43 protein-coding genes and 3 pseudogenes (1 of these 46 running past the window's edge) are annotated in these 50,534 nt (G+C 70.0%); 38 read left to right on the plus strand and 8 right to left on the minus strand.

The genetic code is table 11. The features are described 5' to 3' along the window. The 25 genes and pseudogenes from ABZ910_RS13840 to ABZ910_RS13960 all read left to right on the plus strand — a co-directional run. Positions 1-359 carry the 3' portion of an NAD(P)H-dependent oxidoreductase gene (locus ABZ910_RS13840; protein ID WP_361363400.1) on the plus strand. It extends 46 nt beyond the left edge of the window, so only the last 359 of its 405 coding nucleotides appear in the window; the start codon falls outside the window, past its left edge; it ends in the stop codon at positions 357-359. Positions 360-372: 13 nt separating this feature from the next. Further along, positions 373-822, plus strand: coding sequence for a DUF1931 family protein (locus tag ABZ910_RS13845; protein WP_361363270.1), 450 nt, complete (start codon positions 373-375; stop codon positions 820-822). Between the two features lie 343 nt (positions 823-1,165). Then, on the plus strand, positions 1,166-1,732 hold the full coding sequence (locus tag ABZ910_RS13850; protein ID WP_361363272.1) for a type 1 glutamine amidotransferase domain-containing protein: 567 nt from the start codon (positions 1,166-1,168) through the stop codon (positions 1,730-1,732). A 584-nt stretch (positions 1,733-2,316) separates the two neighbouring features. Continuing rightward, positions 2,317-2,883: a general stress protein gene (locus ABZ910_RS13855; protein WP_361363275.1), complete on the plus strand. Its 567-nt coding sequence runs from the start codon at positions 2,317-2,319 to the stop codon at positions 2,881-2,883. A gap of 42 nt (positions 2,884-2,925) precedes the next feature. Next, entirely contained in the window at positions 2,926-4,830 is a 1,905-nt protein-coding gene (gene dnaK, locus ABZ910_RS13860; RefSeq protein WP_361363278.1) for a molecular chaperone DnaK, read from the plus strand. A 10-nt stretch (positions 4,831-4,840) separates the two neighbouring features. Further along, positions 4,841-5,425 carry a nucleotide exchange factor GrpE gene (locus tag ABZ910_RS13865; protein WP_361363281.1) on the plus strand — a complete coding sequence of 195 codons (585 nt, stop codon included), beginning with the start codon at positions 4,841-4,843 and terminating at the stop codon, positions 5,423-5,425. A 6-nt stretch (positions 5,426-5,431) separates the two neighbouring features. Beyond that, a complete protein-coding gene (locus tag ABZ910_RS13870; protein WP_361363284.1) occupies positions 5,432-6,370 on the plus strand; it encodes a J domain-containing protein in 939 nt (312 codons plus the stop codon). Beyond that, a complete protein-coding gene (locus ABZ910_RS13875) occupies positions 6,367-6,741 on the plus strand; it encodes a chaperone modulator CbpM (protein ID WP_361363287.1) in 375 nt (124 codons plus the stop codon). Before ABZ910_RS13870 ends, ABZ910_RS13875 begins: the two co-directional genes overlap by 4 nt. Next, complete coding sequence (clpB, locus tag ABZ910_RS13880; RefSeq protein ID WP_361363290.1) at positions 6,732-9,371, plus strand: ATP-dependent chaperone ClpB; 2,640 nt, start codon at positions 6,732-6,734, stop codon at positions 9,369-9,371. Before ABZ910_RS13875 ends, clpB begins: the two co-directional genes overlap by 10 nt. Continuing rightward, entirely contained in the window at positions 9,368-9,814 is a 447-nt protein-coding gene (trxA, locus tag ABZ910_RS13885; protein ID WP_361363293.1) for a thioredoxin, read from the plus strand. Before clpB ends, trxA begins: the two co-directional genes overlap by 4 nt. A gap of 5 nt (positions 9,815-9,819) precedes the next feature. Further along, a complete protein-coding gene (locus ABZ910_RS13890; RefSeq protein ID WP_361363295.1) occupies positions 9,820-10,083 on the plus strand; it encodes a UBP-type zinc finger domain-containing protein in 264 nt (87 codons plus the stop codon). Beyond that, positions 10,083-11,897 carry an FAD-dependent oxidoreductase gene (locus ABZ910_RS13895; protein WP_361363298.1) on the plus strand — a complete coding sequence of 605 codons (1,815 nt, stop codon included), beginning with the start codon at positions 10,083-10,085 and terminating at the stop codon, positions 11,895-11,897. Before ABZ910_RS13890 ends, ABZ910_RS13895 begins: the two co-directional genes overlap by 1 nt. A gap of 54 nt (positions 11,898-11,951) precedes the next feature. Next, on the plus strand, positions 11,952-12,191 hold the full coding sequence (locus ABZ910_RS13900; RefSeq protein ID WP_361363403.1) for a hypothetical protein: 240 nt from the start codon (positions 11,952-11,954) through the stop codon (positions 12,189-12,191). A 10-nt stretch (positions 12,192-12,201) separates the two neighbouring features. Further along, the gene (locus ABZ910_RS13905; RefSeq protein WP_361363406.1) at positions 12,202-13,104 is read left to right on the plus strand and encodes a LysR family transcriptional regulator; all 903 of its coding nucleotides are present in this window, start codon (positions 12,202-12,204) and stop codon (positions 13,102-13,104) included. 180 nt (positions 13,105-13,284) lie between these two features. Then, a pseudogene (locus tag ABZ910_RS13910) lies at positions 13,285-13,542 on the plus strand (CoA transferase); the annotation flags it as partial. A 150-nt stretch (positions 13,543-13,692) separates the two neighbouring features. Beyond that, a pseudogene (locus ABZ910_RS13915) lies at positions 13,693-13,975 on the plus strand (acetoacetate decarboxylase family protein); the annotation flags it as partial. Next, entirely contained in the window at positions 13,972-14,922 is a 951-nt protein-coding gene (locus ABZ910_RS13920; RefSeq protein WP_361363300.1) for a 3-hydroxyacyl-CoA dehydrogenase NAD-binding domain-containing protein, read from the plus strand. The pseudogene ABZ910_RS13915 and the gene ABZ910_RS13920, both read left to right, overlap by 4 nt. Before the next feature lies 1 nt (position 14,923). Then, positions 14,924-16,144, plus strand: a complete 1,221-nt coding sequence (locus ABZ910_RS13925; protein WP_361363303.1) for an acyl-CoA dehydrogenase family protein — start codon at positions 14,924-14,926, stop codon at positions 16,142-16,144. A gap of 5 nt (positions 16,145-16,149) precedes the next feature. After that, positions 16,150-17,379: a CoA transferase gene (locus tag ABZ910_RS13930; RefSeq protein WP_361363306.1), complete on the plus strand. Its 1,230-nt coding sequence runs from the start codon at positions 16,150-16,152 to the stop codon at positions 17,377-17,379. A gap of 132 nt (positions 17,380-17,511) precedes the next feature. Further along, positions 17,512-18,183: an enoyl-CoA hydratase-related protein gene (locus ABZ910_RS13935; protein WP_361363309.1), complete on the plus strand. Its 672-nt coding sequence runs from the start codon at positions 17,512-17,514 to the stop codon at positions 18,181-18,183. Between the two features lie 394 nt (positions 18,184-18,577). Continuing rightward, positions 18,578-19,099: a sigma-70 family RNA polymerase sigma factor gene (locus ABZ910_RS13940; protein WP_361363312.1), complete on the plus strand. Its 522-nt coding sequence runs from the start codon at positions 18,578-18,580 to the stop codon at positions 19,097-19,099. Positions 19,100-19,109: 10 nt separating this feature from the next. Beyond that, positions 19,110-19,901 (plus strand): hypothetical protein, encoded by a 792-nt coding sequence (locus tag ABZ910_RS13945; protein WP_361363315.1) that lies wholly within the window; start codon positions 19,110-19,112, stop codon positions 19,899-19,901. A gap of 237 nt (positions 19,902-20,138) precedes the next feature. Continuing rightward, positions 20,139-20,494, plus strand: a pseudogene (locus tag ABZ910_RS13950) (GntR family transcriptional regulator); the annotation flags it as partial. Between the two features lie 1,324 nt (positions 20,495-21,818). Continuing rightward, a complete protein-coding gene (locus tag ABZ910_RS13955) occupies positions 21,819-23,939 on the plus strand; it encodes an ATP-binding SpoIIE family protein phosphatase (RefSeq protein WP_361363318.1) in 2,121 nt (706 codons plus the stop codon). A gap of 303 nt (positions 23,940-24,242) precedes the next feature. Next, complete coding sequence (locus ABZ910_RS13960; RefSeq protein ID WP_361363320.1) at positions 24,243-25,172, plus strand: NAD(P)H-binding protein; 930 nt, start codon at positions 24,243-24,245, stop codon at positions 25,170-25,172. 567 nt (positions 25,173-25,739) lie between these two features. Here ABZ910_RS13960 and ABZ910_RS13965 read toward each other — a convergent pair. From ABZ910_RS13965 to ABZ910_RS13975, 3 genes are all read right to left on the minus strand, one after another. Continuing rightward, positions 25,740-26,411 (minus strand): enoyl-CoA hydratase-related protein, encoded by a 672-nt coding sequence (locus tag ABZ910_RS13965; RefSeq protein ID WP_361363323.1) that lies wholly within the window; start codon positions 26,409-26,411, stop codon positions 25,740-25,742. Positions 26,412-26,559: 148 nt separating this feature from the next. Next, complete coding sequence (locus ABZ910_RS13970) at positions 26,560-27,603, minus strand: hypothetical protein (protein ID WP_361363325.1); 1,044 nt, start codon at positions 27,601-27,603, stop codon at positions 26,560-26,562. 72 nt (positions 27,604-27,675) lie between these two features. Then, a complete protein-coding gene (locus tag ABZ910_RS13975; RefSeq protein WP_361363328.1) occupies positions 27,676-28,692 on the minus strand; it encodes an alcohol dehydrogenase catalytic domain-containing protein in 1,017 nt (338 codons plus the stop codon). Positions 28,693-28,933: 241 nt separating this feature from the next. Here ABZ910_RS13975 and ABZ910_RS13980 point away from each other — a divergent pair, with 241 nt between their 5' ends. Beyond that, complete coding sequence (locus tag ABZ910_RS13980) at positions 28,934-29,506, plus strand: TetR family transcriptional regulator C-terminal domain-containing protein (protein ID WP_361363331.1); 573 nt, start codon at positions 28,934-28,936, stop codon at positions 29,504-29,506. Positions 29,507-29,624: 118 nt separating this feature from the next. On the opposite strand, the gene ABZ910_RS13985 is transcribed toward ABZ910_RS13980, so the two are convergent. Beyond that, positions 29,625-31,673 carry a SpoIIE family protein phosphatase gene (locus ABZ910_RS13985; RefSeq protein ID WP_361363333.1) on the minus strand — a complete coding sequence of 683 codons (2,049 nt, stop codon included), beginning with the start codon at positions 31,671-31,673 and terminating at the stop codon, positions 29,625-29,627. Positions 31,674-32,364: 691 nt separating this feature from the next. Between ABZ910_RS13985 and ABZ910_RS13990 the strand changes: the two genes are divergently transcribed. Continuing rightward, the gene (locus ABZ910_RS13990) at positions 32,365-33,084 is read left to right on the plus strand and encodes a hypothetical protein (RefSeq protein ID WP_361363336.1); all 720 of its coding nucleotides are present in this window, start codon (positions 32,365-32,367) and stop codon (positions 33,082-33,084) included. On the opposite strand, the gene ABZ910_RS13995 is transcribed toward ABZ910_RS13990, so the two are convergent. After that, the gene (locus ABZ910_RS13995; RefSeq protein ID WP_361363339.1) at positions 33,077-33,817 is read right to left on the minus strand and encodes an MBL fold metallo-hydrolase; all 741 of its coding nucleotides are present in this window, start codon (positions 33,815-33,817) and stop codon (positions 33,077-33,079) included. The two genes, ABZ910_RS13990 and ABZ910_RS13995, sit on opposite strands and share 8 nt — an antisense overlap. Positions 33,818-34,417: 600 nt before the next feature. Between ABZ910_RS13995 and ABZ910_RS14000 the strand changes: the two genes are divergently transcribed. The 3 genes from ABZ910_RS14000 to ABZ910_RS14010 are packed head-to-tail and all read left to right on the plus strand — an operon-like array spanning position 34,418 to position 35,426. Continuing rightward, complete coding sequence (locus ABZ910_RS14000) at positions 34,418-34,555, plus strand: hypothetical protein (protein ID WP_361363342.1); 138 nt, start codon at positions 34,418-34,420, stop codon at positions 34,553-34,555. A gap of 42 nt (positions 34,556-34,597) precedes the next feature. Next, positions 34,598-35,017, plus strand: coding sequence for an aspartate 1-decarboxylase (gene panD, locus ABZ910_RS14005; protein ID WP_361363344.1), 420 nt, complete (start codon positions 34,598-34,600; stop codon positions 35,015-35,017). 46 nt (positions 35,018-35,063) lie between these two features. Continuing rightward, positions 35,064-35,426 carry a GNAT family N-acetyltransferase gene (locus ABZ910_RS14010; protein WP_361363347.1) on the plus strand — a complete coding sequence of 121 codons (363 nt, stop codon included), beginning with the start codon at positions 35,064-35,066 and terminating at the stop codon, positions 35,424-35,426. A 632-nt stretch (positions 35,427-36,058) separates the two neighbouring features. Here the strand turns inward: ABZ910_RS14010 and gndA are convergent. After that, the gene (gndA, locus tag ABZ910_RS14015; protein ID WP_361363348.1) at positions 36,059-37,498 is read right to left on the minus strand and encodes an NADP-dependent phosphogluconate dehydrogenase; all 1,440 of its coding nucleotides are present in this window, start codon (positions 37,496-37,498) and stop codon (positions 36,059-36,061) included. Between the two features lie 366 nt (positions 37,499-37,864). Between gndA and ABZ910_RS14020 the strand changes: the two genes are divergently transcribed. After that, the gene (locus tag ABZ910_RS14020; protein ID WP_361363349.1) at positions 37,865-39,022 is read left to right on the plus strand and encodes a transglycosylase family protein; all 1,158 of its coding nucleotides are present in this window, start codon (positions 37,865-37,867) and stop codon (positions 39,020-39,022) included. On the opposite strand, the gene ABZ910_RS14025 is transcribed toward ABZ910_RS14020, so the two are convergent. Continuing rightward, positions 38,992-40,065, minus strand: coding sequence for a DMT family transporter (locus tag ABZ910_RS14025; RefSeq protein ID WP_361363351.1), 1,074 nt, complete (start codon positions 40,063-40,065; stop codon positions 38,992-38,994). The two genes, ABZ910_RS14020 and ABZ910_RS14025, sit on opposite strands and share 31 nt — an antisense overlap. Positions 40,066-40,302: 237 nt before the next feature. On the opposite strand from ABZ910_RS14025, the gene ABZ910_RS14030 reads away from it, so the two are divergent. The 6 genes from ABZ910_RS14030 to ABZ910_RS14055 all read left to right on the plus strand — a co-directional run bounded on the left by ABZ910_RS14030 (position 40,303) and on the right by ABZ910_RS14055 (position 49,451). Beyond that, positions 40,303-41,052, plus strand: coding sequence for a (2Fe-2S)-binding protein (locus tag ABZ910_RS14030; RefSeq protein WP_361363354.1), 750 nt, complete (start codon positions 40,303-40,305; stop codon positions 41,050-41,052). Positions 41,053-41,090: 38 nt separating this feature from the next. After that, positions 41,091-42,260, plus strand: coding sequence for a glycogen synthase (gene glgA / locus ABZ910_RS14035; protein WP_361363357.1), 1,170 nt, complete (start codon positions 41,091-41,093; stop codon positions 42,258-42,260). 70 nt (positions 42,261-42,330) lie between these two features. After that, complete coding sequence (gene glgC, locus ABZ910_RS14040; RefSeq protein WP_361363360.1) at positions 42,331-43,551, plus strand: glucose-1-phosphate adenylyltransferase; 1,221 nt, start codon at positions 42,331-42,333, stop codon at positions 43,549-43,551. Between the two features lie 177 nt (positions 43,552-43,728). Continuing rightward, positions 43,729-46,062, plus strand: coding sequence for a GH92 family glycosyl hydrolase (locus ABZ910_RS14045; RefSeq protein ID WP_361363362.1), 2,334 nt, complete (start codon positions 43,729-43,731; stop codon positions 46,060-46,062). 153 nt (positions 46,063-46,215) lie between these two features. After that, complete coding sequence (locus ABZ910_RS14050; RefSeq protein ID WP_361363365.1) at positions 46,216-47,556, plus strand: wax ester/triacylglycerol synthase family O-acyltransferase; 1,341 nt, start codon at positions 46,216-46,218, stop codon at positions 47,554-47,556. 377 nt (positions 47,557-47,933) lie between these two features. Next, on the plus strand, positions 47,934-49,451 hold the full coding sequence (locus tag ABZ910_RS14055) for an SDR family NAD(P)-dependent oxidoreductase (protein ID WP_361363368.1): 1,518 nt from the start codon (positions 47,934-47,936) through the stop codon (positions 49,449-49,451). 26 nt (positions 49,452-49,477) lie between these two features. Here ABZ910_RS14055 and ABZ910_RS14060 read toward each other — a convergent pair whose 3' ends face one another. Then, positions 49,478-49,885 carry a hypothetical protein gene (locus ABZ910_RS14060; protein ID WP_361363370.1) on the minus strand — a complete coding sequence of 136 codons (408 nt, stop codon included), beginning with the start codon at positions 49,883-49,885 and terminating at the stop codon, positions 49,478-49,480. A gap of 301 nt (positions 49,886-50,186) precedes the next feature. Between ABZ910_RS14060 and ABZ910_RS14065 the strand changes: the two genes are divergently transcribed. Beyond that, the gene (locus tag ABZ910_RS14065; RefSeq protein WP_361363372.1) at positions 50,187-50,360 is read left to right on the plus strand and encodes a hypothetical protein; all 174 of its coding nucleotides are present in this window, start codon (positions 50,187-50,189) and stop codon (positions 50,358-50,360) included. Positions 50,361-50,534 lie beyond the last annotated feature (174 nt).

The raw sequence follows: 50,534 nt of genomic DNA on the forward strand, positions 1-50,534 counted from the left end.
AGAACGCGGTGGACTGGCTCGCCCTCCTGGCCGACCACGACCCGCCGGCGACGGACGCCTCACCGACCAGGCGGTCGCGGACCAATTGCGCGGCCTCGGCGCGGAGGTCCAGGGCGGCCCTGCAGTCGGCGGCTCTCGTTCGAGGCGCTGCGACGCCGCGCAGCTTCCTGCGGAGGGACGGCCGTACGGCTGACCGGGGGATGCCTGCGCATTTCATGCTGCTCTGCCAGGGTAGGAGGGGGTGTTCTTTTTCGGCCTGGGGTGCGGAGGCGCTCAGCAGGCGGGCTCTGCGAATCTCGACCGGTAACAGCCGATGGCGGCGCTGGCGGGAGCGAACGACGCCGTCCGGTTCCCGGTGAGGAGGCGAGAGGCATGACCGTGATGGGTGTGTCGAAGTTCGAGAGGTTCTTCCGCGCCGCCGCAGGCCTCGACGTGGACAAGAACGACCTGAAGCGGTACGGCGACTTCGTCGACGCCAAGCTCTACGACCTCCTGGTTGTCGGCCAGGCGTCGGCCAAGGCCAACGGCCGGGATACCGTCGAGCCGTGGGACCTACCGATCACCAAGGGCCTCCAGGAGAGCATCCACCGGTTCCGGCGGCTCGACGAGGAGGTCGAGCTGAAGCCGATCCTGGAACAGCTCGCCGCGCACCCTCCCCTCGACAGGGCACCCACCCAGGAGACCGAAGAGCGATACCCCGAGATCATCGGCGGTCTCAGCGTCGCCCTCGCCGAGACGTTCAAAATCATGTATCCGGATGTCAAGAACCCGCAGACCAGCCACTGGGACGGCGTGACCGCGGTGTTCGAGCGGCTGCTGTAGCAGTCGCGCCCCGGTGCATGTCACCGACCTGAACCGACATGCCGGGCGGGGGCCGGAAGGTGGAGACGGGAGCCTTCCACCGAGGCCCGGGTCGCGCCGCAGATGCTCGAGGATTCGCGATTGCCCTCGCAGCGCGGCTGGTCTCCTGGGCCAGGAAGATCACGCCCGATTTCTCCCACGCAACGGCCTGTGACTCGGAATGCCGTGGCTGATCGCGCGCACATACACGCTCGGGGCATCCTCGGCTGCAGTCCCCGGTCCGGAAAAGGGATCCGGACGGGCCCTGCCGGGTGTCCCTGCCGCTCGCGTCGTACAACCAGCGACTCGTGAAGGGAGCCGTACCATGACACAGGAACTGCGGGGGATGCGGGTGGGGATTCTGGCCGCCGACGGCGTCGAGCGCGTGGAACTCGACCAGCCGCGCGGTGCGCTACAGGGCGCAGGGGCGAAGACCGAGATCGTCTCGCTCCATCCCGGCGAGATCCAGGCCCGCCAGTTCGACCTCAACGCGGCAGGAACCTTCCCCGTGGACCGCCTGGTCGCCGACGCCTCCGTCGACGACTACCACGCCCTGCTCCTGCCCGGCGGCACCATGAACCCCGACCAGCTGCGCATGGACCGCGACGCGGTGCAGTTCGTCAGGGACTTCATGGCCAGCGGGAAACCGGTCGCAGCGATCTGCCACGGCCCGTGGACCCTGGCGGAAGCCGACGCCGTGCGTGGCCGCCGCCTGACGTCCTGGCCCAGCATCCGCACCGATCTACGCAACGCCGGCGCGGAGGTCGTCGCAGACCAAGAGGTGGTCGTCGACGGGCAGCTCGTCACCAGCCGCGGCCCGGCCGACCTGCCCGCCTTCTGCGTCGCCGTCGTGGAGCAGTTCGCCCGGGCGCACCACCCCATGCCCGGCTGAACCCCAAGGCCTGGCTGCGGAGAGAGCAGGCGGTGCACGGTGGAGGTGGGCCCGCTCTCCACCCCACGGTCCGGTCAGCCGTGGCGGCCGCCGGTCCGTAGCGTCGCGCAGCCGCGTCGAATGTCGCCACGCCCAGGGACAGGATCGCCGCGGTGCGCCGTACCAGCCTGGAGAGGGGAAAGGAGTCCTGCCTCCCGGGTGGGAACCAGGACGACACCGCCAGGCGCAGATGGCCCCGGGAGAATATCCGGCGCGGTACGGCCCGAGGGCAGCGACCTGCACAGGGCAAGACCGAGGATCTCGGTGGTGTCCCGGGCGCCGCCCGCCTCCTGAGCGTCGAAGCGGGGGAGAAAGTCCCTTGCGTCGGAACATCCGTGAGCCCCGCTACCTCATGTCGGGCCGAACCCTGAGGTACCCCGCCGCGAGCCGCGAGCCCGAATCGTCGTCCCGCCTCCTGTCCTCGCAGACCGACCGCCGGTGCCACTTTTCGACCCGCTGGGCGCAGGCGGGGTGACCGGGCGAACAGCCACTCTGGGGCCTGTCGGGACCGCTCGGCGGTCGGTCCGTCGGCGGAAGGAGTGGCCATGACCGAGCAGGCCCTCGGGGCCGTTGCCTCGTACTCGACGTACCAGGAAGCCGAACGTGCCGTCGATCACCTCGCCGACCAGGGCTTTCCCGTTCAGAAGGTGGCGATCATCGGTCGGGACATGCGCCTGATCGAACAGGTGATCGGTCGAATGGGGTACGGCGAGGCCGCCCTCCACGGCGCAGCCACCGGAGCGCTGCCCGGCGTACTCGTCGGCTGGATCTTCGGGCTGCTGAACTGGCTGAATCCGGTCGTCTCCGGTCTGCTCCTCGCGCTGTACGGGCTGATCTTCGGAGCGGTCGTCGGTGCGCTGCTCGGCGTGCTGTTGCATGCGGCCCAGGGCGGCCGCCGGAACTTCGCCTCGGTCCGCTCGATGGAGCCCAGCCGGTACGACGTCGTGGTGGACGAGGACGTCGCCGATGAGGCCGTCCGGCTGGTCGCCGGGCTGGACAGCAGGGCCGGCGCGAACACGGAGAGCGCCTCCTCCAGGGGCGGCCGCCCGCGCAGCGACCCCGCCCCCAGCCGAACGAGTTTCGAAGCCGGGCGAACAGGGCCCGGAGGATGAACGGTCGCCGACGGACGTCGACCGCCGCGGAAGGAGTTCCTCATGGCCAAGGCAGTGGGCATCGACCTGGGCACCACCAACTCGGTGATCGCCGTGTGGGAGGGCGGCGAGCCGACCGTCGTGCCCAACAGTGAGGGCAACCGGACCACACCGTCCGTGGTGGCCTTCACCGACACAGGCGAGCGGCTGGTGGGCCAGTTGGCCCGACGCCAGGCGATCCTCAACCCCAAGGGCACCATCTACTCGGCCAAGCGGTTCATCGGCCGGCACTTCGACGAGATCTCCGACGAGGCCAAGGCCGTCGCTTACGACGTCGTCCCGGGAGACAACGGCGAGGCCCGCTTCAAGGTGCGTGACAAGCTGTACGCGCCTGAAGAGATCAGCGCCCTGGTGCTGCGCAAACTCGCCGACGACGCCTCCAAGCAGCTGGGGGAACGGGTCACGGAGGCGGTCATCACGGTGCCCGCCTACTTCAACGACGCCCAGCGCACCGCCACCCGTGACGCCGGACGGATCGCGGGACTGGAAGTGCTGCGGATCATCAACGAGCCGACGGCGGCCGCCCTCGCGTACGGCATGGACAAGAAGCAGCACGAGACCGTCCTCGTCTTCGACCTGGGCGGCGGCACCTTCGACGTGAGCATCCTCGACGTCGGCGACGGCGTGGTCGAGGTGCGTTCCACTGCGGGTGACAGCCATCTGGGCGGCGACGACTTCGACCGGCGTCTGGTCGACTACCTCGCGGACGACTTCCAGAAGGAGAACGGCATCGACCTGCGCAAGGACCCGCAGGCGCTGCAACGCCTGTTCGAGGCGGCGGAGAAGGCCAAGACCGAGCTCAGTTCGGTGACGCAGACGCAGGTGAGCCTGCCGTTCATCACCGCCGACGCCTCGGGCCCCAAGCATCTCACCGACTCGATCATGCGGTCCACGTTCGAGCAGATCACCAGCGACCTGGTGGAGCGGTGCCTGGGACCGGTCCAGCAGGCCATGGCCGACGCCAAGGTCGGCGAGAGCGACATCGACGAGGTCATCCTCGTCGGCGGTTCCACCCGCATCCCCGCCGTCCAGGCACTGGTGCGTCGGCTGACGGGCGGCAAGGAACCCAACATGAGCGTGAACCCCGATGAGGTCGTCGCCCTGGGCGCCGCGATCCAGGCCGGGGTGCTCAAGGGCGAGGTCAAGGACGTCCTGCTGCTCGACGTCACCCCCCTGTCGCTGGGCGTGGAGACGCGCGGCGGAGTGATGACGAAGATCATCGAGCGGAACACCACCATCCCGGTGCGCCGCAGCGAGACCTTCTCCACCGCCGAGGACAACCAGCCCGCCGTCGACATCGTCGTCCTCCAGGGCGAGCGCGAACGGGCCGCCGACAACCGGGTCCTCGGCCGGTTCCAGCTCACCGACATCCGCCCGGCGCCGCGGGGCGAACCGCAGATCGAGGTCACCTTCGACATCGACGCCAACGGCATCCTCAACGTCAGCGCGCGCGACAAGGACACCGGCAAGGAACAGGGCATCACCATCAGCGAGAGCTCCAACCTGGACCGCAGTGAGGTCGAACGCATGGTCCAGGAGGCCGAAAGCAACCGGGGCCAGGACCAGGCACTCCGCGAGGCCGTCGACGCCCGCAACGAACTCGACGCGATCGCCTACCAGGTCGAAAAGCGTCTGAACGAACTCGCCGACGCCGCGCCCGCGCACGAAAAGGCACGCGCCGAGATGCTGGTGGCAGAGGCCCGCGACGCGGTCAAGAACGAGGCCGGAGTGGACAAGGTCAGGCCGCTGACCTCCGAACTTCAGCAGGTCTACGCCGGGCTCGCCGCCCACCAGGCCGAAGCCGCGGCGGCGAGTGGTCCGTCGGGCACCACCGGGCCGGACGGCTCCGGGCAGGGCGGTGCCGGCGCCGACGAAGACGTGATCGACGCCGAGTTCGACAAGGGCTGAGGTACCCGCCATGCCGATCCCTCCCCAGGACCGATCGTCCGACCTACCGCCCGAAGGCGCCGCACAACCGCCGCAGGGCCACCTGCCCGAGCCCGCGCCGCCGACCACGCAGGCCGAACCGGGGCCTGACGCGGCCACCGGTCCGGCCGGGGTCGAGGACGAGTACGCGGCCGCGCTGAAAGAGGTCGAGGACCGCTGGCGGCGTGCTCTCGCCGATCTGGACAACCTGCGCAAGCGACACGCCAGGGAACTGGACCGGGAGCGCGCGGTCGAACGCGCCCGCACGGCGGCGGCCTTCCTTCCCGTCATTGACAACCTCGAACTGGCCCTGAACCACGCGGGCTCCGACCCCGGGGCGATCGTCGAGGGGGTTCGCGCCGTGCGCGACCAGGCCGTGTCCATCCTTGAACGCCTTGGTTACGAGCGTCACGCCGAGACCGGCGTCCCGTTCGACCCCTCCCGGCACGAGGTCGTCGGCGTGGTCCAGGACCCCGACGCCGAACCGAACACCGTGGCGCAGGTGCTGCGCCCCGGCTACGGCGAGGCCGAGCGGCAGCTGAGGCCGGCCGCCGTGACCGTCGCCAAGCGGGAGTGAGCGGCCATGGCACGCGACTTCTACGAGGTTCTCGGGGTTCCGCGAGACGCCGACAAGGACGAGATCCAGCGGGCGTATCGCAAGCTGGCCCGCAGGTACCACCCAGATGTCAACAAGGACCCCGCGGCGGAGGAGCGGTTCAAGGAGATCAATGAGGCCTTCAGTGTCCTGTCCGACCCCGACCAGCGGGCCCGTTACGACCGCTTCGGCGAGGACTTCCGGAAGGTTCCCGAGGACTGGGAGGAGCGGGTCGGTGCCGGCGCGGGACCCGGCGGCGGCTTCCGCTGGTCCACCGGGGGTGGCCCCCGGGTCCGGTATGCCACCAGCGGCTTCGGCGCGGAGGGCGTCGACGTCGACGACCTGTTCGGCTCGTTCTTCGGGGGCGCCGGACGGATGCGTGTCCCCGGAGCCGACCAGGAGGCCGAACTGCCGCTCACCGTCGAGGAGGCCTACAGGGGAGGCCGTCGCACCGTCACGCTCGCCGGTCCCACAGGGCAGCCGCGGCGGTACGAGGTCGACGTGCCACCGGGTGTCACCGACGGGCAGCGCATCCGGCTGGCGGGCGAGGGCGGCCGGGGCAACGGTGACGCCCCCGCGGGGGACCTGTACCTGCGGGTGCGGATCCAGCCGCACCCCCAGTTCCGCCTCGACGGCCGGGACGTGTACGTGCAGCTTCCGGTCACACCATGGGAGGCCGCGCTGGGCGCGACAGTTCCGGTGCCCACGCCGAGCGGGGCGACGGCGAAAGTGAGCGTGCCCGCGGGCTCGTCCAGCGGCCGGCGGCTGCGGCTGCGCGGTGAGGGCATGCCGAACCCGCGCGGCACGAACGGCAACCTCTACGCCGAGCTCCGGATCATGGTGCCGTCCAGGCTCAGCGACAGGGAGCGCGCACTCTTCGAGGAGCTCGCCGCCGTCTCCTCGTTCGACCCCAGGAGGACACGATGAGTGACCCACGCGCCGAGGCGCGCCAGGCGTCTCGGCTGACAGCTCCCGCGCCGGCACGCGTCCGGTACGCGATCGTGCCAGTGCCCAGGCTCTCTCTGCAGACCGTGGCCCGCCGCTCCGGCGTCCATCCCGACCTCGTCCGCCGGTTCGTCGCTCTGGGGCTGGTCGAGGCCGAGCGCGACCCCTCCGGAGGGCTGGTGTTCGAACCCACGGCACCGGCCGCTCTCGCCCGCGTCCAGCGGCTGCGCACCGGGCTGTGCCTCAACTACACATCCATCGGCCTGGTGCTCGACCTGCTGGACCGCATCAGCATGCTCGAAGCCGCCCTGCGCCGCGCCGGTACGAGGAGTGAAACACCCCCATGGACATGAACCGTCTCACCCAGAAGTCCCAGGAAGCCCTCCAGGAGGCCCAGAGCGCGGCCGTCCGCATGGGGCAGACCGAGGTCGACGGGGAACACCTGCTGCTCGCGCTTCTCGATCAGGAGGACGGTCTGATCCCACGGTTGCTGCAACAGGCCGGCACCGAGCCGAAGGAGCTGCGCGCGGCCGTGCGCGAGGAACTCTCCCGCCGTCCGAAGGTCACCGGCCCCGGCGCGGCACCCGGCCAGGTCTTCGTCACTCAGCGCCTCGCCCGCCTGCTCGATGCCGCCGAACGGGAGGCCAAACGCCTCAAGGACGAGTACGTGTCCGTGGAGCACCTCCTGCTCGCCCTGGCCGAGGAGGGCTCGGCGACCGCCGCCGGACGCCTGCTCAAGGAGCACGGCGTGACCCGGGAATCGTTCCTGAACGCGCTCACCCAGGTCCGCGGCCACCAGCGCGTCACCTCCGCCAACCCTGAAGTGGCCTACGAGGCTCTGGAGAAGTACGGCCGCGACCTGGTCCTCGAGGCTCGGTCCGGGCGGCTGGACCCGGTCATCGGCCGTGACGCGGAGATCCGCCGCGTCACCCAGATCCTCAGCCGCAAGACCAAGAACAACCCCGTCCTCATCGGCGACCCCGGTGTCGGCAAGACCGCCATCGTCGAGGGCCTGGCCCAGCGCATCGTTCGCGGCGACGTGCCCGAGGGCCTGCGCGACAAGACGGTGTTCGCCCTCGACATGGGCTCCCTGGTCGCCGGCGCCAAGTACCGCGGCGAGTTCGAGGAACGCCTCAAGGCCGTGCTGTCCGAGGTCAAGGCCGCCCAAGGGCGCATCCTGCTCTTCGTCGACGAACTCCACACCGTCGTAGGAGCGGGCGCCGCCGAAGGGGCCATGGACGCGGGCAACATGCTCAAGCCGATGCTCGCACGCGGCGAACTCCACATGATCGGCGCCACCACGCTCGACGAGTACCGCAAACACATCGAGAAGGACGCCGCCCTCGAACGCCGCTTCCAGCAGGTCCTGGTCGACGAGCCGAGCGTGGAGGACACCATTTCCATCCTGCGCGGACTGCGCGAACGCCTGGAGGTCTTCCACGGCGTGAAGATCCAGGACACCTCGCTGGTCGCGGCGGCAACACTCTCTCACCGCTACATCACCGACCGGTTCCTGCCCGACAAGGCCATCGACCTGGTCGACGAGGCGTGTGCCCGGCTGCGTACCGAGATCGACTCGATGCCCGCCGAACTCGACGAGATCACCCGCCGCGTCACCCGCCTGGAGATCGAGGAGGCGGCCCTGTCCAAGGAGACCGACCCCGCCAGCAAAGCCCGTCTGGAGGAGCTGCGCAGGGAACTGGCCGACCTGCGCGGCGAGGCCGACGCCAAACACGCCCAATGGGAGGCCGAACGGCAGGCGATCCGCCGCGTGCAGGAACTGCGTCAGGAACTGGAGCAGGTCCGCCACGAGGCGGAGGAGGCGGAACGCGCCTACGACCTCAACCGCGCCGCCGAACTCCGCTACGGCCGCCTCCAGGACCTGGAGCGCCGGCTGAAGGCCGAGGAGGAGCAACTGGCCGCCAAACAAGGGCAGAACCGGCTGCTGCGCGAGGTCGTCACCGAGGAGGAGATCGCCGAGATCGTCGCCGCCTGGACCGGCATCCCCGTCGCCCGTCTCCAGGAGGGCGAACGCGAGAAGCTGCTGCGCCTCGACGAGATCCTGCGCGAGCGCGTCATCGGCCAGGACGAGGCCGTCAAGCTCGTCGCCGACGCCATCATCCGCGCCCGCTCCGGCATCCGCGACCCGCGCCGCCCCATCGGCTCGTTCATCTTCCTCGGCCCCACCGGCGTCGGGAAGACCGAGCTGGCCAAGACCCTCGCGGCGGCCCTGTTCGACTCTGAGGAGAACATGGTCCGCCTCGACATGAGTGAGTACCAGGAGCGGCACACCGTCAGCCGGCTCATGGGCGCACCGCCCGGATACGTCGGCTACGAGGAAGGCGGCCAGCTCACCGAGGCCGTACGCCGCAAGCCGTACTCGGTTGTGCTGTTCGACGAGATCGAGAAGGCGCACACCGATGTCTTCAACACCCTGCTGCAGGTCCTCGATGACGGCCGCATCACCGATGCTCAGGGCCGTACCGTCGACTTCCGCAACACCGTGATCATCATGACGTCCAACATCGGCTCCGAGTACCTCCTCGACGGCGCCACCGCCGAGGGCGAGATCAAGCCGGACGCCCGCGCCCTGGTGATGGGCGAGCTGCGCGGGCACTTCCGCCCGGAGTTCCTCAACCGCGTCGACGACATCGTGCTGTTCAAACCGCTCGGCGAGCGGCAGATCGAGCGGATCGTGGAGCTGCAGTTCGACGAACTGCGCCGCCGCCTCGCCGAACGCCGCATCACGGTCGAACTCACCGAGGCGGCCCGGGAGTTGATCGCCCACCAGGGCTACGACCCGGTGTACGGGGCCCGGCCGCTGCGGCGTTACATCTCCCATGAGGTCGAGACGATGATCGGGCGCGCCCTGCTGCGTGGTGACGTCCAGGACGGCGCGACGGTCCGCGTCGACGCCGAGGCGGGGGAACTGGTGGTCACCTACGACCAGCCCGAGGACGTGATGGCAGCGCGGGCGGCATGAGCACGATGCAAGCGACGACCGTCAGTTGTCCGAACTGCGGGCGCACCAACCGGGTGCCCGTGGCCGCGGAGGGCCGCCCCAAGTGCGGCCACTGCAAGCAGCCCCTACCGTGGATGGTGGACGCGGGCGACGACGACTTCACCGAGGTCGCCGAGCGGGCCGACGTCCCCGTTGTGGTCGACCTGTGGGCCACCTGGTGCGGCCCCTGCCGCATGGTCAGCCCCGCGCTGGAGAAGGTCGCCACCGATCTCGCCGGCCGAATCAAACTCGTCAAGGTCGACGTCGACAAGAACCCGCGGCTGGCGCAGCGTTTCGAGGTCCGGGCGGTACCGACACTGCTCGTCCTCGACCAGGGCGAGACGGTCGCCCGGCAGGCGGGGGCGGCGCCCGCCCCCGCTCTGCGCCAGTGGGTGGAACAGTCGATCACGGCCCGGGAAGGGTGATCCGGATGACTCTGCGCGCAGACCCCCACCTCGCGCTTGTCCGGCCGGTCCAGCCGCTGACCCCAGAAGGGTGTCAGGAGTGTCTGCTGCTCGGCTCCCCGTGGGTCCACCTGAGGCTCTGCCTGACCTGCGGGCACGTCGGCTGCTGTGACTCCTCGCCGAACAAGCACGCGCGTAGGCACGCGGCTGCCGACGCTCATCCGATCGTGCAGTCGTTCCAGCCCGGCGAGGAATGGCGCTGGTGCTACGTTCACGAGGCGTTCGTCTGATGTCCGGCGACCAGTCGCTGCCGGGCGAAGAACCGGTGCCGGAGGAAGCGGACGAGGCCGTCTTCTGGGAGACCCCGGACATCTACGGCGCGTATCCGCGCCTTACGGAGGACCAGATAGCACGTCTGGCGGAGCACGGGCAACGCCGGAATATGGCTCCGAACGACGTGCTGATCCGGGAGGGGGAGCGCTGCGAGACGTTCTTCGTCGTCCTCAGCGGTACCGTCGCCGTCGTCGAGGACTACGGCACTCCCGAGGAGCACGTGCTGCGCGTGCACGGCCCCGGTCGCTTCATCGGCGAACTCGGCCTGCTGTATGGACAAGTGGCTTTCTACACCGCTGTCGTCAGGGAGCCGGGCGAGGTCCTTGTCGTCTCCTTGGACCAGTTGCGCCACCTGGTGTCCCAGGACTCCACCATCGGGGACATCGTGCTGCGCGCCTGTCTGGGCCGTCGCGCGCTGCTCGTCGGACACGGCGCCGGCTTCCGCATCATCGGCTCGCGCTACTCGCCCGACACCAGGCGGCTGCGCGAGTTCGCCGTCCGCAACCGACTGCCGCACCGCTGGATCGACCTGGAGACCGACGAGGAGGCCGAGGACCTGCTGCGCCGCTTCGGCGTCGGCCCGGAGGAGACACCGCTCGTCATCTGGCGGGACTCCACCCTGTTGCACAACCCCAGCAACGCGGAACTGGCCCGGCTCATCGGTCTGCCGTCACTGCCCGCCGGAAACCGTCACGGCGACGTCCTGATCGTCGGTTCCGGACCCGCCGGCCTCGCTGCCGCGGTGTACGCCGCCTCCGAGGGCCTGAGCACCACCGTGGTGGAGGCGATGGCCACCGGCGGCCAAGCCGCCACGTCGTCCCGCATCGAGAATCTGCTCGGCTTCCCCGCCGGCATCTCCGGCGCCGAACTCACCGAACGCGCCGTGCTCCAGGCCGACAAGTTCGGCGCCAGGATCAGCATTCCCGTGGTGGCGACCGGTCTCCATCCCAAGGACGAGGACCACTACGTGGTGGCGTTCGCCGACGGCAGCGAGATCGCCGCCCGCGCCGTCGTCCTCGCCACGGGTGCCCGCTACCGCCGGCTCCAGGTGCCCGGCATCGAACGCCTGGAGGGAACGAGCGTCCACTACTCGGCAACCGTCTACGAGGCCCAGCAGTGCCGCACCGACCCGGTGGCAGTCGTCGGCGGAGGCAACTCGGCGGGCCAGGCGGTGCTGTTCCTCGCCGGGTACGCGCCGAAGGTACACCTGCTGGTCCGAGGACCCAGCCTTGAGGCCAACATGTCCCGCTACCTGATCGACCAGGTCGAGCGCCATCCGCGGGTGGAGGTCATGCTGCACACCGAGGTCACCGAGGTCATCGGCCAGGAGGTGCTGGAGGAACTCGACGTGGTCGACAACCGCACGGGCGGGCACCGCCGACTCGCGGTACGGGGCCTGTTCGTCTTCACCGGCGCCGACCCCCACACCGAGTGGCTCGCCGGCATCATCGCCCTCGACTCCCGCGGCTTTGTCCTCACCGGCCCGGAGGCCCAGGAAGCGTGCGCCTACCCCGAGGTATGGCACGGCCGCGGGCGCTCGTGCATGACCCTGGAGACCAGCCTGCCCGGGGTCTTCGCGGTAGGGGACGTCCGTAGCGGCTCGGTGAAGCGGGTGGCCTCGGCGGCCGGTGAGGGCGCGATGGCCATCCACTTCGTGCACCGGCACCTGGGGCACTCGGCCGCACCCGGCACCACGGGCACGTCCGTTGCCGCGGGCGGCTCGGACGTCTCCCCACGCCTACGTCACAAGGAGTCCGCATGGCTCGCATGACGAATGGCGGGCGATGAGATCACGAGAAGGAAGAAGGAGTCGATGGCGATGGCCATGCCCGTCCGGTGGCCCGAACCCGCCCGCCAAACCGTGGGCATGCTGCGCCTCTACGCCAGCCACCACCCTCGTGACCCGCGCCTCCTCGTCCTCGTCGGCCAATTGAGCCGCAGGTGGGGCACCCGCTACACCTCGGACGGCAAACTCAATTTGGGCCGAACTGCACATGACACCCAGACCATGAGACCGAGCCTCGGGTCAGGAGGCAGTCGCCGCCGATGGATCGAGGTACCGTGACGGCGTGGAAATGCTCCATTTGCGGTATTTCATCGCGGTTGCCGAGGAGCTGAACTTTTCTGCGGCGGCCCGGCGCCTGCATATGGCCGCTTCGCCGTTGAGCCAGCGAATCAGGGACTTGGAGAAGGAGCTCGGCCACCGGTTGTTCGAGCGCGACTCACACAGTGTCACGCTCACGCCGGCGGGTGAGGCGCTGCTGCCGCTCGCGCGGGACGTGCTGGAACAGGTCAATGCCATGCCGTGGCGGCTGCACGAGGCGACCCGGCCGGGGCGCACTTCCATGCTCGTGGGCATTGCTACCGGGATACATCCGAGGCTGAGGGAGCTCCTCAACGTGCTCGCCGAGCGTGTTGAGGACCGGTGCGTTCTGCTGCGCTGGCCCGGCACGTCCAAGGAACTGGTCACCGCCGTGGGGGAGAACAGGATCGCGTTTGCGCTGGCCCGACTGCCGATCCGCGACCCCTCGCTGGACGTGCTCCCCGTCATGTCGGAACGGCTGGGAGCGGTGGTGCCGGCCGATAAGTTCGTCGGGCGGGATTCGGTGGAACTGCAGGACCTGGCCGACCTCAGCTTCGTCGTCGCAGCCAATGAGATCAGATCCATCTACTTCGACCAGCTCGACCGAGAAATGTTCGAGCGTGGGATCAGGAAACGAATCAAGCTGACTGATGCCGGCTATGGCGGAATCGCTGAAACGGTTTCCAGCGGGATGGCTTTCTACTTTGCCGTGCTCGACCCGGACAGCCCCATCCACGGCTATGCGCTGGAGAACACGAAGGTCCTGCCGTTCACTGATTTCGAGGCCCGGTTGGAGACCGCCCTGATCTGGCGCCGCGAGCGCGCCTCGGGCGGTGACCTGGACGAACTCGTCGAAGAGGCCCGCGAGGTTTTCGCCGATCCGATCCACGTCTGATAGCGGGGAGGGTGGCCGGCGCGGGTGCGCGATGCGTGCTCGGATTCATGCTGGCCGCACCCTGCCGGTGAGGTGACCACTGCGGTCACGCCAACGTTCGCCATACGATAATTCCAATGCCCGAAATGCGCCATTAGCGTTCTTTGCCATAGCCGGACACGGCGACGGAAGGACACGAAAATGGCGGACGTACACATCTTCGGGCCGCGCGACGGCGTGCGTGTCACCGACCGCATCCACGCCGACGTGCTGATCACCCACCTGCGCCCCCATGCGCCGGCCCGGTGGGGCCTGACCTACGACGACGCCGCTGACCCCGGCCTCGTCCACGCGCACACCACGGGCTTCCGCGGCGCCGCCGACCGGGCGGACGCCGCCACCCTCGACGACACCGTGCCGACCGCCTCCGGGCGGGTCGGCATCGCTGGCCGCGCGCTGGGCACGCCGCTCTCCCCGCTGCACCGGAAGACGGTCGGGCAGGACGAACCGGCCGACATCAGCGGCCTGTTCGTCGTGGTCTCCGAGTGCGCCCCGGTGCTGACGACGGCCGAGTGCATCCCGATGGCACCGGTGCTGAAGGACCACTCCGAGGCCGAAGCGCAGATCACCGTGCCCACCTTCATGCTCAAAGCCGTCCCCGACTACGACGGCACCCCGCGCGGTCCTGGAACTGGTGCGCACCGAGACCACCGACGTGGTCGTCAAGTCGGCCTACACCGGCCCGGCCCGGCTGCAGTTGTTCCAGCACGTCCTCGCCCCGCTGGCCGACCTGCCCGTGCTGGAGATCGTCTCCGCCAGCCACATCCTCACCGACCTGACCCTCGCCCCGGTCAAGCCGGTCTTCGACTACCTCCAGGCAGGTACGCGATGACACTCCAGTTCCGCACCGCCGCTGTGATCGGCGTGGGCATCATCGGACTCTCCTGGACCGCACTGTTCGCCGGCCACGGCCTGACCGTCCGGGTGAGCGACCCCCGCCCTGATCTCGCCGAGGCCGTCGACACCGCGCTCGCGGAGTTCACCCCGCACCTGGCCGCCCAGGGCCTGGAGACCGACGGACTCGCCGACCGCGTCCACCTGGCGGCCGACGTCACCGAAGCCGTCCTGGACGCGGACGTCGTCCAGGAGAACGGCCCCGAACGGGTCGAATTCAAGAAGGAGTTGTTCGCCCAGCTGGTCCGGGAGACCCCCGGACACGCACTGCTCCTGAGCTCGTCGTCGGCGATCCCGGCAACGGCTTTCACCACGGGACTCGAGGACGCCGACCGTGTCCTCATCGGACACCCCTTCAATCCGCCCCACCTGATGCCGCTCGTCGAGGTCGTCCCCGGCGAACGCACCTCCGGGGAAACCGTGCGGGCGGCGGTCGACTTCTACACCGCCGTCGGCCGCACCCCCGTCGTCGAACACCGGGAGATCCCCGGCTTCGTCGGCAACCGGCTCCAGATCGCGCTCCTCCGCGAGGCCGTCTACCTCGTCCAGCAGGGCGTGGTAGCACCGGAGGACCTGGACACCGTCGTGACCCACTCGCTCGGCATCCGCTGGGCGACGGTCGGACCGTTCCTCGGCTCGCACTTGGGCGGCGGTCCCGGCGGCATCCGCCACATGAGCACGGGCATCGGCCGCTCCGTGCAGCAACTGGCCCTCGGACAACCCTCATACGACCCCGAGGACCAGGAGCGAGTGATCCAGGCAGTGGAGAAGGCGTACGCCGCCACGCCGTACACGGACCTCGCCGAGGTCCGCGACCGCGAGCAACTCGCCGTCCTGTCCGCCCTGAACGACATCCGGCAGGGCCAGAACCAGAAGGAGAACTGAGATGACCACGACCACCGACGTCACCCCCGTCGAACAGCTCGAAGACCACCTGACCGCCGACTTCTACCAGTACGAGGCGCACCTTTCGGACGAGGAGCGCGAGATCCTGCTGGGCGCCCGCACCTTCCTGCGCAAGGAGATCAAGCCGCTGGTCAACGAGTACTGGTACAAGGGCACATTCCCCGTCGAGTTCGTCGAGAAGTTCCGCGGCAGCGGGCTGAACGCCCTGGCCTACGAGGGCTACGGCGCACACAAGCCGGCGGTCAGCAACCTGCTCAGCGGCATGCTGGCGATGGAACTGAGCCGCGTCGACGCCTCTACCTCCACCTTCTTCGAAGTCCACAACGGACTCGGCTTCTACTCCATCTACTACGGTGGCAACCAGGAACAGCGCGACCGGTTCCTGCCTGCCATGGCTTCCATGGACAAGATCGGCGCGTTCGGCCTGACCGAGCCGCACGGCGGCTCCGACGTCTCCGGCGGTATGCGCACCACCGCCAAGCGCGAGGGCGGCACCTGGGTCCTCAACGGCTCCAAGACATGGATCGGCAACGCCACCTTCGCCGACTACGTCATGATCTACGCGCGGGACGTCGACGACAACCAGGTCAAGGGCTTCGTCGTCGAAAAGGGCACCCCCGGCTTCGAGCCGGAGAAGATCGAGGGCAAGATCGCACTGCGGATCGTGCAGAACGCCAAGATCACCCTGACCGACGTACGCGTGCCGGAAGCGAACCGGCTGCAGAACATCAGGAACTTCCACGACGTCGCCGAGGTCCTGCGCGTCACCCGCTCCATCGTCGCCTGGGAGTCCTTGGGCGTGATGATCGGCGCCTACGAACTCGCACTCGACTTCGCCAAACAGCGCATAGCCTTCGGCCGTCCGATCGCCAAGTTCCAGATGATCCAGGACCTGCTGGTCAAGAGCCTGGGCAACATCACCGCCTGCTGGGGACTGGTGGTGCAGCTCGCCCGGCTGCAGGACCAGGGCGTCTACCGCGACGAGCACTCCTCCCTGGCCAAGACGTTCGTCTGTGCCCGTATGCGCGAGGTCGTCTCCTGGTGCCGCGAGATCTTCGGCGGCAACGGGATCGTCCTCGACTACGACATCGCCCGGTTCTTCGCCGACGCCGAGGCTCTCTACTCCTACGAGGGCACCCACCAGATGCAGACGTTCATCGTCGGCAAGTCCATCACCGGCCAGAGCGCTTTCGTGGGGTGACTGCGATGACCACCGAATCCGTCTTCACCGGCCTGAAGGTCCTCGACGCGTCGAGCTTCATCGCGGGACCGGCCGCGGCCACGATCCTCTCCGACTTCGGAGCGGACGTCATCAAGATCGAACCGCCGGGCGCGGGCGACCCCTGGCGGACCCTGAGCTCCATGCCGCCCAGCCCCCAGGCCGAGACCAACTACGGCTGGCACCTCACCAACCGCAACAAGCGCGGCATGGCGATCGACCTGAAGTCCCCGGAGGCCCCCGAGGTCCTCAAGCGGCTCGTTGAATGGGCCGACGTGTTGATCACCAACTTCCCGCACGGCACACGGGAGAAGCTGCACCTCGGCTACGACGAGGTCGCCGGCTGGAACCCGAGAGTCGTCTACGCCGACCTCACCGGCTTCGGTGACGCCGGGGCCGACGCCGGGCAGCCGGGCTTCGACCTGACCGCCTTCTGGTCGCGCAGCGGACTGCTGGCCTCCACCCGCGACGCGGGAGCCCCGCCCACGGTGCCGGTCTTCGGCAGCGGCGACAACACGACAGCGGTCGCCATCTACGCGGCGATCGCGACCGCCCTCTACCACCGCGAACGGACGGGACAAGGAGCCAACGTCGGGACGTCACTGCTCGCCACCGGCGTCTGGGCCACAGGAACGCTCGTGGCCGGCGCGCTCGCCGACGGCACACCGTTCCAACCGCACGACCGGACGGCACCGGCGAACGCGCTGACCACCCCCTACCGGACATCGGACGGCCAGTGGTTCATGCTGGCGACCTCGCCTCTGCGCTGGCCTGAACTGACGCGGGCCATCGAGCGTCCGGCACTGCTCAAGGACCCCCGGTTCACCGACGCCGAGGGCTTCGTCAAGCATGCCGCCGCGCTCGCCGAGCTGCTCGACGAGGCGTTCCGCTCGCGGCCCTTCGCCCACTGGCAGGACGTCCTGACCAGGGAACGCGTGACCTTCAGCCTCATCCAGACGCCGGAGAAGGCCGCTAAGGACCCGCAGCTGCGCGCGAACGACATCGTCGTGCCGCTGGAGGGGGTCAGCGGGCTGGACTACACCGTCAACAGCCCCGTCAACCTCCGCGGGGTCCCGAAGGTCCCCGCCAAGCGGGCACCGGACCTGGGCGAGCACAACGACGAGATCCTCGCCGAGTTGGGCTTCAGCCCCGCCGAGAAAGCCCGGATGCGCACCCATGGAGCGATCCCCGGTACGACGGAAGCGGCAGCCGCCTGACGACCACCGCGCCCGAACCGCCGACGGAGCTCGACGGCCGCTTCCACTCCGAACCCACCCCACAACCCGTGGCCGCCGGTCTGCGGCCTGCCGTCCCAGACATGCGATTGGCAACAGCCCCAAGGAGCAGACATGCCTACCCTCGACCGCCAGGAAAACGTCTTCGTGCTCGATCTCGGAGACGGTGAGAACCGCTTCCACCCCGACTGGATCACGTCTGTCAACGCCGCCCTGAACGAGGTGGAGAAAGCGGAAGGGCCGCGTGCCCTGGTGACCGCGGCGACGGGCAAGTTCTACTCCAACGGCCTGGACCTGGAGTGGCTGTCCGCTCACCGCGACCAGTACGACAGCTACACCGGCTCCGTCCATGAGCTCTTCGCCCGCGTGCTGTCCCTGCCGGTGATCACCGTGGCCGCCCTGCAGGGGCACACCTTCGCCGCCGGAGCGATGTTCTCGCTCGCGCACGACTTCCGCGTCATGCGCGCCGACCGCGGATGGTGGTGCCTGCCCGAGGCCGACATCAAGATCCCCTTCACGCCCGGCATGGTCGCCCTGATCCGGTCCCGGCTGGCGCCGCAGACCGCACACGAGGCCATGACCACCGCCCGCCGCTACGGCGGGACGGACGCCGCGGCCGCCGGCCTCGTCGACCGGGCGGTGGACGAGTATGCCGTGCGTTCCACGGCCGTTGAGATCGCCCAGGCGCAGCTGGACAAGGCCGGCGACACCCTCGGCACCATCAAGGCACGCACGTACGCCTCGGTCCTGGCCACCCTGCGCGGTGCGGCCGACCCGCTCGGCTGACACCGTTCAGCAGTGCAGCATGACCTGCAGGGTCATGCTGCACTGCGTGCGCGGCCAGTGGCCGGCCGTTCACCAATGGTCCACGACAGTGGGCGACCACGAAGGCCCGGGACTTTGCTCGCGCGTCGCTGTCCACCCTTGTGACGGGCGGGGCGGGGCGGGGCGGGACGGGGTGCCGGTACTGCAGTCCTGGACGGCTCTGCCGCCGACGCTCCGCTGGGGCCGGGCGCGAGCCTTGGGCTGTCACACGCGGTGACCTGCGATGACCTCTGTCGTTCGGCACTGCCGCGTACCCTGTCCGCGCTGCTGGGGGTCGGCACAAAATTCTTCGGACTCTCGCGTTGCACCGTCACGGGTGGTGGACACGTAGGGACGGAAGCAGCGAGAGGAAGCCATGGCCATCGACAGCGAGGACGAGTTCACCGATGTCTACCGCGCTCATTACGAGGACGTTCTGCGTTTCGTCCGCCGGCGTGCTCACCCTATGAACGTGGACGACATCGTCGGTGAGACGTTCCTCGCTGCGTGGCGTCGTCGCAGCGAGCTGCCGGAGGACCCACGTCCGTGGCTCTTCGGCACCGCGCGTAATGCGATGCTCAACGCCCACCGCGGGCAGCGCCGCCAGACGGCTGTCGCGGTGCGTGTCATGGAGAACGGTGGCGACGACAACTACGACGGTCTGACCCAGGCCGAGGAGCGGATGGACCTGGTAGCCGCCTGGCGGCAGCTTCCGGCCGCCGACCAGGAAGTGCTGGCGCTCCATGTCTGGGAGGGCCTCCCGGACCGGGACGCGGCCACCGTGCTCGGCTGCTCACGCGCGGCGTACACGATGCGGCTGTCCCGCTCCAAAGGCCGTCTGGCCAAGCTGTTCGGCCCGACCGGTCGGACCACCCCCGCTCCGGCTCCGGCGCACTGAAGGAAGAGACGTGAAGGATCACGAGAAGAACCTCCCCCGGTTGCTGGCCGCTCTGGACGCTGCTCCCGTCAGAGAACTGACCGAAGCCGAAAGCAACCGTAAGGAACATCTGTTGCGTACCGTGATGAACAGTGCGGCGTCCACCTCGCAGGCGGCCGCCCCGCCCCGCCGCCGTCGCGCGTGGCTCTGGGTGGCGGCGGGTGCCGTCACCGCCGCCACTGCCGTGGCCGTCGTGGGTCAGGTTGTGCCCAGCACGCCCGGCTCGGGGGTCCTGCCCGCGGCGGAACTCGCGAGCTGGACCGGGACCCCGAGTCGTCCGCCGGCCACCTCGCCCGAGGCCGCCGCCGCCGAGAAGTGGTGCGTCAAGGCCCTGGGCAGCGACTACTCCGGCACGTCGGTCTCGTACGCCAACCTGGACGTGCGCGGCTCGGTCACCTCTGTGGTCGTGACCGACGGGAAGACCATCTCCTACTGCCTCACCGACAAGGCCGGCCACGGCATGGCCGAGGTGATCGGCCCGGTGAAGAAGCTCCCCGACAACGCCGTCGAGGTGGACTCGGCCGGCGGTCACGGCGAAGGGAGCACCGGCCTCAACTACATGGAGGGCTCGGTGGGATCCGATGTCGGGGCCGTGACCCTGCACGACGGCGGCCGCACCATCGAAGCCACCATCCAGAACAACCGGTTCACCGCCTGGTGGCCGTCCGCCGAGCCGTCCGGCAGTGCCGACAAGGTCGACATCACCCTCAAGAACGGCTCCACCCGGACCGTAACCGGCGACTCCGTCTTCCCGAAGGACTGAGGAGCCGACGCGGTCGGCCGCTCCGACCTCATGAAGCGGCCGCCCGGCCGAGCCCCCGAACATCTACTGCTCCGCGTCACCCGCTTCGCCCAGCCCTCCGCCCTCCGCGCGTCATCCGGCTGCACGACGCCCGGCACCGCACTGCCACGCTCCTCACGGTGGCCAGGGACACGCCCCGCGCCGTGACGGAGATCCGTGGGCGCCGCGGCCGCCAGTGCCGACCCGTCCGCAGGGGATGCTCTGCGGCTTGGGCTACTGATGCCCAGGCACCAGTTGCCGACGGCCCGAGGGGTCGTCTCCGTCAGTGCGGTCAACGCGAACACAGTGCTCATAGGCATACCGGGACTTGGAGCGTGAAGGACTGGTCACGCCGCAGCCCGGACGGGGCACATTCGTCCAGTCCTTCGGCCCTCGTCCGCGCGCGTGTCACCCCGAGCACCACGCTCGTCCGCGATCCAGACGCATGGATGGACCGGGCGGCTACAGCCGGCCTCGAACGCGAAACTGCAAGAGCAGCGGATCCCGCCCGTAGGTGCTCGTCGTCGGCGCCCTCATCATCGTCGCAGCCGCCATCGGCGTCATCCGCGCGGTGACACGTCAGCGCCAGCGGTAGAAGGCATGCCGGGCGGCGCTGCGAGCCTGGACGTCCCGCCCGTCGACGCATCTCCCAGCATCTCCCTGGTCTGCGGGATGCCGCGCGAGAGCTTCGCGGTCGCTTCCGCCTTTCCCAACACTCTGCCTCCCCGGTACGACGGAAGCGGAAGCCGCCTGACGGGCACGACGCCGGAGCCGCCGATCGCGGACAGCGCTCGGCGGCTCGGGCTTTCGTTTTGCCTCGCAGCGGCTGCTACGTCACCGAGGCCCGCGACATCAAACACAGCCACGGCCGCGCCTTCGCCGTCCTGAGCGAGGGTGACAAGATCGCCTTCGCCCTGGCCTGGGCGTACGCCCGGAACATCTTCCACTGCGCGCTCCCGATGCACCCCGCACCGCGGTTCCGCCACTTCGACCACGCCCCCGGCGCCGAAGTTGCCGTGCGCGCAGGCGCGCAGCGGGAACAGCGTCGCGTCCTCAAGCACCTTCAGGCGGCGAGCCGCCCCGTAGTGTGCATGACTTCGAGGCGAGCACCTCCTTGCTCGGGAAGTGGTTGTAGAAGGGCCCTTTGGGCACGCCCGCGGCACGGATGAGCTCCTGCTGATCCCGGAGCATGAGCGCGCGCTCAGCCCGACGGTGAAGCCGCCAGCGCCTCGCCGAACGCCTTGGTCCAGTGTTCACCGCAAACGGAAGTGGATCGACGTACATCGGTGTGACCACTGTGCTCACGCCACATGAGAAACTCGAACATTCCGCTCTTCGCCACAGGCACACACGCTTGATTCGTCGAGCTCCATCAGGCGCCGCTCTGACCACCTCGACGCCGTTCATCTCCGGGACCACCGGCGGGCCTCATGAAGGCTTCCAAACCGTCCTTACGGCACCGGGTGATCAGCGCGAAAGCAATGAAACTGTCGAACTCGTCGAATCCGCCATGTGCGACCTTGCATTTCAAGCCGCCAGGCTACAAGAACCTGACTTCTTGCGTCAGATTCACTCAGCGATAGAAAGCAACTCGTGGAGCCCTTCAACGGCTAAGGCGTGGTCTGGTACTCCAGGACCGATCTTCCCCCCCCCGTCCGTTCTGCGGACCGCCGACAGGGGACGCCCACAAAGGTCGGGACCTCTGCCCGAGCGCCGGCGTCCGCCCTTGTGACGGGCCGGGCGGGGTGGCCCGTAGTACGGTGAACGAAGGTGTTCGGAAGCAGTGGGGCGAGTGATATGCGGTCTCCGGCATCCTCTTCTCAGTCGTGGCCCGACGTCGGTGACGCGACCGACGCGAAGGGCCGCGACAGCCTCTGCGCCTCGGCGGCTCGTCGTTGCATGCACGACCTGCGCGCGTCAGTCGTCACGGTATATCTGGTCGTCCCCGGGGAACCGATGTTGGCGGCTGCGGCCGTCGCTACCTCGTTCTTGGGATCGATCACACCGGAGCGTCTGCCCACCGATGACCTGTTCTTTCCCTCCGTCCGCGCCTATCGAACACGGCGGATCTGCACGGCCCACACATATGACATAGCAGCGCGATATCTCGATTTCGGGGTCTATGCGGCCGCTCCGCACATCGTGGCCGCCGCACCGCTGGCAGCAGGAGAGCAGAATTTCGGCGCTTTGATGGCGTTCTTGCCGCACGACGTTCAAGAAGTGTCCACGAAAGAGACGGATTACCTGCGCGAAACCGCCGAGCATCTCTCGTCCGGATTGGACCGACTTTCCCGCCGCGGTGTCTCTCTGTCCCCTCCGAAGCTTCCGCTGGTGGTCTCCCCTGAAAGCGGTGCCGTCGGTGAGACCGACGGGACCTCCTCCCAGGAAGGGCACGGCTCGCAGGGCTACTTGAGCGCACCCTTCATTTTTCACCTGCACAAACTGACCGTGTCCCTGATGTCGGCCGTGCATACGAGGGACGCGATCGCACTGACGGTCGAGCGACTGGTTTCCGGATTCGGGGCCCGAGCGGTGGCCATCAGCCTGATCGAGGGTGACCGGCTGCATGTGGTCGGCGCATCGGGCTGCTCGAAGGAGTACCTGAAATCCCTCAACGGCATCTCCATCAACGCGAAGTTCCCTGAGACCGAAGCCATCACGCATCAGAGGCAGCTCATCCACGAGGCAGGAGAGCAAGGCCAGTCGTCCGGGCAAGGCCGCATGACAGCGGACGGCCGTGACGAGCACGTGTGGGTTGTTCTCCCGCTGCTTGCCGGAGACCACGCACTGGGCACATGCTCGATCGGACTCGCGCCGGAGAACCGCCTGATCGCCACGCGACTGGCGCCACTGTCCACTCTGTCGACGCTGCTCGGCCAGACGCTTGAACGCACCCAGCTCTACGACGCCAGCCACGCGTTGGCGCAGAAGCTGCAACATGCCCTGCTGCCCCGGGTGCTTCCCCAGCCCGCGGGTGTGCTGACCACGAGCCGGTACGAGCCACCCACTGGCGCGATCGAGCTCGGAGGCGACTGGTACGACATCATCACGCTCCCCAACGGCGGCGTGGCCGCGGTGATCGGTGACGTCGAGGGGCACAACACGGCGGCAGCCGTGGTGATGGGGCAGCTCAGCAGTGCGGTACGCAGCTACGCACTGGAAGGCCATGACCCGAGCACGGTGCTGTATCGCGCGAATCGCCTGATGATCGACTTGGAGACAGATCTCTTCGCGACGTGTTGCTGCGTCTGGCTCGACCCGGACACCGGCACTGCCCAGGTCGTCAGCGCCGGTCATCCGCGCCCCCTGATCCGAACCGCTGACGGCCGTTACCTCGCGGCAGCGGCCGACGTAGGTGTCCCGCTGGGAGTCGAGCCGAGTCCGTCGTATCAGGCCGGCATCCTGAACATGGACCCGGGCACGCTGCTCGTTCTCTACACGGACGGGCTGTCCGGCGTGGGTGGCGAGCTAGCCCGGGAGACGCTGGAAGCCGCTGTCGCCCTCTCCGGTGATGAACTGGAACGTCTCGGCGACGGGCTGATGGGCTCCCCTGTCGGGCATGCCCGGCGGGTGGACGACGCCGCTCTACTGCTGTTGCGCTACGAAGGCCCTGCGAGGGAAGTCAAGGAGAGCATCAGACAGCTCCACCTGCAGCGCCACGACTACCAAGGCGCACAGCGCGCCCGTCGCTTCCTCACCGCGGCCTTGGACGGCTGGCATCTGGCTTCGCTGTGCGACTCTGCCGAGGTGTTGGCATCGGAGGTCGTCACCAACGCGCTTATCCACGGGGACAGCGACGTCGACGTGTGTCTACGCAAGTACCCCGACCATCTCCGGGTTGAGGTACGGGACAGTGACGCCCACCCTGCGATGCTCGTGGATCTCGGTCCGGACGAGGACAAGGCCGAAGGAGGGCGGGGGCTGGTGATCGTGTCTGCTCTGGCTTCCTCCTGGGGGAACTCACCGAGCGGCAGGGGGAAGACAGTGTGGTTCGAGATGGATACCCATGAGGAGTTGTAGCCGGAGACGTCAGATGGCCGCCGGCGACAACCAGCGTGGCCCGAAGGCTGCTGATCGCGTCACTTTCCGCCGCCCGTCCGCGAGTTGAAGCGGACGAGTGACGTCGTGAAGGCCGCTTCGGTGTTCCTTTTCCCAGGAGACTGACAGTCCTGCCACCGCTGATGTCGTGCCGGTGGCCCTGGCGACTTTGGCGCAGGCAACTTCTTGGCCACCTCGGCCGTCCTTTGGAGGGCTGTTGTGCCACGCCCACGTTCGTCGGGCTCCGCGGTTGCGCTCTGGCAGTGCGCACCGCAGGCTGCTGCCATGGACCGCGTCCCGGAAGTCAGTGTGCTGCCCATACTGGTGACGGGCGCGGCGGGCAGCATCGGTGCCGTCGGTCGATCCGTGGTCGAAGGGCTTCGGCAACGGGGCCTGCCCGTCCGGGCCATGGTGCGTCGCGAGGACGAGCGAGCGGAGGCGCTGCGCGCGACGGGCTGCGAGGTCGTCGTCGGAGACCTGACGCGCACGGGGGACGTCGCCAACGCCCTGGCCGGTTGTGGACGTATGTATTTCGGCGTGGGCGTGTCGGCGCAGTATCTGGAGGCTGCCGTGACGGCAGCGGCCGTCGCACGCGAGTACGGCCGTCTGGAAGTGTTCGCGAACATGTCGCAGCTCACTGTCTCCGAGATGGACCTCACCAGCACCTCCGAGTCTGTGCAGCAGCGGCAGCACTGGCTGGTGGAGCAGGTCCTCGGCTGGTCCGGCCTGCCCGTCGTCCGGATCAGGCCCACCGTGTTCATGGAAAACCCGCTGTTCCGCGTGGGCTTCGCCTCGATCGCGAAGAACGGAAGCATCAGACTGCCATTCGGCCGGGCGAAAACCTCCCCTGTGGCGGCCAGGGACGTCGCCGCGGTCGTGCAGGAGATCTTGGCCGATCCGGCCCCGCACATCGGCCGAACCTATGAGCTGACCGGCCCTTGCTCGCAGGACGTCGCCGCCATGGCGGAAGAAGTTTCCGCAACTCTGGGACGACCAGTCAGTTACACCGACGTCCCACTGCAGGAATGGATCGACGACGATCTCAGACCGCTGGGACTACCGGAGCATGCCTTCCAGCACATCTCCACCATGGCCCGCCTTCACGCGGAGGATCGATACGACCGCAAGGCGGACGGGGTCGAGCAGGTCACCGGGCGGCCTCCATCGGGGGTGGCCGAGTACGTCCGTGAGAACCCCAGCCTCTTCAGCCTCTGAACTCGCGTCCTCGTCGTGCGGTGTACGAAGTCTCCGGAGGGACGGCCTGGTCGCCGCAGCCGCGATCAACGAAGGTGGACCGCATCCCAGAGCAGCAACTGGGCCGTAGGCTGGTGGCAATCCCCCTTGCGCTGATCGTCGTGATCACCGTGGTGGACATCCATTCCCCGCCAGACGTCCACCTGGGTCCCTTGCCGGTGATCGCGCCGGCCCCTGACCGCGTCCCTGGCCGGACCGCGACTGACCGCCCTCGTCGGCGGGGCACTGGCTGTGGCTGCCCAGGTGTTCATCGCCGTGTTCCAGGGCGGACTGACCACACCTCACCACCTCTCGCAGATCGCTGGCTTGGCCCTGTTGTCCGCCTTGGTCGTCTTCGTCTGTCACGTGCGTGAGCGGCGCAGCCGTGAGCTGAAGCGGGCACGGTCGGTGGCCGAGAGGGCTCAGCTCGCACTGCTGCGGCCACCACGCCGCCGGATCGGGCCGCTGCGGGTGGCGTGGCTGTACTTGGCGGCCGCCCTGACCAGCAAAAACAGCCTCGCCCGGTCCGGCGACCGCCCTGGCATGGCGTCAGCCCAGTGGGTTGGTCGTGTCGCGGAGCGTGGCGAGGACAGGGCCGTACATGCGTGTCTTGATGGTTCCGAGGCTGTCGCCGGCCTTGTTCGCGTGGGCCTGGGCGAGTTCGAGGGCGGCGGTGCGCAGGGCGCCCTCGTCCATGGCCTGGTCGACGATTCCGGCGGCGGCGGCTTCCTGGCCGCCGAAACGGCGGGCGGAGACCATGGCGTGCTGGGCGGCTTGCGGGGTCAGCCGGGACTGGATGAGGGTGGACATGCCGGGAGTGAAGGGGATGTTGATGTCTGCTTCGGGCAGGCACCAGAAGCCCCGGTCGGCGCGCATGAGGCGGAAGTCGTGGGCCAGGGAGAGCATCGCTCCGGCGGCGAACGTGTGTCCCTGCAGGGCGGCTACGGTGATCAGCGGGAGGGACAGGAACCTTGCGAACAGACCGTGGACGGAGTTGACGTAGTCCGGACGGTCGTCGCTGTGCGCGGCGAGCCATTCGAGGTCGAGGCCGTTGGAGTAGAACTTCCCGGTCGCGGCGGTCACCAGGGCGCGGGGGCCTTCGGACTTCTCCACCTCGTCGAGGGCTGTGTGGACCGAGGCGATCCAGTCGGGGTGGAAGCGGTTCTCCCCGTCGCCGAGGTCGAGAACGAAGACGGCGTCGTGGCGGTCGAGCGTGGGCATGAGGGCTCCTTGGAGACGTTTCGGTGGGGCAGGGCACAGGCCGCAGACCGGGGCTGCGGGCTGTCACCTTCCGGTGAACCGTGCCGGTCGGCGCTCGATGAACGCGGTGATGCCTCTGGCGTTCGTCTCTCGGCCGCCGGAGCGGAGGTCATCCGGCAGGTGCTCGCCGGGCCCGGTGGCACAGGGTGGCCGTGGCCAGCAGGCCCAGCGCCGAGGTCGCACCGGTAAGGAGGATGCCGGTGAGGGCCGGCCCTCCGGGAGGTGCGGACGCGTGGATCCAGCGGATGGTGAAGTTGGTGGATGCCGCCACTGGGAAGCTGAAGATCCACAGGCCGGGATGGAACGCGGGCTGGCGCAGCTCGGGGAGGAGGAAGGCGACGAGGAGGACCGTGAAGAGCAGGGTCCCGGCGAAGCCGTAGCCGACGGCGTCGAAGACGCCCTTGTGGGCGGCGGTCCAGGCGATTCCGCCGGTCGCCGGTGGGATGGTCAGGACGGTGAGGGCCGGGCGGGCGGGCCCGGGCAGGGGGCCACCGGTGACGAGGCTGCCGAGGATGACGGTGCCGAAGGCGAGCCAGTACAGCAGCCCCACCGCGAAGGCGGCGTCGGCGACACCAGGCAGTCTGAGGCTGGAGGCGATGGCGCTGGCGACGAAGGGTGCCGAGGAGACGGGCAGCAGATAGCCCGGGTGGAGAGCGGTGGTGCTCAGGGTGCCGGTGAGCCAGTGGGCGAGCAGGCGTGCGGCGATGAAGGCGGCCAGGATAAGGAACACCGCGTAGACCCAGCGTGCCCCGGTGAGCTCGAACCGGGAGAAGTGTCCTGTGATCAGCATGCCGATGATGGGGACGTACCCGAGGGTGAAGCCATCGCCGGGATGACGCAGGTCGTGGCGCAGGTTGTGCCATCGGATCCCGCCATGGCGCAGGTACTGGGCCAGCAACACCAGCCAGATCAGTCCGCTGACGATGAACAAAGCGTCGCTGACCTCCAGAGCGGGCGGAAAGGTGGTCACCGCCGCCTGCCAGGCTCCGCCGAGGCCGGCGGTGCCGAGGGAGACGGACAGCAGCCTGATCCGTGCGGCGCGGGTGGCGTGGGGGCCGTCGACGTCGGAGACGATCTCGGCGGCTGGACGCGCAGGCCCGCTGCCGCGCGGCGCCGTGCTGGTGTGCTCTGTCGTGTCGAGCATGTCGGACATGGGGGAACCTCAAGGGGATTGCCAGGGCGCGGGCCGGGACTCGCCTGCCCGGAGGCGTGGGTCGTGGCGTGGTCAGGCGTCCATGTCGAGGACGACGCGGAAGCGGGCCTTGCCCGAGAGCATCCGCTCGTAGGCGTCCATGGCGTGGGTGAAGGGCATGGGCTCGGTGGCGGGGCGGATGCCGTGGGCGAGGCTGAAGGCGAGGTTGTCCTCGTTCTGGATCGACGACCCGGTCAGGCTGCCGACGATGCGGCGGGTGCCGAAGATCAGGTCGGCCGTGGCGACCGTCAGCGGGTCGGGGGCGGCACCGACGACCACCAGCGTCCCGCCCGGAGCCAGTCCGCGGACCAGGGGGTTCATGGACGTACCGCTGGATGCCGTGGCGACGATGACCGACGCGCCGCCCAGGTCGGCCAGCGCCGTGCCGGGGTCGGTGAGGGTGCTGTCGATGTACTCGTGGGCACCCAGCTGCCTGGCGAGTTGCTCCTTCTCCTGGCCGCGGGCGATGGCGGCCACACGGTGTCCGAGGCTGCGTGCGTACTGCAGGGCCAGGTGCCCCAGCCCGCCGATCCCCTGCACGGCGACCAGGGCGCCCGCGCGGGTGGGGACCTGCTGGAGCGCGGTGAGCGTGGTAAGTCCGGCGCACAGCAGCGGGGCCGCCTCGACGGCGGGCATGCCGTCGGGGATGCGCACCAGTCCGCTCGCGCGGGCGTAGGTCACCTCCGCATATCCGCCGTCGATGGTGGTGCCGGTCTGTTCCTGGTCGAGGCAGTTGACGAAGTCGCCGCGGCGGCACGGTTCGCACTGCCAGCAGTGCCCGTTCAGGAAGCCGACGCCGACGCGGTCGCCGGGCCGCCAGGCGGTGACGCCAGCGCCCACGGCATCGATCACGCCGACGATCTCGTGGCCGGGGACGACGGGGCGTGACGGGTCGGGGCGCAGTCCCTCCACGGCCAGCACGTCGGAGTGGCAGACACCGCACGCCTCCACCCTGAGCCGGACGTGCCCGGGCTCCGGGTCGACCAGCTCACGCTCGACGAGCCGGAGCTGGTGGACACCGGTGGCCTCGAAGGCTCGGTACGCGGACATGACGCTTCTCCTCGGTGCTGCCTCTGCCGACACGGGGAGGGCCGGGGGCTGGGGGCGGGGCGGGGACCGATCCAATATGACCGGTCGCTTCAATATGACCGGTCACTTTAAACTTAGTCAAGCAGGTCCGAGGGTCGAGCCGTGGGCCATGTGGCGTCGGGGCGGGCGCCGTTTCCCCGGTGATCTGGGTTTGACCTGTGGCAAGGCGACCGGACATATTGACCGAGAGGTGGTGGTGAGGATGGCACGCGCGTCCAAGCGCGAGGAGATCGCGCAGGCGGCCCTGGAGCAGTTCCGCACGCGGGGCTTCCATGCCACCGGCATCAGCGACATCACGTCGGCGGCCGGGGCTCCCAAGGGCTCGTTCTACAACCACTTCGCCAGCAAGGAGGAGAGCGCCCTTGAGGCGCTGAGCCGCTACGCCGCCGGGTTGCGGTTCGACCTGCTCGACACGCCCGGACGCTCTGCGCTGGAGCGGCTTCGGGCGCACTTCGAGTTCCTGGGCGCGGACACGGTCGCCAGCGGCTTCGCCCGTGGATGTCTGGCGGGCAACCTGGGCGCGGAGGTGGCGGACCACTCCGAGGAGATCCGCTCCGCCGTCCAGGGCGGCTTCCAGCGGTGGGCCGCGCGCATCCGGCGGGTGCTCACCGAAGCCCAGGAAGCAGGTGAGCTGGACGCCGCTCTCGACGTCGAGGACGCCGCGCTGTTCATCCTCAGCGCCTGGGAGGGCACGTTGATCGCGGCCCGGGCCGACAAGACCTCCGCTCCCTTCGACGCCTTCTTCCGCATGGTCTTCGGCGTCCTTCTGCGCTGATCGCGGCCGGTGTCGCCGAAGACTCACAGGCGCCGCCACCCACACCAAGGCTCCCCGGCCCGGAGGCAGGCGCGGGCGAGCCTGGGCGCCCTCGTACACGACTCCTCGTCGCAGGGGCCTATGGGCCAGGTGGGGGGAGAGCTTGCTCGGTCCAAACCGTTTTCGCGTCGTCGGTGTAGCGGATGCCCCAGTTGTGTGCGAGCTGGGCGCAGATGAACAGGCCGCGGCCGCCTTCGTCGACCGACCGTGCGTGGCGCAGCCGCGGGGCAGAGGTGCCGCAGTCCTGGACCTCGCAGGTGAGGGTGCGGTCATTGATGAGGCGCAGTCGTACGGGTGGGGCGCCGTACCGCAGGGCGTTGGTGACCAGCTCGCTGACGATTTCCTGCGTGTCGTAAGCAGTGTCCTGGTCCACGCCCCAGGCCGCGAGTTGGTGCCGGACGTGCCGCCGCGCGAGGGCCGGGGCGGTGGGCTCTTCGTCCAGCGGCCAGGTGGCTACGTGGTCGGCGGGGAAGGGGTGGGTGCGGGCGAGAAGCAGGATGGCGTCGCCGGGCAGGGCGTCGGCGCGCAGCCGGTACAGGACGTCGTCGCACAGGTCCTGGAGGGGCCGGTCGGCGTCGGCGAGCATGCGCCGGAGCGGCTGCGGGTCGCTTGTGCCGTCCTGGCCCCATACGGCGGACAGGAGCGAGGTCGTGTAGAGGGCGAGGACGTCTCCGTCGGCCAGGGTGACGGTGGTGGTGGCGTACGGGGGCCAGCCTCCGCCGCCGAGGGCACCACCGGCGGCCAGCTCGACGACTCGGGTGCCGGAGGCGGGGCCGGCGACGACGGGCGGGGGGTGTCCGGCCGAGGCGATGGTGCACGTATGAGTGAACGGGTCGTAGAGCACGCACAGGCACGTCGCGCTGAGAGGCTGCCCGCGCAGGGGATCGCCGGGTGGCAGCGCCCTCCGCTCCCGCGCGAGACGTGCCGTGGCGTCGTCGAGCCGGGCGAGGAGCTCGTCGGGTCCCAGGTCCAGTGCGGAGAGCGACTGCATAGCGGTCCGCAGTTGCCCCATGGTGACGACGGTGTGGATGCCGTGGCCGGCGACTTCCCCGACCACCAGGGCCGTTCGGGCGCCGGGCAGGGCGCAGGCGTTGGACCAGCCACCCGCCCCCCGGTCGTCGGCCACATACAGGCCGGCGGTCTCGATCGCGGTCTGCGAGGGAGGTGCCGGGGGTAGCAGATGGCGCTGTAGTGCCGCGGCGATGGTGTGCTCGCGGGTGTAGCGGCGGGCGTTGTCGATGCCCAGGGCGGTGTGCGTGGCCAGTTCCAGGGCGAGGGCGAGTTCTTTCTCGTCGAAACCGTCGGATCGCTGGTCGCGATAGAGACTCACCAATCCGAGCACCTTTCCGCGCAGCGTCAGTGGCGCGACGAGCAGGGCACGTGCGCCGGATGCGCGAATCGCTTCGGCCCGCGCCGGATCGGCCGCCAGCCAGGGCGTGTCGGGGCCCAGGGCGACCGTGCGGGGCTTGAGGTCGGCCAGGGCCTGTGCATAAGGGGTCGGGAACGGCAGCGCGCGGACGTCTCCCACCGGATGCGCCCGGGCCTGCTGATCACCGCCACTGTTCCCGAAGGCGGCCCGGCGCAGCGGCACATCCCGCCCCAGAGGGCTCAGCGGTGGTTCCTCTCCCCGCACCACAGGCTCCACCACTTCCACCACGGCGATGTCGGCGAACCCGGGGACCAGCGCGTCGACCAACCCCTGGCAGGTGGCCACCACATCCAGGGTTTGTCCCACCCGCTTCCGGACGGCATACAGGGCCTGGATCGCACGGTGCGCCTTCTCCTGACCGGTCACGTCGTGTGCCACGACCACCGCCCCCGGTGCGTCGTGCAGGGGCAGCACCGAGACGGTGTGCGTGTGCTGGGGCTCGTTCTTCGGGGCCGTCCCCATGACGTGGTCCGTTGTCGGCGTACCGTCCGCCATGGCCCGGCGCAGGATCTGCTCCAGTTCGCCGGGGGATGAAAGGGGCCACGCATCGGCCAGGGGGCGTCCTTGGATCTGCCGTGCGCTCAAGCGGGACAGGGCCTGCGCGGCGGCGTTGGCCGACACGACATGCAACTCCTCGTCCACCACGAACAGAGCCCCCGCCGTGTGGGCGGACAGTGCTTTGAGCACCGCGGTCTCCATGCCGGGCACCATCCCGCTCGCAGGGGGCAGGAAGATCCTCCACGTCACCGAACCGTCTTCGTGGGGCACCGGTTGCAGGCGCAGGCCACGGTGGGCGGCTCGCGCTGCAACATCACGCAGGGCGTCATGCCTGCAGCGCTCCGCAGCGTCACCGCCTGGCGCGGGGACAGAGCCGACCAGGTCGGTGGCCGGCCGCCCGACCACCTCGCCCGCCGGGCGCCCCCACAACTCCTCCGCTTGGTGGCTCCACTGCACGACCACGCCTTTGCCATCCACGATCATCAGGGGCGTCTCACCGGCCACGGCAACCACCTCCGCCTTCCAGCTTGCCCGGCGGTCAGGGGCTGCGCCGCCGTAGACCGGCACCCAGCTGCGGGTCTGCACGAAGGGTGCTGCGAGAAAACCTCCTACGACCTCCACCGGCGGACCGCACCGACCCCGCGCGCAGGCGCCGAGCACGCGGGGCTGACCGGCGGATGCCCACCGCCCACGCTGGTCCCGGCCGGACTTACAGCGTCCCGGGGGATCAGCGCCCAGGTGCGTGACGCCGGTGAACCCGTGAACGATGACAGAGCCGCCGGCTGTGAGGTCACCGCGGCCCGCCTGGCTGCGGCTGCGTCGCCGGAGCCGGGCCGCCCGATCAGTGGCCCTTCGGCCACCGCCGCCTGGTACGACCGAGCAGGAGACCGACATGAACACGTTGCTCGCGGAGGTCATCGATGCCCACGGTGGCCTCGATCGCTGGAACGCACTCACCACGGTTCGTGCCACCATCGTCAGCGGTGGCGACATGTTCGTCATCAAGGGGATGCCGCAGGACCCCACCCCCCGGGAGATGACCGTCTGGCTGCACGAGCAGCACGCCTCCGTGATGCCGTTCGGCGCCCCCGACCAGAAGACCGACTTCACGGCCGACCGAGTCAGCATCGAAAAGGTCGACGGCCGCGTCGTGGCCGAACGCAACGAACCGCGAAAGTCGTTCACCGGGCACGACCTCGCTACCCCGTGGGACCCGCTGGACCGCGCCTACTTCAACGGATACGCGCTGTGGACGTATCTCACCACGCCCTTCCTGCTGTCGATGCCCGGCTTCGCCATCACCGAGATCGAACCATGGCGGGAAGGGGACGAACTCTGGCGGGGATTGCGGGCCACCTTCCCGCCCCACATCGCCAGCCACAGCACTCAACAGGACTTTTACTTCGGCCCCGACCATCTCCTGCGTCGGCACGACTATCACGTCGACATCGCAGGGGGGTTCGCCGCGGCACAGTACGTCTACGACACCGTGGAAGCGGACGGGATCCGCCTGCCCACCAAACGCCGGGCCTACCGAAGCGATGCGGACAACCGCCCGATCCTCGAACAGACCATGGTCTCCATCGACGTCAGCAACGCTCGGTTCACCTGACATTGGGCCTGTACGTGGCGCGTGCCGAGCGGGACTGGTGGCTGCGCGCTCCGTACCGTTTCAACGGCGGGCTCAGCCACCAAGGTTGGCCAGCCAACGCAACGCGCTGAAACTCGGCAAGAACAAGTACTCGCCGCCACGGGTGATGACGAAGCGCTCGACGCCATGCAGGCGACGCCGCGCGAGGGTGGACCGCGGCGATCTTGTCGATGGCGGCGATCCAGTCCGCGCGCCGCTCGGGCAGCGGTCGGGCCCTCTCTCCGCCGGCGAGGTAAGGATGGACGCCGTTGTAGACGATGTCGCCCGCGACGACGAGGCCGATGGACGGAACGTGCACGAACGTGGTGTCCGGTCCGTCGCTGTCGCCGGCCTCGACGAACCGGACCTCCTCGCCCTCCAGGAGGAACGTGTAGTCGTCGATCACCTCGGGCAGCACGATGTCCTTGACGATCTGGCCGGGAAACTGGCTGTTCCAGAACGCCATTCGCTGTCCGGCGGTGAACTCCGCCAGGGCCACGGTGCCCTCAGTGGCGATCATCCGCGCGTCGGGAAAGTGCTTGGCGACCTCGGAGAAACCGAACCAGTGGTCGCCGTGGCCATGGGTGGCGTACATGGCGACCAGGTTCTTGCCCGAGGCCAGCACCCACTCGGCCACCTGCCGGGACTGCTCCTCCAGGTGCGGGGCATCGATCAGGATGGCGTCCCGCTCCCCGTAGATGAGGGTCGCCGACATCGGCGACCAGGCCGGCAGCGGCCGGACCGAGTCTGTGGGGGCACGTGATGCGCCCCTCGGCGAGCTCGGCGTGTCCGGGCTGCGCGCGTTTTCACACCCACCCTGTGGCGCCGACGTGTCAGGAGTGTGTGACGCTCGCAGTCACCGGCCGGAGCCGTCTCGGTCGCAAGCTGGCGGTGGCGGTGGCGGTGGCGGTGGCGCATGATCAGGTGTTTGCTCTCGGCCGCGCCGAAATGCCCAGATAAAGTGGCTTGTTACCTGTTGCTGCACCGAGTGCGAGAGGCGCTCTTACCACCTCGCCTGGCCGCGGAGGACCGGTTGTGTCGTCGTGATCCGCCCCCATGTGCTGGAAGTCCTGGCCGAACGGGCGCCTGTAACCGTCGTCATCCGAGACTTTTTCATGCGCCTTGGGTATGGCGAAGAGGGGAAATAAAGCGGAAGCGCTCGGTCGTGTGGTGGAGGAGCGGGTCGCGGCCCTGGTCCTCTACCTCACCGCCGCTGACCCCAGTTAGCAACTTGCTCTGGATCTCTCGACTTACCTGATGGCTCATCAGGTAAGTCAGCATCCAATCAGCATTGGACCGGGAGAGTCTTCCGTACATGCTCCTGGTCGACGGCTTCGCGGCAGCTTGTTTCGCGCAGATCGCGCAGGTGAGGAACCTGCTCGCCACGGTGCACGATGTTCTGGAAGGTCTTCGAGCCGAAGGTATGCCGGTGTACAGTGAACGACGCCCTTGACCTGCAAAAAGCTGGCAGGGAGCCGTCTTCCAGGAGTCCAAAGTGCTGCGTACTCTGTTCAAGTCCAAGATCCACCGAGCCACCGTCACCCAGGCCGACCTGCACTACGTGGGATCGGTGACCATCGACGCCGATCTGCTCGACGCGGCCGATCTGCTGCCCGGCGAGCTCGTGCACATCGTCGACATCACCAACGGCGCGCGTCTTGAGACGTACGTCATCGAGGGTGAGCGCGGTTCGGGCGTCGTCGGGATCAACGGCGCGGCCGCCCATCTCGTCCACCCCGGTGATCTGGTGATCATCATCAGCTACGCTCAGGTGACCGACGCCGAGGCGCGGGCGCTTCAGCCGCGGGTCGTGCACGTCGACGGCGACAACCGGATCGTGGCCCTCGGCGCCGACCCGTCGGAGCCGGTGCCGGGCTCGGATCAGGAGCGCAGCCCGCAGGCCGTGACGGCCTGACGGGCCTGACCGACAGACGAGCGGATGACCAGGAGCGTGCGTGTCCATGGGTGACGTCGAGAACAGAGGGAACATCGAGCTCCGCGACGATCGGGCGGCCGGCCGCCTGGAGGCCGTCGCCGACGGTGAGGTCGTCGGCCGCATCGAGTACTTCGTCCTCGACTCGCCCGCGCGCGCCCTGGTCCCCGTCCACACGATCGTGGAGCCGGCCCACGAGGGGAAGGGCATCGCGGGCTCCCTGGCCCGCGAGCTGTACGCCATCGCCGAACGCGAGGGTGTCCCCGTGGCCCCGCTGTGCCCGTACGTGGTCAGGTGGGCCGAACGCCACCCGGCCGAGGCCCCGGCGGCCGACCCCGGACTGCTGCGCGCCGCCAAGGAGTGGCTGGTGACGCACCCCGGGCGGTTCTGAGCGCTACGGCACTCCGTTTTGAGCGCTACGGCGACGGGGCGCCGTAGGCACGGGCTGGCCGCGACGGGTGAGTGACACAGCGGCCGGGTAGGCGGGGGAGTGTCCAGAGGCGACGTCGAGCGACTGGCCGGAGGACATCATGACGCACGCGCACCCCGACCCCCTCCCACCCGGACCGCCGCCGGGCCCGGACCCCTCGCACCCGGAGCCGCATCCTCACCCGGTCCCGGCCCCCGAGCCGCCTCCGGCCCCGGAACCGACTCCGCCGCCCAATCCCGTACCGGCCCCGGAGCCGCCCCCCGCTCCCGGCCCGACCCCGCCGCCGAACCCGGTCCCGCCGCCCGAGCCGTCTCCGGCCCCGCATCCCCCCGTGCCCTCACCCCCGGAACCCCCACCCCACCCGGTTCCGCCCCCCGAGCCGCCCCCGATCCCGCCGGGCCCGGAACCGGTCCCGAACCCTGAGCCGGGCCCTCCCCTCACGCGAGCCGAATGAACGCGTGTGGACCCCCGTGTAGACCTGCGTGAACACGCGTCGTCCGGCGGCGCCGCAACCAGCACCGCGGCCGGTGGGCGACGTCATGTCGCCCACCGGCCGCGGTCACTTCCGGCCGCTGACGGCTGTCAGCCGACGGTCAGGCCCGCACCTCGGACCGGTCGCCGCCCCACAGCGTGTGGAACGAGCCGTCCTGGTCGACGCGCCGGTAGGTGTGCGCACCGAAGAAGTCGCGCTGGCCCTGGGTGAGGGCCGCGGGCAGGCGGTCGGCGCGCAGGGCGTCGTAGTAGGCGAGGGCCGCGGCGAAGCCGGGGGTCGCGACGCCCTGGCGGGTGGCGGCGACGAGGACCTCGCGCCAGTCGTCCTGCGCGTCCGCGATCTCCTGGGCGAACGTCGCGTCCGACAGCAGGCTCGGCAGGTCGGCCCGGGCGTCGTAGGCCTCGCGGATGCGGTCCAGGAAGGCCGCGCGGATGATGCAGCCGCCGCGCCAGATGGAGGCGATGGCGCCGAGGTCGATGTCCCAGCCGTACTCCTCGCTGCCCGCGGCGATCTCGTGGAAGCCCTGCGTGTAGGAGACGATCTTGGAGGCGTAGAGCGCCTGCTCCACCTTGTCGGCGAAGGCGGCCGCCTCCTCCTTGCTCATCGGCGTCGGCTTGGGGCCGGCCAGGCCGCGCGAGGCCTCGCGCAGCGCCGCGTGGCCGGACAGGGAGCGGGCGAAGACCGCCTCCGCGATGCCCGACACCGGGACGCCGAGGTCGAGGGCGATCTGGACGGTCCAGCGGCCGGTGCCCTTCTGCTCGGCCTGGTCCACGACCACGTCCACGAACGGCTTGCCCGTCTCCGCGTCCACGTGGGACAGCACCTCGGCCGTGATCTCGATCAGGTAGGAGTCGAGACGGCCCCGGTTCCACTTGCGGAAGATCTCCGCGATCTCGGCGGGGGTGTAGCCGGCGACGTCGCGCAGCAGCTGGTACGCCTCGCCGATCAGCTGCATGTCGGCGTACTCGATGCCGTTGTGGACCATCTTCACGAAGTGCCCGGCGCCGTCGGGACCGACGTGGGTCACGCAGGGCGCGCCGTCCTTCGCCTTCGCGGAGATCTTCTCCAGCATCGGGCCCAGCGAGTCGTACGACTCCACCGAACCGCCCGGCATGATGCTCGGCCCGTGCAGCGCGCCCTCCTCGCCGCCGGAGATGCCCGTGCCGACGAAGTGGATGCCCTGCTCGCGCAGCTCACGCTCGCGGCGCCGGGTGTCGGCGAAGTGCGCGTTGCCACCGTCGATGATCATGTCGCCCGGCTCCAGCAGCGGGGCGAACTCCTGGATGACCGCGTCGGTGGGCTCGCCGGCCTTGACCATGATGACCAGGCGGCGCGGCCGCTCCAGCGACTCGACGAACTCCTGGGCGGTCTCGGCCGGGACGAAGTCGCCCTCGTGCCCGAACTCCTTCACCAGGTCGTGCATCCGTGACGCCGTCCGGTTGTGCACCGCGACCGCGTAGCCGTTGCGCGCGAAGTTACGGGCGAGGTTGCGGCCCATGACCGCGAGACCCGTGACACCGATCTGCGCAGAACTGCTCATACCGCCTACTCCTCAAATATCGGGCACTGCATATTCTGTAAAACGTGCCGGTCGTGCTGGTCGTACACGTCAGTTGTTGGGTAAGTATCGCCCTTCTGTCGCCCTGACGTGCTCATATGGCGAGCTGGCGTGCTCATACGGCGACCTGCCCATCCTGACGTGCCCGGTGCCGTCCACGCACATCGGACCCGCCACGCGTGAGTACGCGCGGAAGGTGCCGCGCGCCTCAGCGGCCCGGCCGATCCGGCCAACGCGGGGCGATTCATGGCCACTTGGCGTGACCAGGCGGCCGATTCCCGTCTTGTCATGGCCTGTTCCCGGCGCTTACTTTTGCCCCTCCTGGCGCATGCGGAGGGGGCTTTCGAGATGGCCGTACGCGGCCGGCACCGCCGGTACCAGCCGAACAGGATCAACCGTGCCTCGCTCACCGTCACCGTGGGCGGCGCCGGCATCGCGATCCCGCTCATCGGCGCCGGGGCCGCACACGCGGCCGACGCGGCCACCTGGAACAAGGTCGCCGCGTGCGAGTCGAGCGGCGACTGGAGCGTCAACACCGGCAACGGGTACTACGGTGGCCTCCAGTTCACCCGGTCCACCTGGGCGGCCTACGGCGGCACGGCGTACGCACCGCGCGCCGACCTGGCCACCAGGGGGCAGCAGATAGCGGTGGCGGAGAAGGTGCTCGACGGGCAGGGACCCGGCGCCTGGCCGGCGTGCTCGGCGCGGGCGGGCCTGACTCGGGCTGGTCATGCAGGGGACGCGGACGTGCGCGTACGGGATGTGCGGACGGTACGGGATGTGCAGCCGCAGACCACGCCCCAGTCCCGGGCGGGCAGGGCGGAGATGTACACGGTGGTGCACGGCGACACGCTCTCCGCCATCGCCGAGGAGCGGCACGTACAGGGCGGTTGGCGACGGCTGTACTCGGCCAACCGTACGGCGATCGGCTCCGACCCCGACCTCATCCTGCCGGGGCAGCGGCTGAGCCTGCGCACCACGGCCGACGCGGAGCCCGCGAAGTCCACCTGGTCCGCCAAGTCGACGAAGTCCGCCAAGCCCGCTCCGACCGCTCACCCCACCCGGACCACTCACTCCACGGCCACTGCTAGAACCACCACCCACTCCCTGATCGCTCCCGTGAACGCCGCCATGGGTACGCCGTACCACGCGGCGGGCGCGCACTGGTCCCTGGGCTACCACACCGGCGTCGACTTCCCCGTCCCCACCGGCACCTCCGTCCACGCGGTCGCGGCGGGACAGGTGGTCGCCGCCGGGTGGGGTGGTTCCTTCGGCTACCAGGTGGTGATCCGGCACGCCGACGGCCGCTACACCCAGTACGCCCATCTGTCGGCCATCTCGGTGCGGGAAGGGCAGGCGGTCTCCGGTGGCCGGCGCATCGGCCGCTCGGGGTCCACCGGGAACGCCACGGGCCCGCATCTGCACTTCGAGGTGCGGACCGGGCCCGGATTCGGCGCGGACGTCGACCCGGTCGCCTATCTCCGGGCCGGCGGCGTCAGGATGTGACGCGTGGGCGGTGCCGGTCGCGCCGGCCCCGAACGCGCGGTGGGGCGTACGCGCCGTTTGCGGAGCTGCTCCGGCTCCTTCTCCTCCAGCGGCCTGTCTCGTTCCTCCAGGGGCCTGTCCCGCTTCTTTGTGATGCGCGGCCCGGGAACCGGTTCGGCCGGTTCGGCAGGCGCAGTCGACTTGGCCGACTCGGTCGGCGTCGCCGGGTTCGGGGTGTGCGCGAGGCGCTCCGTCGTCAGCAGGATCAGTCCGCCCGCCGCCACCACGCCGGAGGTCAGGGCCAGTGCGGTGCCCGTGCTGCCGTAGCGGAAGGTCTCGCCGAACATGGTGATGCCGATCGCGGCCGCCAGGACCGGGTTCACCACCGTCAGCGTGGCGAGCGGCGCGGCGAGGCCGCCGCCGCGGTAGGCGGCCTGGGCCAGCAGCACGCCGGACGCGGCGAACACGCCGATCGCGGCCAGGGAGGGCAGGTCGGCCGCCGAAATCCCGCGGGTCCAGTCGACGGTGACGGTCTTGGTGAACACCGACGACATGCCGAACGCCATGCCGGCCGCGGTGGCGAGCAGCATGCTGCGTACCGCCGGGTGCCGGTGGGTGGCCCGGCCGGCGATCATCAGTGTCAGTACCGCCCCGCCGGTCACCAGTGCCGTGCCGACGCGCTGGGCGCCGGTGAGCGGCTGGCCGTCGGACGGGCCGACCAGGGACAGCAGCCCGGCGAGGCCCACGGTCGCCATGAGCGCGCCGCGCCACGCGGTGGCCCCGGCCCTGCGGCCGACGAACAGGGCCGCCATGGGCAGCGCGAACACGATGGTCAGGGCGCCGAGCGGCTGCACCAGACTGAGCGGACCGCAGGCCAGAGCCACCACGTGCAGCAGTCCGCCGATGCCGGTCAGCGCGACGGCCGCCCACCAGAGCGGCCGGCGCAGCGGGGCGAACCGCTCGTCGGGAGAGGACACCGCGACCTGCTCCTGCACGATCGCCCCGCCGGCGTACGCGACGGCGGAGACGAGCGACAGCAGCACGGACAACGCGAGGGCACTCATGCGTAGCTCCTCCGCGTCAGGCGGGACCCCCGGACCCGGCGCGGCATACGGTCGGCTTTCATGGCCCATACTCTGCCCGCCGGGGCTCTTTCCGTCGTCGTACCTGAGCAGGCCATGGCTCATACTGCCGGTGGAGTATCCCCCGAGCCCCGTCCTTCCCAGGGTGGGCGCGCCGGGTGGACTCCCGCGCCGACCGGGCCTTCGCCGCTCCTGTGACTGCTGGTACTAATCCTGTTCGTGGACCTCGACCCCGATCTCGCAGCGCTCCGCCCGCTCGGCGGCTTCTTCGTCCTACGCACGACAGGAGGTGCGGAGGGCGCCCCGGCGGGATCGCTGCCGACGCTCGCCGAGACGTACGGAGCCGTAAGGTCGGATGTTTACGGCGATTCCATAATTTTCCGTGTCGATACGGTCGCGCACCGTCTTCGCACTCCTGAGCTGCGGGTTTCGGCGTCGATCACACAGCAGGGGCTTGCGGCCCGCCTCTGGTCCGCGGCCCTCGGCTGCGCCGCGCTGTACGGCCGTGTCCCGGATCTGAACCCGGCCGCGCTGCGCTGGGACGCCGGCGCCGCCGCGCCCGACGACCTGTGGCTGACCGAGGTGCGCCCGCTGCCCGGGTACGCGGACGCGCTCGCGGCCACCGTGCTGGAGGGACACCTCGAACCCCTGGGGGTGGCCCTGAGGGCCCGCTACGGTATCGCCGCCGGTCTGCTCCGGGGCAACGCGGGCTCCGCGCTCGCCGGCGCCGCCCGCGAACTGGACCGCTGGGCACGCGCCAACGGGCGTACCGACGTGGCGCATCGGGCCCGTGCGCTCACCGCCGAGCTGTTCGCCCACCCCCTCCTGCGCACCACCGGCACCCTCACCGGCACCGCCTTCCGGCGCCGCAGCTGCTGCCTCTACTACCGCGTCCCCGGCGGCGGCATCTGCGGCGACTGCTGCTTCGCACGGGCACCGCACTCTTCCCCGCGCGCCTCATCTGGGTGACCATGAAAGGAACCTGCGGCTGAAACCAGGGGGTTGCGGTGCGAGTGGGACTGCTGAGCCGGGAGTACCCCCCGGACGTGTACGGCGGCGCGGGGGTCCATGTCGAGTTCCTGGCCAGGGAGTTGGCGTCCCTCGTCGACCTGGAGGTGCACTGCTGGGGCGAGGGCCGCGGCTTCGGGGTCGTACGCCACCGCCCGTGGTCCGCGCTCGACACCGCCAACGACGCGCTGCGCACCTTCTCCGTGGACCTCTCCATGACCGCCGCCCTCAGGAGTCGCGAACTCGTCCACTCCCACACCTGGTACGCGGGCCTCGCCGGCCACCTCGCCAAGCTCCTGTACGGCATCCCGCACGTGACGACCGCCCACTCCCTGGAGCCGCTGCGGCCCTGGAAGGCCGAGCAACTCGGCGGCGGATACGCCCTGTCCGGCTGGTCCGAACGTACCGCGATCGAGGGCGCCGACGCGGTGATCGCCGTGTCGGGGGCCATGCGCGAGGACGTCCTCGGCTGCTATCCGGCCCTGGACCCGGCCCGGGTCCATGTCGTGCACAACGGCATCGACACCACCCTCTACCGGCCGGACCACGGCACCGACGTCCTCGCCCGGATCGGCGTGGACCCGGCTCGCCCCTACGTCCTGTTCGTCGGCCGCATCACCCGGCAGAAGGGCGTGCCCCATCTGCTGCGCGCGGTACGGGACATCGACCCGGCGGCACAGGTCGTGCTGTGTGCGGGCGCGCCCGACACCCCGGAGATCGACCGCGAGTTCCGCGAGCAGTTCCGCGAGTTGAGCGCGGTCCGCGACGGCGTGCACTGGATCCCGCGCATGATGCCGCGCACGGATGTGATCCAACTCCTCACCCACGCGGCCGTGTTCGTCTGTCCCTCGGTCTACGAGCCGCTCGGCATCGTCAATCTGGAGGCGATGGCCTGCGGCACGCCCGTCGTGGCCTCGGCGGTCGGCGGCATTCCCGAGGTCGTCGAGGACGGCGAGACGGGGCTCCTCGTGCCCGTGGACGCGGCCGACGTGGACGGGGTGGACCTCGCGGCGGGCCTCACCCGCGCACTGGACTCGCTCCTCGGCGATCCGGAGACCGCCCGGCGGATGGGAGAGGCCGGACGGGAGCGCGCGGTGGGCGAGTTCGGGTGGGACGCCGTGGCCCGGCGGACGGTGCGGCTGTACGAGGAGATCCTCAAACAGGAATAGCGGGCCCGGCGAGGGCTCGATCGCCCGACGAGGGCTCAGTCAACGCTCAACCAGGGTGAGGGGAGCGGCCATGCGTCGTGGAGGACCTTCAGTTCTCGGGATCGTACTGGCGGGCGGCGAGGGCAAGCGGCTGATGCCCCTGACCACGGACCGCGCCAAACCCGCGGTCACCTTCGGCGGCACGTACCGCCTCGTCGACTTCGTGCTCTCCAACCTCGTCAACGCCGACATACTGCGCGTGTGCGTGCTGACCCAGTACAAGTCGCACTCGCTGGACCGGCACATCACCACCACCTGGCGGATGTCCAGCCTGCTCGGCAACTACGTCACCCCGGTCCCGGCGCAGCAGCGCCTCGGCCCGCGCTGGTACCTGGGCAGCGCCGACGCGATCCTCCAGTCGCTCAACCTCGTCCATGACGAACAGCCCGACTACGTCGCGGTGTTCGGGGCCGACCACGTCTACCGAATGGACCCGCGCCAGATGCTGGAGCAGCACATCGACGGCGGTGCGGGCGTGACCGTCGCGGGCATCCGCGTACCGCGCACCGAGTCCTCCTCGTTCGGTGTGATCACCCCCGGCTCCGACGGGCAGACCGTCGAGCGGTTCCTGGAGAAGCCCGCTGACCCGCCCGGCCTGCCGGACGACCCGGAGTCCGTCTTCGCCTCCATGGGCAACTACATCTTCACCACCAAGGCCCTGATCGAGGCGCTCGGGCGGGACGCCGAGGACGCGCAGTCCGTGCACGACATGGGCGGCTCGATCCTGCCCCAGCTCACCGGCCGCGGCGAGGCGCAGCTGTACGACTTCAGCGACAACCACGTCCCCGGCGAGACCACCGGCGACCGGGGCTACTGGAGGGACGTCGGCACCCTCGACGCCTACTACGACGCCCACATGGACCTGATCGCCGAGCGCCCGGCCTTCAACCTCTTCAACCGCACCTGGCCCATCTACACCCACTCCGGCCAGCTCTCGCCCGCCCGCTTCAACGCCGGCGGCATCGCGAGCGGGTCCATAATCAGCGCGGGTTGCCTGATCCGCGGCCAGGTCACGCGGTCCGTTCTGTCGCCCGGCGTGGTGGTGGACCCGGGGGCCGTCGTCCAGGGGTCGGTGCTGCACGACAACGTCCACGTCGGCCGGGGTGCGGTGGTGCGCGGGGCCGTGCTCGACAAGAACGTCCAGGTGCCGCCCGGGGCGACGATCGGGGTCAACCCGGAGCGGGACGCCGAGCTGTACACCGTTTCCACGGGCGGGGTGATCGCCCTGGGGAAGGGACAGCTGGTTCCCTAGGGGCTCTGTCTCGGGCGCTTCAGGGCCCCTCATGGCGCCTCAGGGCCCTCTTGGCGCATAGGCGGCACCGGTCCCGCGCCGCGACGCGTACCGGCCGAACGTCGCGGGATCCCCGGCTTCCCGCCCTCCGGACCTCAGGATGCAGGCAACGATGTCGAGCTCCGGAGGTCATCCGACATGAGAGGGACCCGGCTGCCGCGGCTGTGCCTGGCCGGGGCGATGGCGGCGTCCGCGCTGCTCGGCGCGCCCACCCCCGCACGGGCCGCCGCACCGAGCGCCGGCCGGCTCACCGACCTGGTCAACCCGTTCATCGGAACCGCGCACGAGGGCAACATCTTTCCCGGCGCGGCCGTGCCCTTCGGGATGGTGCAGTTGTCGCCGGACACCGGGCACAACACCGGCTACGACTACGCGCAGCGCCGTGTCCGAGGCTTCTCGCTCGTCCACCTGTCGGGCGTCGGCTGCCGCATCGGCGGCGACCTGCCGGTCCTGCCGACCACGGGCGACGTCACGGAGACGGACTACGCCAAGTACGCGGCCGGATTCCGCCACGACGACGAGCAGGCGAGCCCCGGCTACTACCGGGTGCGCCTGTCCTCCGGGATCGACACCGAGCTCACGGCTACCGCGCGCACCGGCGTCCAGCGCTACACCTTCCCGGCCACCGACAAGGCCAACGTCCTGCTCAACGCGCACCAGGCGCTGCACAAAGCGGTCGACAGCACGGCGGAGATCCTCGACGACCACACCGTCCGCACCACGATCACCGGCCACGGCTTCTGCCGCGACACCCTGCCCTACACCGTCCACACGATCACCCGCTTCGACCGGCCCTTCACCGCGTACGGCAGCTGGGACGGCGCCGCCGTCACCCCCGGCTCGCGCACCGGCCATGGCGGCGCCTACGTCCGCTTCGACACGACGACGGACCGCACCGTCACCGCGACCACCGCCCTGTCGTACGTCGACGCGCACGGCGCGGAGGTCAACCTCCGTGCGGAGGGCGGCCGTTCCTTCGACGCGGTGCGCGCGGCGGCCCGCCGCGCCTGGGAGGCGCGCCTCGGCACGGTGCGGGTCCGGGGCGGGGACGCCACCCGGCGCCGTACGTTCTACTCGTCGCTGTACCGGTCGTTCCTGGCGCCCAACGTCGGCAGCGACGCCGACGGCCGCTACACCGGCTGGGACCTGCGCGTGCATCGCGCCAAGGGCTTCACGTACTACCAGAACTGGTCCCTGTGGGACACGTACCGCACCCAGTGCCAGCTCCTCGCCCTGCTCGCGCCCCGCGAGGCCCGTGACATGGCCGTCTCGGTGATCAGGGTCGGCGAGGAGGGCGGCTGGCTGCCGAAGTGGGGCTACGGCACGGTCGAGACGAACATCATGACCGGCGACCCGGTCACCCCGTTCCTGACCACCGCCTACCAGCACGGGCTGCTCGGGGGACCCGAGGGCTACGCGGCGCGGGCGTACCGGCTGCTGAAGCGGAACGCCGACGAGGTGCCCCCGGCCGACGTGCCGACGACGGGCCGGGAGGCCAACGCCGAGTACATCGCGCACGGCTTCGCGCCGTACATCAAGAACCGCCCGCGGACCAAGCTCGGCGACTCCGACTACCACCAGGGCGGCTCGGTGACCCTGGAGTACGCCCTGTCCGACGCGATGCTCGCGCGGATGGCCCGCAGCCTCGGCCACACGGCGGACGCCGACCGGTGGGCGGCCCGCTCCCGGAACTACCGCACCGTCTTCGACCCGGCGACCGGCTTCTTCCGTGCCCGGGACGCCTCAGGCGCCTTCACCGGACCCGCCGACCCGGCCCGGAGCGTCGGTTTCCACGAGGGCACCGCCTGGCAGTACCAGTGGCTGGTGCCGCAGGACCTGCCGGGCCTGGTCCGGCTGATCGGAGGTCAGCGGGCGGCGAACGACCGGCTGGACGCGTTCTTCGCTTACGGCAAGCTGCTCGCGGACCCGGAACGCACCGCCCGCGAGGAGTGGGTGCACGGCAACGCGTACGCCTACTACAACTCGGCCACCTACAACCCGCAGAACGAGCCCGACCTCATCGCCCCGTACACCTACCTGTCGACCGGACAGCCCTGGAAGACCACCGACGTGGTGCACGCGGCGCTGACCCTCTTCACGGACGCGCCGACCGGCATGACCGGCAACGACGACCTGGGCACGATGTCCGCCTGGCACGTGCTGTCGTCGATCGGGCTCTTCCCGGTCCAGCCCGGGTACGACACCTGGGGACTGTCCACGCCCGTCTTCGACCGGGTCGAGCTCACTCTCGACCGCCGATACTGGCCGAGCGGCGGGCTGACGGTGACCGCACCCGGCACCTCGGCCGCCGACCGCTACGTGCAGACCGTCCGCGCGGACGGACTTACGTACGGCCGGACGTATCTGACGGGGGGTGCGCTGCGCTCCCTGCGCACCCTCGCGTTCACGGTCGGCCCGCACCCGTCGGAGTGGGGAACCGCGCCCCGGGCGGCGCCCCCCTCCCTGACGTGACCTCAGACGACGTGCACGTCGAGCCCCTTTCGGCGGGGAGACTTCATCTGAAGTTAACTATGCGTAACTTGATCGTACTTGACCGTAATCGCTTGTCGGAGGTTGACTGCTTGCCACCCTTCGTCGTGCCCCTTCGTCGATGTGAGGCAAGTCTTGACCTCTGATCTGCTCGCTCCCCTCGACCTGGCCTTCTGGAACATCGAATCGGACCGGCACCCGATGCACCTGGGCGCGCTCGGTGTCTTCTCCGCGCACTCGCCCACCGCCGGCGCCCACGCGGCCGACCTGCTCGCCGCCCGCGCCGCCGCCGTACCGGGGCTGCGGATGCGCATTCGCGACGTCTGGCAGCCGGTCGGCTCCCCCTTCTCGCTCCCGCTGGCCTTCGGCGGCGCGACCCGTGAACCAGACCCCGACTTCGACCCGATGAACCACGTACGGCTGCACGCCCCGACCGACGACTTCCAGGCCGTCGCCGGACAGCTCATGGAACGCCCGCTGGAGCGCGGCCGGCCACCCTGGGAGGCGCATGTGCTGCCCGGCGAGGACGGGGTCTCCTTCGCCGTGCTGTTCAAGTTCCACCACGCGCTCGCCGACGGCCTGCGGGCACTCAAGCTCGCCGCCGGCGTCCTGGACCCGATGGACCTGCCCGAGCGCGCCCCCCGCGCCGTCGAGCCGCCGCGCGGCCCGCTGCCCGACATGCGCAAGCTGCCCGGCCTGCTGCGGGGCGCCCTGTCGGAGGTCGGCCAGGCCCTCGACATCGGCGCCTCCGTCGCCCTCTCCAGCCTCGGCGTGCGCTCCTCCACGGCGCTGACCTCCGCCCCCAGCGGCACCCGCCGCACCGCCGGTGTCGTCCTCGACATCGACGACGTGCACCGGGTGCGCAAGGCCGTCGGCGGCACCGTCAACGACGTGCTGATCGCGGTCGTCGCGGGCGCGCTGCGCCGCTGGCTGGACGAACGCGGCGACGGCAGCGAGGGCGTCGCCCCGCGCGCCCTGATCCCCGTCTCCCGGCGCCGCCCGCGCTCCGCGCACACGCAGGGCAACCGGCTCTCGGGGTACCTGATACGGCTTCCCGTGGACGATCCCGACCCGCTCCGCCGCCTCGCCGCGGTGCGCACGGCGATGGACCGCAACAAGGACGCCGGCCCCACGCGGGGCGCCGGTGCCGTCGCGCTGCTCGCCGACCACGTGCCGGCGCTCGGCCACCGGCTCGGCGGACCGCTCGTCGGCCAGGCCGCCCGGCTCTGGTTCGACATCCTGGTCACCAGCGTGCCGCTGCCCGGCCTCGGCCTGCGCCTCGGCGGCCATCCGCTCACCGAGGTCTATCCCTTCGCCCCGCTCGCCCCGGGCCAGTCCCTGGCGGTCGCGGTCTCGACGTACCGCGGCCGTGTCCACTACGGGCTGGTCGCGGACGGACGGGCCGTACCGGACCTTGACCGGCTGGCTCGGGCTGTGTCGGACGAGGTGGAGATGTTGATGACCGTGTGTGACTAGTGACCGGCCGCGCGCCCTTTTTGGATCGATCACCTACGGGGCACCGCCCTTTTGGGCGCACCGTCGGTGAGGGCCGTCCAAGGCCACGCATCCCAACGCGTCGGCCGGGAGAGAGCCGCAGGGGCGCGCCGGTGTCGAGGCGGCATGGGGGTACCTCCCTGCTCGAGCGAAGCCGAGAGCTTGGGGGAGCGCGGAGGCCCGAAGGGCTGAGCACGATCGCGGCCTCGACACCGGCTTTGGCGCCCCGAAGGCGAACGACCCAAACCAGGGGCCTCCTATGAGCGGTTTGGTGGTATAGGCGGGCGCTCCGTAAAATTCGCTGTTCGAAGGCGGGCGCGACCGGTGCCCTGCGCAGGGATCAGGGAAGCGGCAGCGCGATGACGGTGACAGAGGACGGCCTGGCGACCACGGGCGACGTGGCGTACGAGCCCCGTGACGAGGTGGTCCACGGCCCCGGCATCGATCCCGAGCGTCTGGCCGTCTGCCTCGCCGTACTGGAGGAGCTCGACGAGCTCGACGTCGACCACCCCGACGCGATCAAGGTGCGCCGGGCCACCTCGCACATCTACCGCACGGTCAAGCAGCGCCGCCGCCAGGAGCGCCGGGCCGCCAAGACCGCCCACGACAAGGCGGTCACCGAGGCCACCGCGACCGGCTCCGCGCAGCGCATCGACGACGAGACCGAGGGCATCCTGCCGTCGTCGATCACGGAGGCGGGGCGGATCGCGGGCATACTCCAGCGCCCGCGCTCCTGCTACACCTGCAAGAGCCGGTACGTGGAAGTCGACTACTTCTACCACCAGCTCTGTCCCGACTGTGCCCGCGTGAACCGCGACAAGCGCGACGTCCGAGCCGACCTCGCCGGCAAGCGCGCGCTGCTCACCGGCGGCCGGGCCAAGATCGGCATGTACATCGCACTGCGACTGCTGCGTGACGGTGCGCACACGACGATCACCACGCGCTTCCCGAAGGACGCCATCCGCCGCTTCAAGGCGATGGACGACTCGGCGGACTGGATGCACCGTCTGGAGGTCGTCGGCATCGACCTGCGCGACCCGGCGCAGGCCGTGGCCCTCGCGGACCAGATGACCGAGGCGGGCCCGCTCGACATCCTGATCAACAACGCGACGCAGACCGTGCGCCGGCTGCCCTCCGCCTACGCCGCGCTGGTCGACGGCGAGAGCGCCCCGCTGCCGGCCGGTGAGCTTCCCGCTCACCACGTCATCGGCGCCTTCAACTCGGGCGCGGTCGACGGTCTGGCCGCGCTGCCCCTGGGCACCAGCGGTCTCGACGCCCAGAAGGTCGCCGACCTCGCCCTGGTCGCGGGCAACGCCAGCGTGGCCCGGCACCTCGACGGCACCGCCATCGACGCGGGCGGCCTGGTCCCCGACGTCGTCGACTCCAACACCTGGGTGCAGACCATCGAGCAGATCTCCCCGGTGGAGCTCCTCGAGACCCAGCTGTGCAACTACACGTCGCCGTTCATCCTGATCAGCAAGCTCCGCCCGGCCATGGCCGAGGCAGCCAAGAAGGCGTCGAGCGGACGCGCGTACGTCGTGAACGTCTCGGCGATGGAGGGCGTCTTCGGCCGCGGCTACAAGGGCGCGGGCCACCCGAACACGAACGCCGCCAAGGCCGCGATGAACATGGTGACGCGGACCAGCGCCCAGGAGATGTTCGACACCGACGGCATCCTCATGACCTCGGTCGACACCGGCTGGATCACCGACGAGCGCCCCCACTACGACAAGCTCCGCATGGCCGAGGCCGGCTTCCACGCCCCGCTCGACCTGGTCGACGGCGCGGCTCGCGTCTACGACCCGATCGTGCGCGGCGAGGCGGGCGACGACCTGTACGGCGTGTTCATGAAGGACTACGCGCCCGGCAGGTGGTGACCTGATCCGTCCGCGGTGACGGGCCGTCAGTCGGCGGTCCGCACGTGGGCGCTCCGGGCCGCCACCATCTCCAGCACCGTGCGCCAGTCCTCCAGGACCCCTGCGTCGAAGTGAGTGGCCCGGGCCTCCTCCCGTGCATGGCGCAGGCGCAGGAGATCGTCGTCGGCCGGCGGGCCGTGGGTCGTGTGAGGGTGGCGTACGAGGCCGGCGACGCGTTCGCCGAGCAGGGGGCGTACGGCGTCGGCCGCGCGGTCCGCCTGCCCGGCCTCGTCGCCGGAGTGCAGCAGCTGCCCGATGGCGTGCACCAGTCCCGCGAGCTGCAGCTCCTTGTCGGCGGGGCGGCCGCGGCGCAGCAGCGCGGCGGTCCGCAGCGCGTGCTCGCATCGGCAGGCGTAGAGCAGGTCCATCAGTTCCTGGACGGTGCGCAGCTCCATGCGTCGATCCTCCCGCGGTACAGCCGGTGCCGTGCGCCAGCAGATCAGGGCGAGTTTTCGACTCGGCCAACGGGGCCTGAACTGCGCGGCGTCAGGGCTCATGCGTTCGCAGTCATAGGCCGATCGGGTGATTCCAAACGGCGCATCGTGTGATGAACAGGGCAAAATAGGGCTGTTAGAGCACGCGTTGACGCGCGATAGTTACAGATTGTTTGCACTCCCTATCGAGCGGACCCCCGCTCATTTGGTTAGTCTGGAGCCGACGGACAACAGCACCGGGGCCCAACATGAGGAGTGCGCGGTGACACCCGAGAAGACGAATCGAGACGAGCGCCCCAAGGAACGCAAGGAGCGCACCGGCCGTCGGCCCGGACAGCTCGGCAACCTTGACGTATGGGCCCGGTCCGCCCCGATCCGCCTCGCGGGTTACGAGGACGACCTCGCCGAACCCCACATCCTGCCGAGCGTCGACTGACCGCCGGTCAGCCACCGCGCGAACGACGAAGCGGCATGGGCGTGCGAAGCCACGCCGGGCGCACGCCCGTGCCGAGCACAGAAGCGGGGGGCCCGAGCCGGCCCCCGGGGGTGTGTGGTCGGGCGGGGGTCGGCCCCCCCGCGGGGGAGTCGAGCCGCCCCCGGCGCGTCCCCC

The sequence above is a fragment of the Streptomyces sp. NPDC046805 genome (assembly GCF_040645355.1).
Lineage (GTDB): Bacteria > Actinomycetota > Actinomycetes > Streptomycetales > Streptomycetaceae > Streptomyces.

Excerpts from the sequence above, each read along its gene's own strand:
- ABZ910_RS13845 (WP_361363270.1), top strand. The coding sequence starts at position 373 with ATGACCGTGATGGGTGTGTCGAAGTTCGAGAGGTTCTTCCGCGCCGCC.
- ABZ910_RS13850 (WP_361363272.1), top strand. The coding sequence starts at position 1,166 with ATGACACAGGAACTGCGGGGGATGCGGGTGGGGATTCTGGCCGCCGAC.
- ABZ910_RS13855 (WP_361363275.1), top strand. The coding sequence starts at position 2,317 with ATGACCGAGCAGGCCCTCGGGGCCGTTGCCTCGTACTCGACGTACCAG.
- dnaK (WP_361363278.1), top strand. The coding sequence starts at position 2,926 with ATGGCCAAGGCAGTGGGCATCGACCTGGGCACCACCAACTCGGTGATC.
- ABZ910_RS13865 (WP_361363281.1), top strand. The coding sequence starts at position 4,841 with ATGCCGATCCCTCCCCAGGACCGATCGTCCGACCTACCGCCCGAAGGC.
- ABZ910_RS13870 (WP_361363284.1), top strand. The coding sequence starts at position 5,432 with ATGGCACGCGACTTCTACGAGGTTCTCGGGGTTCCGCGAGACGCCGAC.
- ABZ910_RS13875 (WP_361363287.1), top strand. The coding sequence starts at position 6,367 with ATGAGTGACCCACGCGCCGAGGCGCGCCAGGCGTCTCGGCTGACAGCT.
- clpB (WP_361363290.1), top strand. The coding sequence starts at position 6,732 with ATGGACATGAACCGTCTCACCCAGAAGTCCCAGGAAGCCCTCCAGGAG.
- trxA (WP_361363293.1), top strand. The coding sequence starts at position 9,368 with ATGAGCACGATGCAAGCGACGACCGTCAGTTGTCCGAACTGCGGGCGC.
- ABZ910_RS13890 (WP_361363295.1), top strand. The coding sequence starts at position 9,820 with ATGACTCTGCGCGCAGACCCCCACCTCGCGCTTGTCCGGCCGGTCCAG.
- ABZ910_RS13895 (WP_361363298.1), top strand. The coding sequence starts at position 10,083 with ATGTCCGGCGACCAGTCGCTGCCGGGCGAAGAACCGGTGCCGGAGGAA.
- ABZ910_RS13900 (WP_361363403.1), top strand. The coding sequence starts at position 11,952 with ATGCCCGTCCGGTGGCCCGAACCCGCCCGCCAAACCGTGGGCATGCTG.
- ABZ910_RS13905 (WP_361363406.1), top strand. The coding sequence starts at position 12,202 with ATGCTCCATTTGCGGTATTTCATCGCGGTTGCCGAGGAGCTGAACTTT.
- ABZ910_RS13920 (WP_361363300.1), top strand. The coding sequence starts at position 13,972 with ATGACACTCCAGTTCCGCACCGCCGCTGTGATCGGCGTGGGCATCATC.
- ABZ910_RS13925 (WP_361363303.1), top strand. The coding sequence starts at position 14,924 with ATGACCACGACCACCGACGTCACCCCCGTCGAACAGCTCGAAGACCAC.
- ABZ910_RS13930 (WP_361363306.1), top strand. The coding sequence starts at position 16,150 with ATGACCACCGAATCCGTCTTCACCGGCCTGAAGGTCCTCGACGCGTCG.
- ABZ910_RS13935 (WP_361363309.1), top strand. The coding sequence starts at position 17,512 with ATGCCTACCCTCGACCGCCAGGAAAACGTCTTCGTGCTCGATCTCGGA.
- ABZ910_RS13940 (WP_361363312.1), top strand. The coding sequence starts at position 18,578 with ATGGCCATCGACAGCGAGGACGAGTTCACCGATGTCTACCGCGCTCAT.
- ABZ910_RS13955 (WP_361363318.1), top strand. The coding sequence starts at position 21,819 with ATGCACGACCTGCGCGCGTCAGTCGTCACGGTATATCTGGTCGTCCCC.
- ABZ910_RS13960 (WP_361363320.1), top strand. The coding sequence starts at position 24,243 with ATGGACCGCGTCCCGGAAGTCAGTGTGCTGCCCATACTGGTGACGGGC.
- ABZ910_RS13965 (WP_361363323.1), bottom strand. The coding sequence starts at position 26,411 with ATGCCCACGCTCGACCGCCACGACGCCGTCTTCGTTCTCGACCTCGGC.
- ABZ910_RS13970 (WP_361363325.1), bottom strand. The coding sequence starts at position 27,603 with ATGTCCGACATGCTCGACACGACAGAGCACACCAGCACGGCGCCGCGC.
- ABZ910_RS13975 (WP_361363328.1), bottom strand. The coding sequence starts at position 28,692 with ATGTCCGCGTACCGAGCCTTCGAGGCCACCGGTGTCCACCAGCTCCGG.
- ABZ910_RS13980 (WP_361363331.1), top strand. The coding sequence starts at position 28,934 with ATGGCACGCGCGTCCAAGCGCGAGGAGATCGCGCAGGCGGCCCTGGAG.
- ABZ910_RS13985 (WP_361363333.1), bottom strand. The coding sequence starts at position 31,673 with ATGGAGACCGCGGTGCTCAAAGCACTGTCCGCCCACACGGCGGGGGCT.
- ABZ910_RS13990 (WP_361363336.1), top strand. The coding sequence starts at position 32,365 with ATGAACACGTTGCTCGCGGAGGTCATCGATGCCCACGGTGGCCTCGAT.
- ABZ910_RS13995 (WP_361363339.1), bottom strand. The coding sequence starts at position 33,817 with ATGTCGGCGACCCTCATCTACGGGGAGCGGGACGCCATCCTGATCGAT.
- ABZ910_RS14000 (WP_361363342.1), top strand. The coding sequence starts at position 34,418 with ATGCTCCTGGTCGACGGCTTCGCGGCAGCTTGTTTCGCGCAGATCGCG.
- ABZ910_RS14010 (WP_361363347.1), top strand. The coding sequence starts at position 35,064 with ATGGGTGACGTCGAGAACAGAGGGAACATCGAGCTCCGCGACGATCGG.
- gndA (WP_361363348.1), bottom strand. The coding sequence starts at position 37,498 with ATGAGCAGTTCTGCGCAGATCGGTGTCACGGGTCTCGCGGTCATGGGC.
- ABZ910_RS14020 (WP_361363349.1), top strand. The coding sequence starts at position 37,865 with ATGGCCGTACGCGGCCGGCACCGCCGGTACCAGCCGAACAGGATCAAC.
- ABZ910_RS14025 (WP_361363351.1), bottom strand. The coding sequence starts at position 40,065 with ATGAGTGCCCTCGCGTTGTCCGTGCTGCTGTCGCTCGTCTCCGCCGTC.
- glgC (WP_361363360.1), top strand. The coding sequence starts at position 42,331 with ATGCGTCGTGGAGGACCTTCAGTTCTCGGGATCGTACTGGCGGGCGGC.
- ABZ910_RS14045 (WP_361363362.1), top strand. The coding sequence starts at position 43,729 with ATGAGAGGGACCCGGCTGCCGCGGCTGTGCCTGGCCGGGGCGATGGCG.
- ABZ910_RS14055 (WP_361363368.1), top strand. The coding sequence starts at position 47,934 with ATGACGGTGACAGAGGACGGCCTGGCGACCACGGGCGACGTGGCGTAC.
- ABZ910_RS14060 (WP_361363370.1), bottom strand. The coding sequence starts at position 49,885 with ATGGAGCTGCGCACCGTCCAGGAACTGATGGACCTGCTCTACGCCTGC.